General features: G+C 71.3%; 52 protein-coding genes and 2 pseudogenes (1 of these 54 only partly in view). 24 read left to right on the top strand and 30 right to left on the bottom strand.

Features of this window, described 5'->3' with window-relative positions:
• The 4 genes in view from ACIBSV_RS29865 to ACIBSV_RS29850 are tightly spaced (at most 45 nt apart) and all read right to left on the bottom strand, a layout consistent with a single transcriptional unit that may run on beyond the window.
• Positions 1-615, bottom strand: partial view of a hypothetical protein gene (locus ACIBSV_RS29865; RefSeq protein ID WP_395868397.1) — the 5' portion only. 477 nt of this gene lie to the left of the window's left edge; the window shows 615 of its 1092 coding nt (coding positions 1-615); its start codon is at positions 613-615; its stop codon lies off the left edge, out of view.
• Positions 616-660: 45 nt separating this feature from the next.
• The gene (locus ACIBSV_RS29860; protein ID WP_395868395.1) at positions 661-1881 is read right to left on the bottom strand and encodes an ABC transporter permease; all 1221 of its coding nucleotides are present in this window, start codon (positions 1879-1881) and stop codon (positions 661-663) included.
• Positions 1878-2660, bottom strand: a complete 783-nt coding sequence (locus ACIBSV_RS29855; RefSeq protein WP_395868393.1) for an ABC transporter ATP-binding protein — start codon at positions 2658-2660, stop codon at positions 1878-1880. Before ACIBSV_RS29855 ends, ACIBSV_RS29860 begins: the two co-directional genes overlap by 4 nt.
• Positions 2657-4246: an efflux RND transporter periplasmic adaptor subunit gene (locus tag ACIBSV_RS29850; protein ID WP_395868391.1), complete on the bottom strand. Its 1590-nt coding sequence runs from the start codon at positions 4244-4246 to the stop codon at positions 2657-2659. The genes ACIBSV_RS29855 and ACIBSV_RS29850 overlap by 4 nt, the downstream gene beginning before the upstream one ends.
• Before the next feature lie 311 nt (positions 4247-4557).
• On the opposite strand from ACIBSV_RS29850, the gene ACIBSV_RS29845 reads away from it, so the two are divergent.
• From ACIBSV_RS29845 to ACIBSV_RS29830, 4 genes are all read left to right on the top strand, one after another.
• Positions 4558-5229 (top strand): hypothetical protein, encoded by a 672-nt coding sequence (locus tag ACIBSV_RS29845; RefSeq protein ID WP_395868389.1) that lies wholly within the window; start codon positions 4558-4560, stop codon positions 5227-5229.
• 1306 nt (positions 5230-6535) lie between these two features.
• Positions 6536-7723, top strand: a complete 1188-nt coding sequence (locus ACIBSV_RS29840; protein WP_395868387.1) for an amidohydrolase family protein — start codon at positions 6536-6538, stop codon at positions 7721-7723.
• A gap of 416 nt (positions 7724-8139) precedes the next feature.
• Positions 8140-8271, top strand: coding sequence for a hypothetical protein (locus ACIBSV_RS29835; RefSeq protein WP_395868385.1), 132 nt, complete (start codon positions 8140-8142; stop codon positions 8269-8271).
• Between the two features lie 96 nt (positions 8272-8367).
• Positions 8368-9054, top strand: coding sequence for a TIGR00266 family protein (locus tag ACIBSV_RS29830; protein WP_395868383.1), 687 nt, complete (start codon positions 8368-8370; stop codon positions 9052-9054).
• A gap of 311 nt (positions 9055-9365) precedes the next feature.
• Here the strand turns inward: ACIBSV_RS29830 and ACIBSV_RS29825 are convergent, their stop codons facing one another.
• Positions 9366-10127: an AraC family transcriptional regulator gene (locus ACIBSV_RS29825; protein ID WP_395868381.1), complete on the bottom strand. Its 762-nt coding sequence runs from the start codon at positions 10125-10127 to the stop codon at positions 9366-9368.
• Between the two features lie 54 nt (positions 10128-10181).
• Between ACIBSV_RS29825 and ACIBSV_RS29820 the strand changes: the two genes are divergently transcribed.
• Both ACIBSV_RS29820 and ACIBSV_RS29815 read left to right on the top strand, forming a co-directional pair.
• Positions 10182-11720, top strand: coding sequence for an MFS transporter (locus ACIBSV_RS29820; RefSeq protein WP_395868379.1), 1539 nt, complete (start codon positions 10182-10184; stop codon positions 11718-11720).
• Positions 11721-11750: 30 nt separating this feature from the next.
• Positions 11751-12506 carry an HAD family hydrolase gene (locus tag ACIBSV_RS29815; protein ID WP_395868377.1) on the top strand — a complete coding sequence of 252 codons (756 nt, stop codon included), beginning with the start codon at positions 11751-11753 and terminating at the stop codon, positions 12504-12506.
• Here ACIBSV_RS29815 and ACIBSV_RS29810 read toward each other — a convergent pair.
• Complete coding sequence (locus ACIBSV_RS29810; RefSeq protein ID WP_395868375.1) at positions 12472-12924, bottom strand: RpiB/LacA/LacB family sugar-phosphate isomerase; 453 nt, start codon at positions 12922-12924, stop codon at positions 12472-12474. The genes ACIBSV_RS29815 and ACIBSV_RS29810 overlap by 35 nt on opposite strands.
• Before the next feature lie 52 nt (positions 12925-12976).
• Here ACIBSV_RS29810 and ACIBSV_RS29805 point away from each other — a divergent pair, with 52 nt between their 5' ends.
• Together ACIBSV_RS29805 and ACIBSV_RS29800 are read left to right on the top strand one after the other, a co-directional pair.
• Entirely contained in the window at positions 12977-13834 is an 858-nt protein-coding gene (locus tag ACIBSV_RS29805; protein WP_395868373.1) for a helix-turn-helix domain-containing protein, read from the top strand.
• A 223-nt stretch (positions 13835-14057) separates the two neighbouring features.
• Positions 14058-14465, top strand: a complete 408-nt coding sequence (locus ACIBSV_RS29800; protein WP_395868371.1) for a VOC family protein — start codon at positions 14058-14060, stop codon at positions 14463-14465.
• A 101-nt stretch (positions 14466-14566) separates the two neighbouring features.
• Here the strand turns inward: ACIBSV_RS29800 and ACIBSV_RS29795 are convergent, their stop codons facing one another.
• Entirely contained in the window at positions 14567-15409 is an 843-nt protein-coding gene (locus ACIBSV_RS29795) for a metallophosphoesterase (RefSeq protein WP_395868370.1), read from the bottom strand.
• 184 nt (positions 15410-15593) lie between these two features.
• Between ACIBSV_RS29795 and ACIBSV_RS29790 the strand changes: the two genes are divergently transcribed.
• Complete coding sequence (locus ACIBSV_RS29790; protein WP_395868368.1) at positions 15594-16073, top strand: GNAT family N-acetyltransferase; 480 nt, start codon at positions 15594-15596, stop codon at positions 16071-16073.
• A gap of 108 nt (positions 16074-16181) precedes the next feature.
• Here the strand turns inward: ACIBSV_RS29790 and ACIBSV_RS29785 are convergent, their stop codons facing one another.
• The 4 genes from ACIBSV_RS29785 to ACIBSV_RS29770 form a co-directional block, all read right to left on the bottom strand.
• Positions 16182-17750: an MFS transporter gene (locus ACIBSV_RS29785; RefSeq protein WP_395868365.1), complete on the bottom strand. Its 1569-nt coding sequence runs from the start codon at positions 17748-17750 to the stop codon at positions 16182-16184.
• 117 nt (positions 17751-17867) lie between these two features.
• The gene (locus ACIBSV_RS29780) at positions 17868-18422 is read right to left on the bottom strand and encodes a TetR/AcrR family transcriptional regulator (RefSeq protein ID WP_395868363.1); all 555 of its coding nucleotides are present in this window, start codon (positions 18420-18422) and stop codon (positions 17868-17870) included.
• 74 nt (positions 18423-18496) lie between these two features.
• Positions 18497-19018 (bottom strand): pyridoxamine 5'-phosphate oxidase family protein, encoded by a 522-nt coding sequence (locus tag ACIBSV_RS29775; RefSeq protein WP_395868361.1) that lies wholly within the window; start codon positions 19016-19018, stop codon positions 18497-18499.
• Between the two features lie 67 nt (positions 19019-19085).
• The gene (locus tag ACIBSV_RS29770; protein ID WP_395868359.1) at positions 19086-19748 is read right to left on the bottom strand and encodes a hypothetical protein; all 663 of its coding nucleotides are present in this window, start codon (positions 19746-19748) and stop codon (positions 19086-19088) included.
• 237 nt (positions 19749-19985) lie between these two features.
• Here ACIBSV_RS29770 and ACIBSV_RS29765 point away from each other — a divergent pair, with 237 nt between their 5' ends.
• Together ACIBSV_RS29765 and ACIBSV_RS29760 are read left to right on the top strand one after the other, a co-directional pair.
• Complete coding sequence (locus ACIBSV_RS29765) at positions 19986-20276, top strand: hypothetical protein (RefSeq protein ID WP_395868357.1); 291 nt, start codon at positions 19986-19988, stop codon at positions 20274-20276.
• A 33-nt stretch (positions 20277-20309) separates the two neighbouring features.
• A complete protein-coding gene (locus ACIBSV_RS29760; protein WP_395868355.1) occupies positions 20310-21458 on the top strand; it encodes an epoxide hydrolase family protein in 1149 nt (382 codons plus the stop codon).
• Between the two features lie 278 nt (positions 21459-21736).
• On the opposite strand, the gene ACIBSV_RS29755 is transcribed toward ACIBSV_RS29760, so the two are convergent.
• Together ACIBSV_RS29755 and ACIBSV_RS29750 are read right to left on the bottom strand one after the other, a co-directional pair.
• Positions 21737-22804: a CNNM domain-containing protein gene (locus ACIBSV_RS29755; protein ID WP_395868353.1), complete on the bottom strand. Its 1068-nt coding sequence runs from the start codon at positions 22802-22804 to the stop codon at positions 21737-21739.
• Positions 22801-24228, bottom strand: a complete 1428-nt coding sequence (locus tag ACIBSV_RS29750; protein ID WP_395868351.1) for a hemolysin family protein — start codon at positions 24226-24228, stop codon at positions 22801-22803. Before ACIBSV_RS29750 ends, ACIBSV_RS29755 begins: the two co-directional genes overlap by 4 nt.
• Positions 24229-24775: 547 nt before the next feature.
• Between ACIBSV_RS29750 and ACIBSV_RS29745 the strand changes: the two genes are divergently transcribed.
• Positions 24776-24979, top strand: coding sequence for a hypothetical protein (locus ACIBSV_RS29745; RefSeq protein WP_395868349.1), 204 nt, complete (start codon positions 24776-24778; stop codon positions 24977-24979).
• A 128-nt stretch (positions 24980-25107) separates the two neighbouring features.
• Here the strand turns inward: ACIBSV_RS29745 and ACIBSV_RS29740 are convergent, their stop codons facing one another.
• The 8 genes from ACIBSV_RS29740 to ACIBSV_RS29705 all read right to left on the bottom strand — a co-directional run bounded on the left by ACIBSV_RS29740 (position 25108) and on the right by ACIBSV_RS29705 (position 32471).
• Positions 25108-25758 carry a LuxR C-terminal-related transcriptional regulator gene (locus tag ACIBSV_RS29740; RefSeq protein ID WP_395868347.1) on the bottom strand — a complete coding sequence of 217 codons (651 nt, stop codon included), beginning with the start codon at positions 25756-25758 and terminating at the stop codon, positions 25108-25110.
• Positions 25722-27035 carry a sensor histidine kinase gene (locus ACIBSV_RS29735; protein WP_395868345.1) on the bottom strand — a complete coding sequence of 438 codons (1314 nt, stop codon included), beginning with the start codon at positions 27033-27035 and terminating at the stop codon, positions 25722-25724. Before ACIBSV_RS29735 ends, ACIBSV_RS29740 begins: the two co-directional genes overlap by 37 nt.
• Before the next feature lie 125 nt (positions 27036-27160).
• Positions 27161-27901, bottom strand: coding sequence for an alpha/beta fold hydrolase (locus ACIBSV_RS29730; protein ID WP_395868343.1), 741 nt, complete (start codon positions 27899-27901; stop codon positions 27161-27163).
• A 159-nt stretch (positions 27902-28060) separates the two neighbouring features.
• Positions 28061-29200 carry a magnesium and cobalt transport protein CorA gene (locus tag ACIBSV_RS29725; protein WP_395868341.1) on the bottom strand — a complete coding sequence of 380 codons (1140 nt, stop codon included), beginning with the start codon at positions 29198-29200 and terminating at the stop codon, positions 28061-28063.
• Positions 29201-29370: 170 nt separating this feature from the next.
• On the bottom strand, positions 29371-30267 hold the full coding sequence (locus ACIBSV_RS29720) for an SDR family oxidoreductase (RefSeq protein WP_395868339.1): 897 nt from the start codon (positions 30265-30267) through the stop codon (positions 29371-29373).
• 5 nt (positions 30268-30272) lie between these two features.
• A complete protein-coding gene (locus ACIBSV_RS29715) occupies positions 30273-31052 on the bottom strand; it encodes an enoyl-CoA hydratase/isomerase family protein (protein WP_395868336.1) in 780 nt (259 codons plus the stop codon).
• A 129-nt stretch (positions 31053-31181) separates the two neighbouring features.
• Complete coding sequence (locus ACIBSV_RS29710) at positions 31182-31556, bottom strand: VOC family protein (protein ID WP_395868334.1); 375 nt, start codon at positions 31554-31556, stop codon at positions 31182-31184.
• A 39-nt stretch (positions 31557-31595) separates the two neighbouring features.
• Positions 31596-32471: an acyl-CoA thioesterase gene (locus tag ACIBSV_RS29705; RefSeq protein WP_395868332.1), complete on the bottom strand. Its 876-nt coding sequence runs from the start codon at positions 32469-32471 to the stop codon at positions 31596-31598.
• A gap of 18 nt (positions 32472-32489) precedes the next feature.
• On the opposite strand from ACIBSV_RS29705, the gene ACIBSV_RS29700 reads away from it, so the two are divergent.
• Both ACIBSV_RS29700 and ACIBSV_RS29695 read left to right on the top strand, forming a co-directional pair.
• Entirely contained in the window at positions 32490-33773 is a 1284-nt protein-coding gene (locus ACIBSV_RS29700; RefSeq protein ID WP_395868330.1) for an MFS transporter, read from the top strand.
• A gap of 49 nt (positions 33774-33822) precedes the next feature.
• A complete protein-coding gene (locus ACIBSV_RS29695; protein ID WP_158695782.1) occupies positions 33823-34077 on the top strand; it encodes a hypothetical protein in 255 nt (84 codons plus the stop codon).
• 297 nt (positions 34078-34374) lie between these two features.
• Here the strand turns inward: ACIBSV_RS29695 and ACIBSV_RS29690 are convergent, their stop codons facing one another.
• Positions 34375-35343: a helix-turn-helix domain-containing protein gene (locus ACIBSV_RS29690; protein ID WP_395868328.1), complete on the bottom strand. Its 969-nt coding sequence runs from the start codon at positions 35341-35343 to the stop codon at positions 34375-34377.
• A gap of 340 nt (positions 35344-35683) precedes the next feature.
• Complete coding sequence (locus ACIBSV_RS29685) at positions 35684-36004, bottom strand: hypothetical protein (RefSeq protein ID WP_395868326.1); 321 nt, start codon at positions 36002-36004, stop codon at positions 35684-35686.
• A gap of 1068 nt (positions 36005-37072) precedes the next feature.
• Here ACIBSV_RS29685 and ACIBSV_RS29680 point away from each other — a divergent pair.
• Positions 37073-38698 (top strand): TROVE domain-containing protein, encoded by a 1626-nt coding sequence (locus ACIBSV_RS29680; RefSeq protein WP_395868324.1) that lies wholly within the window; start codon positions 37073-37075, stop codon positions 38696-38698.
• A 47-nt stretch (positions 38699-38745) separates the two neighbouring features.
• Here ACIBSV_RS29680 and hpnH read toward each other — a convergent pair whose 3' ends face one another.
• A complete protein-coding gene (gene hpnH, locus ACIBSV_RS29675; protein WP_395868322.1) occupies positions 38746-39750 on the bottom strand; it encodes an adenosyl-hopene transferase HpnH in 1005 nt (334 codons plus the stop codon).
• A 139-nt stretch (positions 39751-39889) separates the two neighbouring features.
• Between hpnH and ACIBSV_RS29670 the strand changes: the two genes are divergently transcribed.
• Positions 39890-40498, top strand: a complete 609-nt coding sequence (locus ACIBSV_RS29670; RefSeq protein ID WP_395868320.1) for a TetR/AcrR family transcriptional regulator — start codon at positions 39890-39892, stop codon at positions 40496-40498.
• A 69-nt stretch (positions 40499-40567) separates the two neighbouring features.
• Here the strand turns inward: ACIBSV_RS29670 and ACIBSV_RS29665 are convergent, their stop codons facing one another.
• From ACIBSV_RS29665 to ACIBSV_RS29650, 4 genes are read right to left on the bottom strand one after another with little or no spacing between them, the layout of a single operon-like run.
• On the bottom strand, positions 40568-42037 hold the full coding sequence (locus ACIBSV_RS29665) for a penicillin-binding transpeptidase domain-containing protein (RefSeq protein WP_395868318.1): 1470 nt from the start codon (positions 42035-42037) through the stop codon (positions 40568-40570).
• Positions 42034-43410: an FtsW/RodA/SpoVE family cell cycle protein gene (locus tag ACIBSV_RS29660; protein ID WP_395868316.1), complete on the bottom strand. Its 1377-nt coding sequence runs from the start codon at positions 43408-43410 to the stop codon at positions 42034-42036. The genes ACIBSV_RS29665 and ACIBSV_RS29660 overlap by 4 nt, the downstream gene beginning before the upstream one ends.
• A 52-nt stretch (positions 43411-43462) precedes the next feature.
• Positions 43463-44254, bottom strand: coding sequence for an ABC transporter permease (locus ACIBSV_RS29655; RefSeq protein WP_395868314.1), 792 nt, complete (start codon positions 44252-44254; stop codon positions 43463-43465).
• Entirely contained in the window at positions 44251-44976 is a 726-nt protein-coding gene (locus tag ACIBSV_RS29650) for an ABC transporter ATP-binding protein (RefSeq protein WP_395868312.1), read from the bottom strand. The genes ACIBSV_RS29655 and ACIBSV_RS29650 overlap by 4 nt, the downstream gene beginning before the upstream one ends.
• A 161-nt stretch (positions 44977-45137) precedes the next feature.
• Here ACIBSV_RS29650 and ACIBSV_RS29645 point away from each other — a divergent pair, with 161 nt between their 5' ends.
• The 7 genes and pseudogenes from ACIBSV_RS29645 (at position 45138) to ACIBSV_RS29615 (ending at position 52604) form a co-directional block, all read left to right on the top strand.
• Positions 45138-46391, top strand: a complete 1254-nt coding sequence (locus ACIBSV_RS29645) for a sensor histidine kinase (protein WP_395868310.1) — start codon at positions 45138-45140, stop codon at positions 46389-46391.
• 11 nt (positions 46392-46402) lie between these two features.
• Positions 46403-47038 (top strand): response regulator, encoded by a 636-nt coding sequence (locus tag ACIBSV_RS29640; protein WP_395868449.1) that lies wholly within the window; start codon positions 46403-46405, stop codon positions 47036-47038.
• Positions 47039-47213: 175 nt separating this feature from the next.
• Positions 47214-49307 (top strand): RNA polymerase sigma factor, encoded by a 2094-nt coding sequence (locus ACIBSV_RS29635; protein ID WP_395868308.1) that lies wholly within the window; start codon positions 47214-47216, stop codon positions 49305-49307.
• Positions 49308-49433: 126 nt separating this feature from the next.
• On the top strand, positions 49434-50357 hold the full coding sequence (locus tag ACIBSV_RS29630) for an SPFH domain-containing protein (protein ID WP_395868306.1): 924 nt from the start codon (positions 49434-49436) through the stop codon (positions 50355-50357).
• A gap of 9 nt (positions 50358-50366) precedes the next feature.
• A pseudogene (locus ACIBSV_RS29625) lies at positions 50367-50576 on the top strand (hypothetical protein); the annotation flags it as partial.
• Positions 50577-50866: 290 nt separating this feature from the next.
• Entirely contained in the window at positions 50867-51538 is a 672-nt protein-coding gene (locus ACIBSV_RS29620; protein WP_395868304.1) for a GPP34 family phosphoprotein, read from the top strand.
• 31 nt (positions 51539-51569) lie between these two features.
• The gene (locus ACIBSV_RS29615) at positions 51570-52604 is read left to right on the top strand and encodes an EamA family transporter (RefSeq protein ID WP_395868302.1); all 1035 of its coding nucleotides are present in this window, start codon (positions 51570-51572) and stop codon (positions 52602-52604) included.
• A 16-nt stretch (positions 52605-52620) separates the two neighbouring features.
• Here the strand turns inward: ACIBSV_RS29615 and ACIBSV_RS29610 are convergent.
• A pseudogene (locus ACIBSV_RS29610) lies at positions 52621-53022 on the bottom strand (class I SAM-dependent methyltransferase); the annotation flags it as partial.
• Positions 53023-53034: 12 nt separating this feature from the next.
• Complete coding sequence (locus tag ACIBSV_RS29605; protein ID WP_395868300.1) at positions 53035-54318, bottom strand: YihY/virulence factor BrkB family protein; 1284 nt, start codon at positions 54316-54318, stop codon at positions 53035-53037.
• 500 nt (positions 54319-54818) lie between these two features.
• On the opposite strand from ACIBSV_RS29605, the gene purB reads away from it, so the two are divergent.
• A complete protein-coding gene (gene purB / locus ACIBSV_RS29600) occupies positions 54819-56261 on the top strand; it encodes an adenylosuccinate lyase (RefSeq protein ID WP_395868298.1) in 1443 nt (480 codons plus the stop codon).
• The last annotated feature ends 329 nt before the right edge of the window (positions 56262-56590 follow it).

Here is a 56590-nt window from a genome sequence, read left to right as displayed (position 1 = left end):
CGCGCCCTGCGCGGCGGCGGGTCCGGCGGCCTGATTCGTGCCCTCGCCCTGATCCTTCTGCACCTCGACGCCGGCCAGGAAGCCGACCGCCAGGAACACACCCGCGCCCAGGGTCAGCGTCAGCGCGGGGAGCCTGCGCCGGGGCGGGGCGGTGAGTTCGGCGGCCACGTCGCGAGCGGTCGGCGGCCGGCCGAGGATGTCCTCCGGGGACTCGTCGGGGTGGGATTCGTCGCGGTGGGATTCGTCGAGGTGGGATTCGTCGAGGTGGGATTCGTCGAGGTGGGATTCGTCGGCGGCTTCCGGTTCGGTACGGAAGCCGCCGACGAACCCGGTCTCGGCCGCCGCGTTCGCCGCCGGCCCGGGGTCGCCGGGCGCGGGGATGCGGGAACGGGGGCCGAGGGTCTCGGTGTCGGACGGCGTTGTGTCGGGGATGCGGCTCTGCGGCCGGGTGTCCTGTCGGTCCGGTGCCTCGGTATCGGGACGCGCTGTTTCGGGGACGGCGGTCTGTGGCCGAGTGTCGTGTCGGTCGAGAGTTTCGGTGTCGGGCCGTGCCGTGTCGGGGACGGCGGTCTGTGGTCGGGTGTCGTCTCGGTCGACGCGGTGCTTCGGCGTCATGGTCTCGGTCCTCCTGGGACGCTGGAACGGCGGTGGTCGGTCGGGCTATTCGTGCCGCAGCGCCTCGATCGGGCGCAGCGCCGCCGCGCGTGCGGCCGGGTAGCCGCCGAAGAACAGGCCGATGGCGACCGACACGGCGAACGAGCCGACCACCGAACTCGGCACCACGACGGGCGTGATCCCGACCACCTCGAAGCGCGCCGCGAACAGCCCGGCGGCCACGCCCAGTCCGCCGCCGAGGACGGACAGCAGGGTCGACTCGGCGAGGAACTGGCCCAGGATCGCTCCGCGCGGGGCGCCGATCGCCTTGCGGATGCCGATCTCCCGGGTCCGTTCGGCGACGGTCACCAGCATGATGTTGGTGATCCCGATCCCGCCGACCAGGAGCGAGATCGCCGCGACCGCCGCGAGCAGCACGGTGAAGGTCTTGTTGGTCTCGTCGTTGGCGCTCAACAGCGACTGCTGGTTGGTGATCCGGAAGTCGCTCTGCGTCGAACTCGTGATCCGGTGACGGTTGTTCAGGATCGAGGTGACCTCGTCCTGGGCGAGCGTGGTGTCCGCCGAGGAGGTGGCCCGGACCGCGATCGAGGAGAGCGAGCCGTAGCCGGTCAGGCTGTCGCGCATGGTGGTGACCGGCAACACGATCGTGTCGTCGGAGTCCGCCACGCCGTTGCCGCCCTTGGTCTTCAACACGCCGGCGACGCGGAACGGTACGCCCCCGATCAGGATCTCCTTGTCGATCGGGTTCTCCGTACCGAACACGTTCTCGACCGTGGTGCTGCCCAGGACGGCGACCTTGCGGCGGGCGTTCACGTCCTCGGTGCCGAACAGCGCGCCTTGGCCCAGGTCGTGGTTGGTGGTGGCGAACCAGTCCGGTGTGGTGCCGACGACCTGGGACACGGTGACCGCCTGGCCGGCGTAGGTGACGCTCTGCGACGCGGTCTGCACGGGCGCCGCCGACGCGACGTGCGGGGCCAGGTTCTTGTCGACCAGGGCCTGCGCGTCATCCAGGGTCAGGTCCTTGAGCGCACCGCCCTGGCCGGCCGCGCCGAAGCGACCGCCGCCGGCGGTGTGCGAGATGGTGAGCAGATTGGTGCCGAGTCGCTGGATCGAGGCCTGGACGGACTTGGACGAGCCGTTGCCCACGGCGACCAGCAGGATCACCGCGCCGACGCCGATCAGCACGCCGAGCATGGTCAGTGCGGTGCGGATCTTGTTCGCGGCCAGGCCCAGGACGGCGAAGCGGAGCACTTCGACGGGGTTCACCGGCGGGCTCCTTCGGTGGGAGCGCCGGTCGGCACGCGGACGGGTGCCGGGTTCGGGGTGGTCCGGGCCGAGGTGCGGCGGTGGTCCGTGACCACCAGGCCGTCGACCAGGCGCAGGATGCGCTGGGCGCGGGCGGCCACCTCGTCTTCGTGGGTGATGATCACGATCGTGCGTCCGGAGCCGTGCAGCCGGTCCAGGATTCCGAGCACCTCCGCGGTGCTGTGGCTGTCCAGGTTGCCGGTCGGCTCGTCGGCGAGCAGCAGGGCGGGCGTGGTGACCAACGCGCGGGCCAGCGCGACGCGTTGCTGCTGGCCGCCGGAGAGCTCGTTGGGCGCGTGGTCGGTACGGTCGGCCAGGCCGACCAGGTCGAGCGCGGCCAGCGCCCGACGTCGGCGCTCCTTGGCGCGTACCCCGGCGTAGGACAACGGGAGTTCGACCTGAGCGAGCGCGCTGGTGCGCGGGATCAGGTTGAACGACTGGAAAACGAACCCGATGCGCCGATTGCGGACCAGGGCGAGTTGGTGTTCGTCCATCCGGCCGACGTCGAGGCCGTCGAGCAGGTAGCGGCCGGAGGTCGGCACGTCCAGGCAGCCCAGCACGTTCATCAGCGTCGACTTGCCCGAGCCCGAACTGCCCATGATGGCCACGTATTCGCCGACCTCGATGGTCAGGTCGACGCCGCGCAGCGCGTGCACCGAGGCGGCGCCGTGCCCGTACGACTTGGTCACCGCGCGCACGTCGATGACGGGCACGGGTCGGTCCGCGTGCGATTCGCTCATCGTGCGCCGCCGCGCGGGAGGCCGCCGCCCGACGCGCCGGCCGAGGCGCCGCCGACCGCTCCGCCACCGGGGAAGTTGCCTATGCCCGGGGCGGGTTGCCCGCCGCCGGCAGTCGCGCCTCGGGTGGACTGGCCGGAGCGGCCCGATGTGGAGCCGGCGGAACCGGCCGCGGCGACGGTGCCGATCACGATCTCGTCGCCCTCGGCCAGGCCGGAGACGATCTGGGTGGTCTGGTCGCCGACCACGCCGGCGGTCACCGTACGGCGCTGCTCGGCGCCGTTGACCAGGATCCGTACCGAGGCCGTCGCGCCGGTGCCGGTGACGGCGGCGGAGGGCACCTGCAACGCGTTGTCGGCCTGCGCGACGACCACCGAGATGTTCGCGGTCTGTCCGGTCCGGAGCGTGGACACGTCGCCCTGCAGCGCGATCGTCGCGCCGTACTTGACCGAACCCGAGGTCGAACCGCCGTCCGGCAGCGGATTCACGCTGACCACCTTGGCGTTCAGCCGGATCGCGGAGTTCACGTTGAGCGTCACCGTGGCCGGCTGACCCGCCTTGACCTTGGCGGCGTCGGCCTCGGAGAAGGACACCCTGGTCTCCATGCCGGTCGGGTTGGCGATCACGACGAAGCCGGTGACGGTGGTGGTGGAGGTGGCGGAACCGCCTTGGCCGCCGCCGCTTGCGCCTCCTGCTCCGCCTGATGAGCCCGATCCGCTCGATCCGCTCGATCCGCCGGAGGAGGAGGTGGTGGTGGCGGAGACGGTGTCGCCGACCCTGCCGGAGACCGATGCCACGATGCCGGCGGAGGGCGCCTTGAGTACGCAGCCGTCCAGGGCGCGTTGGGCGTCGGCGAGCTTGTTGTTCGCCGCGATCAGGGCCGACTCGGCCTGGGTCACCGCCGCCGCGTCGACCGTCGTGCTCGGCGTCGGGGTGGCCGTCGGGGCTTTGGTGACGGTGACGGTGACGGTCGGGTGCGGCTGGGTGACGGGGGGCGTCGAGGTCCGGGGCGGCGCCGGCGTGGATGTGGACGTGGGGGCGGGCACATCGCCTGTGCCGCCGGTCCCGCCGGTGGTCGCGGTGCCGCCGGTTGTGGTCGCGCTGCCGGCGGTCGAGCCGCGCAGGACTGTGTTCTGGGCGTCCGTGCCCTGGTTGCCGCTGCCACCGCCGTTGCCGTTGCCGCCGTTCTGTTGGACCGGGGTGCCCGCCTGGGCCTTGGTCAGGTTCGCCTGGGCCACCGTGACGGCCGCCTTCGCCGCGTCCAGTGCCTCCTGCGCCTGGGTCGGGTCGACCTGCGCGAGGACCTGACCGGCGGTGACGGTGTCGCCGACCTTGACCCCGACGGCGGTGACGCGGCCGGCGGCGGTGAAGCCGACGCCGACGTCCGAGGGCGAGGTCAACGACCCCGACGCGGACACCGTGGCCTGCACCGTCCCCTTGGTCACCTTGCCGGTACGCGTGCGCGTCGCGCCGGCCGATTCACCGCCGTCGTCCACCGCCGCGTAGGCGAAGCCCACGCCGGTCACCATCGCGGTGGCCAGGGCCAGGTTGATCAGGACCGACTTCCGTCGTAGTCGTACACGCCTCATGGCCGCACAGCCTGGTCCGAACACGTCCCCGAACACTGGCCGTCGCCTGGGAGTTCACTGGGAGCCCCGGCGCGCCTCGAAGCGCCTCGAAGCGCCTCGAGGCAGGCGGTGGCCGGCGCGGTACGCCGAAATCGGGCCCGATCATGACAAGCCACACGTCGGCCCGAGGGCGACGTGTGGCCCGTCTCGGCGGGGCTCCCAGAGAACTCCCAGTCGGCGCGCGGGCTTTCACCATCCCGTCGTGCTTGAGTCCTGGGCGGATGGGCGGTGCGCCGTCCGGCGCCGACCCCGAAGCTCGTGGGAAGGACGTCATGACGAGGTACCCGGGTCGACCGGCGTGGACCACAACGGTGGCGCCGGCCGCCGCCTCGGCACTCGTGCTGCTGCTGGCCGGATGTGGGGGGAGCAGCGGCAAGAGCACGAGTGCCTCGGCCCCGTCGAGCGCGGCGAACGGTGGTGGGGACGCGACCAAGGCGTACACCGAATGCCTGCGCGAAAACGGCGTCGCGGTGCCGACCGGACGACCGGACGGCGGCAACCGCCCATCCGGCGAGCCCCGCCCCTCCGGGGAGTCCCGCCCGTTCGGCGAGCCGCGCCCATCCGGCCGCCCGAGCCGCCCAGCCGGCGAGCGACCCACCGCCTTCCCGAGCGGGCGACCCAATCCCCGCGCGACGGACCCGGCGTACCGCAAGGCCGAGGAAGCCTGCGCGAAACTACGCCCCTCCCGGGGCCCGGCCGGCGGTGGCGGCGCCGGCGGCGGCACGGACGCCCCGAGACGCGGCGGCAACTCGGCAGGCCAGGCCTTCGCCGGCTGCCTCAAGGACCACCAGGTCGAACTCCCACCGGGCGGCGCACCCGCCCTGGACCGAAACGACCCCAAAACCGCCGAAGCCCTCAAGATATGCGAACCCCTGCTGCCTTCGACGCCGGGAACGGCAACGACGCCAACGCCTACGGCGCCGCCGGCCGGCGCGACGACATAGGGCGGGGGATCCCTGACGCGGTGCGGTGCGGTGGAGTGCGGGTTGGGCGTGGCGGGTGGGAGGTGGGTCGGTCTTGGCCGGCTGGGCTGGGGGTGCTGGGTCGCCGGCTGGGGCTGGGGTGTGTGGGGGCTTGGCGGCGGTGGGTCGGTTTTGGCTGGGCCGGCATTCGCTGGGTCGGTCGGGACTGGGATGAGCCGGGGCGGGGCGGGGCGCGTCGGGTCGGGGGTGGGTCGAGCTTTGCCGGCTGGGTGGGTAGGCGCTGGGTCGGCTGGTTCCGAGGTGGGCTGGGTTGGCGGAGCTGGTCGGCCGGGGGTGGGGCGCCTTGCCGGCTGGGTCGGTATGCACTGCGTCGGCTGGTTCCGAGGTGGGCTGGGTCGGTGGAACTGGTCCGCCGGGGTGGTGGGTTGAGCCGGGCTGGGGCGTGCCGGGTCGGCGGAGCTGGGTCGGGGGCTGGCTTGGGCCAGGTTGGGCTGAGGTGAGTTGGGCCGAGCCAGGTCGGGGCTGGGGTGCGCTGGGTCAGGTCAGGCTCGGCAGGGTCTAGCCGGATGGGGAAGGTCGGACTCAGGCGTTGATTGGGGCGGTTTGGGTCGGCCGCGCAGGGCGGGCTGGGGTTGGACGGCGGCGTCGACTGGGCCGGGTCGGACTGATGCGTTGACCGGCCGGGTCGGAGCCCGTCCTTGGTCGGGTCGACTCGGGCCGGGCCGAGGCGGTGGGTCACCCGGCACCGACCTGAGCCGGAAGAACCGATGCGATCAAGAGCATCCGATCGATTCGAGAGCACCCGTTGATATCAAGAGCAGTGCTCACATCGAGAGCGGTGCTCACACCGCGAATGACCGGCAAACATGTACGCGCCCAGCCCCAAATGCCCCTCGCCCACAGCAAGTCGAGCGGCTGGCAGAACCGCGAGCGGCTCTCCACAACGTGAACAGCGCCCCAGATCGAGAGCGCGAGTCCATACCGAGAGCACTGCTCACATCGGGGAGTGCGTCGGCGCCCGTGAGCACTGTTCACGTTGCGAGCGCGCGTCCAAATCGAGAGCGCCGCTCACATCCATGCTCGGCACTGCTGCTCGGGCTCGGTTCCGGAAGGGCCGAGGGGCCGAGGGCCGAGGGCCGAAGGGCCGGGATCCGGGACGGCGCCTCGGCCCGTTTTTCGCATCACGGACTTGCGCGAACTTTCAGGCACGTCGCGGGGTTCGGGGCATGTTGGGGGCGTGGTCTGGGGTTTTTGGGTGTTGGGGAGTGGGGCGGCGTGTGACGGTGGAGGGGACAGGGGTTCATGTGTGACGTGGAGGAGGTTGTGGGTGGTGTTGTTGGTTGTGGCTGGGCAGGTGTTGGTGGGGCCGGCGGGGGAGCGGATCAAGGGTGGGGCGGTGTTGGTCGATGGTGGGGTGATCGTGGCGGTGGGGCCGCGTGATGTGGTGGAGGGTCTTGCCAGGCCGGGGGTCGAGCGGAGTGATCATCCGGGGGCCACGGTGTTGCCGGGGCTGATCAACTGTCATGTGCATCTGGCGTTCGATGCGGGGCCGGATCCGGTGGGTTCGTTGCGGGCGGCCGACGATGATGCGCTTGCGGTCGGGATGGCGGCGCGGGCCCGGGAGTTGCTCGCGGGTGGTGTCACGACGGCTCGGGACCTCGGCGATCGGGGCGCGTTGGCGGTGCCGTTGCGGGATGCGATTGCGGCCGGGGAGGTGCCGGGGCCGAGGTTGTTGGCCGCGACCGCGCCGTTGACGCCGCCGGGTGGGCACTGTTGGTTCCTCGGTGGAGAGGTGACCGACGCCGCGTCGATTCGGGACCGGATCGCGCGCAACGTCGCGGCCGGCGCGGACCTGATCAAGGTGATGGCGAGCGGCGGGCAGATGACGCCGGGTGGCGCGGCCATGTGGGAGTCGCAGTTCGACGCGGAACAATTGCGGATCATCGTGGCCGAGGCGCACGACGCGGGGCTGCGGGTGGCCGCGCACGCGCACGGGACCGCGTCGATCGTCGCCGCCGTGAAGGCCGGTGTCGACTCGATCGAACACTGCACTTGGCTCACCGACGGCGTCCCGGACGAGCGGGACGACATCGCCGCGCGGATCGTGGACCAGGGCATTCACGTCTGCTCGGCGATGTCGCCGAACTGGCGCGCCTTCATCGACCGGCTCGGCCCCGAGCGCGCCGAACGGTCCTTCGCCCGGCTGCGTTGGATGGACGACCTCGGTGTTCGGCTGGTCACCGGCACCGACGCGGGGCTGCCGTCGTCCGGCTTCGGCGACTTCGTGGGTGCCCTCGGGCTGTACGAGCACCTGGGGTTCCCGCTCGACCGCATCATCGAGATGGCCACCACGCGTGCGGCCGGCGCATTGGGTCTGGCCGAGGAGACCGGTCGATTGGCACCGGGGTACGCGGCCGACCTGATCGTTGTCCGAGGCGATCCGACCACCGACCTGAACGCACTCCGCGACCTCGAATTGGTCCTTGCCCGCGGACTCCGTCCGGCCGGCCCCTGACCGAATCCGACGCAGGACACCCCCAACCGACCGGCCGCCCACCGTTGCGCTCGCGTTGCTGTGTTCCGCGTGCCCCGCGTCCGGTGTCGCCGCGCCCAATGCGCCCCTCGCGCCCGCGCGTTGTGCCCGCCGGGCCCCGCCGTACCCGCCACGTCCGTGCCGTGTCCGACGGCCGCCCTGGTCGTATCCGGCCTGCTGGGTGCGCCGGGCCGAATCCGTCGCGCCCACGTTGGCGGTGCCTGTCGTGTCCGTCGCGCTCGCCGCGCCGGATATACCCGTTGCGCTCGCGCGGCTGTGCCCGTCCTGCCGGCCGCGCCCGGGTGCGCCAGGCGCCGGGGTGCCACGAAGGTTCCGGACAGGGACCCATTAGGGAGATCTACATCGGTGTGGACGGTTGTGACGCGTCGTTCGCGCGGGTGATCGAGTTGGGCGCGGCCGAGTTGACGGCGCCGGACGACATCCCGGGCGTAGGTCGGATTGATTTCGATGGTGAACGACCCTTCGGGGCGCGTTTCGCGATGATCAAGGGCATTGCGCCGGCCAAGTGAGCGTGGGTGGAACCGCGGACCCGATCGGGTGGTGGGAGTCGCCCGGTCGGGTCGTTTTGGTCGGTAAGGGCGGCCGGCGCGTGTGAGGTTCGCGGGATGAGAGTCGAAGTCAGACACGGTCCCGCGTTCGCCGCCGCCCGTTGCACGCTCGATCCGGGCGAGGCGATGCGGGCCGAATCCGGCGCGATGATGGCGCACAGCGCGGGCGTGGAGATCACCGCCAAGGTCGAGGGCGGCATCATGCGCGGCCTCAAGCGCAGTGTGCTCGGCGGCGAGTCGTTCTTTCAGACCACGTTCACCGCGCCCGACCGGGGCGGCTGGGTCGACGTGGCCACCGCGCTGCCCGGCGACATCGCCAATGTCACGCTCACCCCCGAGGTGCCCGAGTTTCTGCTCACCCGGACCAGTTGGCTGGCCAACTCCGCCGGCGTACAGATCGACACCCGCTGGGGCGGACTGCGCAACCTGGTCGGCGGCGAGGGCGGCTTCCTGGTACACGCGTCCGGCCAAGGCGAGGTGATCATGGGCTGCTACGGCGCGCTGGACGTGTTGGACCTGGAGGCGGGGGAGCAGGTCGTGGTCGACACGGGCCACGTGGTCGCGTATTCGCCCGCCATCACGTTCTCCACCCGCCGGGCCGCACGTGGGCGGACCATCGCGTCGGTTACCTCCGGCGAGGGGCTGGTCTTCGACTTCACCGGCCCCGGCAGGGTGCTCATCCAGACCCGAAACCCCTCCGCGTTGGCCGATTTCATCACGGGTCTGCCCGGCGTACGCAACTGACCGACGGTGGGCAGAAGCAACCGACCGGCGACGGGTGCACGAACCGACCCGTGACGGGCGTGCGCGACCAACCGAGGCCCGGCGTACGGCAACCGACCGGCGACGGGCGTACGAACCGACCGAGGGCGGGCGTACGAACCGACCGGCACCCGGCGCACGCAACCGTCCGACTCGCGTGCGCAACCGACCAACGCCCGACGCCCACAACCGACCGACGATTCGAGTACGTGAATATCCGCCGCCGGCGCCCGGAGCAGGCAAGGGCTGCGTCGTCCCGGGTTTCCGCCGGCGGCGCGGCGACGACCACAGGTTCAGTCGATCGTGCGGTGCGCGCCCGGGGTGTGGCCGAACGCGCGTCGGAAGACGTCGATGAACGCGCTCGCCGAGGACCATCCGCAGCGGTGTGCGACGGTGGTCACCGGTACATCCTCAGCGAGCAGGCGCAGCGCGTGGTGCAGGCGCGACTGGGTGCGCCACTGCGGGAACGTCATGCCCAACTCGGCCGCGAACAGCCGGGTCAGCGTGCGTTCTCCCGCCCCGACGTCGGCGCCCAGGGCGGCGAGTGTGCGCTGGTCGGCGGGGTCGGCGAGGAGCAGTTCGCACACCGCGACCAGGCGCGGATCCCGGCCGGTGGGCAGGTGCAGCGCCTGTTGCGGGCTGTGTCGGAGCTGGTCGAGGAGCACCGCCAGGATCCGGGCGCCTTCGGCGGTGTCCGGGAGTTCGGGCCGGCTGTACGCGATGATCAGCTCGCGCAGCAGGGGGCCGACCGCGAGTACGGCGGGGCCGTCCAGGTTCAGTGGGTTGGTGTCGGCCGGGACGCCCACGGTGTGCAGCACGGTGCGGCCGTGTGCGCGGTGCCGGTGCATGGTGCCGGCCGGGATCCACAGTGCGCGGGTGGCGGGCGCGACCCAACTGCCGGCGTCGGTGGTCACCGTCAGTACGCCGCGCCCGGCGTAGACGATCTGGTGCACGTCGTGTCGGTGTGCGGTCACGCCACCGCCCGCGGGCAGGTGGCGGGTGCTCGTGGTCAGCCCGCTCGCCGGCTCGACGTCGGGTCGGCTGGAGATCGGCATCACCTGGCAGATTATCGGAAGCCCGCCGAACCCGACGGCTCGGATCATCGACGGGTGACCGATCCCGCACCCACCGACCATCCGCTGCCCACCGACCATGCGCTGCCCACCGACCATGCGCTGCCCACCAACCGTCCGCTGCCCACCGACCACCAGCCGCCCACCCGGCATCCCGATCCGCCCGGTCGACCGCTCGGCGCCGAGCGACCCGCCTCTTCCGCCCGACCTCCCGAGCGCCGCGCCATCCCGATGATGGCCATCGGCCATGCCACCGTGGACTTCTACCAGGGCGCGGTGCCCTGCCTGGTCCCGTTCCTGGTGGCCGAGCGGCATTACGGCTATGTCGCCGCGTCCGGCATCGTGCTGGCCGCGACCCTGCTGTCCTCGATCGTGCAGCCGCTGTTCGGTGCGCTCACCGACCGCTGGACCATGCCGTGGCTGATCCCGGTCAGTACGACCGGCGCGGGCCTGGGCATCGCGCTATCCGGTCCGGCCGACTCGTACGTGCTCACCTGGCTCGCCATCGCACTGTCCGGCATGGGCGTCGCCGCCTATCACCCGGAGTCGGCGCGCCTGGCCCGGGTGGCCTGCCGAGGCAGCCATGTCGCGATGGGCTGGTACTCGCTCGGCGGCAACATCGGCTTCGCGCTCGCCCCCATCGTCGCCTCGCCGATCCTGTCTGCCGGCGGCCTCGACGCGACCCCGTGGTTGTTGCTGCCGGCGGTCGCCGGAGTCCTGGTGACCGCGTCGGTGATCCGTCGCCTCGCTCGGCACGCGGCCACGGCCCGCGCCGCGGGCGGTCCGCTCCGCGCGGACGACTGGCCGAGGTTCGCCCGGCTGTCCGCCGTCATCGTGTGCCGCTCGATCGTCTTCGTCGGGCTGAGCACGTTCATCGCGCTGTACGCCGAGCAGCACACCGCGGGCGGCTCCACGGCCGGCTCCGTCGCGCTGTTCACCCTCTTCGCCGGCGGCGCGATCGGCACCGTGCTCGGCGGTCGGCTGGCCGCGCGCTGGGGCCGCACCCGCACCCTGCGCCGCGCGTACGCCGCCTCCGTCCCGGCCACGGCCGGCATCGTGCTGGCGCCCGGTCCGGGCCTGTACGTCTTCGCTGCGGCCGCCGCGACGGCGCTGTACATCCCGTTTTCACTGCACGTCACCCTCGGCCAGGACTACCTGCCGAACCGGGTCGGTACCGCGAGTGGCGTCACCCTGGGCCTGGCCGTGAGCATCGGCGGCGTGGCCACCCCCGCCATCGGCGCCCTCGCCGAGGCGACGACCCTGCGCGTCGCCCTCGCTCCGCTGATCGCCCTGTGCGCCCTCGCCTGGTTCCTCGGCCGCACCCTCACCGAACCCGACGACCGGGTCGCGCCCGCCACTCGATCCGAGCCTGCCACCCGGCCCGAGTCCGCCACCCGACCCGAGTCCACCACCCGACCGCAGCCCGACACCCGAGCCGCGCTCGACACCCGACCCCAGCCCGACACCCGACCCCAGCCCAACGATCGAGCCGCACCCACCGGCCGGGCCGCCGGGCCCGCCGGCCGTCCCACCCTCGACCCGACAACCCCGCGCGGAGCCCGCGCGCAGGACTGACCCGGCCCCGAATCGGGGACCCGCGTGAACATGAACCTACGTGCGCTGGCCCTCGACTTCGGCGACACCCTGGCGGTCCGCGGACCCAATCCGGACGGCCGCACCGTGCTCGACGTGCTCCGCCGGATGCCGGACACCGACGTCCCGGACACCTTCGTCGCCGCCTACGACCACGTGCATCGCATCACCCGCGAGGGGGACCGGGTCCGGGACACGCACACGCCCTTCGCCGACGAGATCCGGCACGCCTCGGCGCTGTGCGGGGCCCGCGTCCCGGACCCCGAGGCGGTCGCCGAACTCGTCTTCGAGCGGATCCCCGACTCGCGGGTGATCCGCCGGGCCGCCGACGCGCTGCTGCGCATCCGGGAACGCCGCGACCTGGTGTGCGTACTCGCCTGCGACACCCAGCGTCCCGAGTCGGTGCGCCGACGGACCCTGGCCGAGGCGGGCATCGAGGCGTGCTTCGACGCGATCGTGCTCTCCTGCGCGATCGGCCTGCGCAAGCCGCATCCGCGGTTCTACGCCGAGGTCGAGCGGGCCTGCGGGGTTCCGCGCGAGCAGATCATGTATGTCGGGAACTCCCCGGCCAAGGACGCCACCGCGCCGCACATGTACGGCATGCAGGCGGTGCTGATCGCCCCGACCGGGCGTCCGGCCGGGCTGGCCGACGCGATCGGGGTGATCGACCACTTCGCCGACCTGCCCGACTACCTCGACCGCACCGTGCCCGGCCCGCTCGGCCCGGCCTGGTTCAGCCCCGGATCTCCGCCACCCGCTCGACGTTGAGCACGTCGGCGATCTCCTGGCTCGGGGCGGTCTCGAACCACGCGTCCAGGATCTCGATCAGTACCGGCCCGGAGGTCAGCCGCAGGCTCAGCGCGAGCACATTGGCGTGGTTCCAGCGCCGTGCGCCCGCCGCCGTGGCCGCGTCCGTGCACAGCGCCGCCCGGATCCCGTCCACCTTGTTCGCCGCGATCGAGGCGCCCGTACCGGTCCAGCAGCACACGACCGCCTGATCCGCGCGCCCCAGCCTCACCTCGCGCGCGGCGGCTTCGCTCACCGGCGCCCAGTCGTCGTCGAACTCCGGCTCGTGCGCCGGGTCGAAGGCGCCGAACGGCAGCACCTCGTGACCGCGCTTGCGCAGTTCGTCGGCGAGGTAGACGCCACAACCCTTGATCTGGTCGGCCGAGATCGCGATGCGCATCGGACACTCCTTGGTCGGTGCTTTGTCGGTGGCGGGTGTGAGACTGGGAAGCATGGTCCCCACGGACACTCTGCACGTGACCCGACACACCTCCGCGCTCGGGTCGATGGAGACCGTGTCCGCGCCCCCGCATCCCGCGCTCGCGCCGCTGATCCATCCCTACCTCGGGTACGACGAACGCACGCACGCGCCGTTGCGCCGCCGGGAGGTGGCGACCGGGTCGGTCACCGTGATCATCGGCTTCTCCGCGATCCGAGTGTGGTCCCCACGCGACGCCCGGTACGGACCGGGCAGCACCAGTTCGTTCGTGGCCGGCCTGCACGGCGGCCCGGCGATCGTCGAGCACGACGGCCGGCAGGCCGGCATCCAACTCGACCTCACCCCGCTCGGCGCGTACACGCTGCTGGGTCTGCCGCCGGTCGAGATCGCCGACCGGGTCGTGCATCTGGACGACCTGCCCGGGTGGGACGCGGGCGCGCTGGTGGACCGACTCCAGGACGCGCCGGACTGGTCCGCGCGGTTCGCCTTCCTGGACCGGGTCCTGCTCCGCCGGCGTGAACTGGGTCCCGAACCGCCGCCCGAGGTGGCTCGCTGCTGGGATCTGCTCGTGGCCGGCGCGGGCCGGATCGAGGTCGCCGCGCTCGCCCGCGAGACCGGCTGGAGCCGACGCCACCTGGGCGCGCGGTTTCGCGAGACGATCGGCCTGCCGCCCAAGACGGTGGCCCGGCTGCTGCGTTTTCGGCACGCCGTCGAGTTGCTCGAGGACCCGCTCCGGTCCTGGGCGGAGGTCGCGGCGGACGCGGGCTACTACGACCAGGCGCACTTCAATCGCGACTTCAAGGCGTTCGCCGGTTGCACCCCCGGTGCCTATCTGAGTTCCCGCCTGCCCGGGGGCGGTTTCGCGAGCTGAGCCGTCCCGGCGCGGCGAACCGGTGCACGTTCTTCGGCCGCGGTGCCGGCGTTCCCGTTTGTCCAATACCGCGAGGGGTCACTCGCCGGAAGCTGGAATCGATCACTCGGCGACATCCGGTTCCATCCCGGTTTCGGCGATGCCCGGTTCCCACCCCGGTTTCGTGCCCGGTTTCGACAGTCGGGTCGACGACCGGTCCCATATCCGGTTCAAGGAGTGCACCATGAGCGACAAGACCCTGATCTCCGACCTGGTACCGACGCTGCGCTACAACGACGCGACGGCGGCGATCGCGTTCCTGGGCGACGCGTTCGGCATGAAGGCGGTGCTCGTGGTCCCGGGCGACCACGACACCGTCGCGCACGCGGAGCTGACCTTCGGCAACAGCATGATCATGCTCGGCACCAACCTGCCTGAGGGCTCCGGCGATCAACTGCGGTGGCCGGTCGGCGGCTCGGCCGTGTACGGCATTGTCGACGGCGACGTGGACGCGCACTGCGCGCGGGCGGTGTCGGCGGGCGCGACCGTGGTGCGCGAGCCGAAGGACGAGGACTACGGCGGCCGCGGCTACACCGTGCGCGACCCGGAGGGGAACCTCTGGAGCTTCGGCACCTATCGCCCGCAGGTCTGACGGCCGCCCCCGTCCGCCCGCCGGAACCGTTCGCCCGACCAGCCCGACCAGCCCGACCCGCCGGTGGCGCGCGTCCCCGCCCGCCGCCGGCCGGGCCGCGCTCAGCCCTCGTGCGCCGCGAGGTAGCGGTCCACCTTGGCCCGCTCGTAGGCGTACACCGGCTCGATCGGGCCGACCGGGACGAAGGTGGCCGTCGCGCAGTCCTCGTACAGGTCGACCCGGGTGTAGCCGACGCCCGCCACGCCCTGATAGGTGCCCGCCGGCGGGAACACGTCGGCGCGGTAGGCGACGGCCGGGGCCGCCCACACCGGCACCCCGGCCAGTACGCCGCAGGTCGCGTGGTGGTTGTGGCCGGTCAGCACGATCCGCACGTCGCTCCCGGCGAGGGCCGCGCCCAGTCGGGTCGGCTCGCGCAGCGAGAGTCGCTCCAGGAACGCGAGCGGCGTGGGGATCGGCGGATGATGCAGGCCGAGCACCGTGCCACCGGCCGCCGGCGTGGCCAACTCGGCACGCAGCCACTGCAATTGATCATCCGTCAGGTCGCCGGAGTGGCTGCCCGGCGTGGTGCTGTCCAGCATGATCACCCGCACCTCGCCGGCCATGTGCACGAAGTCGTGCGGCTCGGTGGACGCGGGGACGTCGAGCAGCCCCTCGCGAAACGCCGCGCGGTCGTCGTGGTTGCCCATCCCGTACAGCGCGGGCGCGCCGATCCGCGGCCCGGCGTCGGCCAGCAGCGCCCGCAGTCGGCGATAGGCCCGCAGGTCGCCGGTGTCCGCGAGGTCGCCGGTGAACAGCAGCGCGGCGGGCTCCAGGTCCGCCGCCTCGACCGCCGCGAGCGCCTGACGCAGTTGTTCGGCGGTGTCCAGCCGGTCGAGCAGGAGTTCACCCTCGGGGACCAGATGCACGTCACTGAACTGGACCAGGGTGTGGCGTGGGATACGCACGGCAAATCCTCCTGCGGGCAGGGCAAGGCGACACGTGTCACCGGGTGGGGCACAGTCCACCGTCGATAGGCGACAAGGTCAAGCATTTCCCGGACCGAGCTGTGCCCGAGCCGCGGCCGAGTCTCCGCCGAGCCGTCGCCGACCTGCCGCCCATCGCGCCGAACACACGGGCTAGCGTTTTCCCGTGGAGATCAAGACTCTGGGGTACGACCACCCCGACGTGCGCAAGCTGGTCGCCGATGTGCAGCAGGAGTACGTGGAGCGCTACGGCGACCCCGACGAGACCGCGGTCGACCCGGCCGACTTCCGGCCGCCGGAGGGCCTGTTCTGCGTGGCCTACGAGAACGACGTCCCGGTGGCCAGCGGCGGTTGGCGAGCCCGCGGCGCCGCCGGCGACGACGACCCGAATATGCGCGAGGGCGACGCCGAACTCAAGCGCATGTACGTGGTGCCGCACGCGCGCGGGCGCGGCCTGTCCCGGGCGATGCTCGCGCACCTGGAGGGGACCGCTCGTGCCGCCGGCCGCGTGCGCCTGGTGCTGGAGACCGGGGACAAGCAGCACGAGGCAATCGCGCTGTACCGCTCCAGCGGTTACGAGCCCATACCGGGGTTCGGGTTCTACAAGGACTACGACAACAGCATGTGCTTCGCGAAGGCGCTCTGAAGCACCCGCGCGAGCCCCGCGCTCCGCGCCCTGTGCCTCGCGTCCCGCGCACGGTGGGAAGCCCGACGGCCGGGCGGCGGGATCCCTCCCACCGCCCGCCCGCCGGCGTCAGTGTTCGACGTCCGACCCGGCCGTGCGCGCGCCGCGCAGCATGAACCAGGCCGCGACGGCCGCCGCGAGCAGTACCGCGGAGCCCGCGCCGGCCGCGATCCGCAGCCCTTCCAGGAACGCGTCGTTCGCCGAGTGGGTGAGATCGGCCGCGACCTGTCCGTGCACCGTCCCGGCCGCCTCCGCCGCGCCCGCGAGCGATTCGCGCGCACTGCCGGCCGCGTCCGAGGACACACCGTCCGGAATCGTCACGTGGCCCCGGTACACCCCGGTGACCACCGAACCCAGCAGCGCGATGCCCAGCGCCGCGCCCAGTTCGTACGCGGTCTCCGAGACCGCCGAGGCGGCGCCCGCGTTCTCCTTCGGTGCGCTGCCCAGGATCAGGTCCGCGGTGACCGTGAAGGAGAAGCCCGCGCCGACGCCGACCAGGAGCAGCACACCGCCCAGGTAGAGGTACGGCGTGTCCTCGGTCAGCACGGTCAGCGCGCCGAGCGCGAGGCCGATCGCGGTCAGACCGCCGGTCACCACCACACGCGGAGTGAGCCGGCGTGCGGCCAGGCCGGCGAGCAGACCCGACACGATCGCGCCCACGGTGGCCGGCAGTTCGGCCAGGCCGGCCTGCAACGGGCTGCGGTCCTGGACCAGTTGGAGGTACTGGGAGAGGAAGAAGATCAGCCCGGACATGCCGAGCACGGTGAGCAGGTCGGCGAGTACCGAGCCGGAGAAGGCCCGGTTGCGGAACAGCCGCATGTCCAGCAGCGGCACGGGCAGCGACAACTGCCGGCGGCCGAACCAGCCCAGCGCGCCCACGCCGACGACCAGCGCGGCCCACACGTCCCAACGCAGCAGGCCGTGGGTGGCGGCCTCCTTGACCGCGTACACCGCGGCGATCATGCCGACCAGGGACAACGCCGCGCTGAGCATGTCCCACGGACCCGGATTCGGGTTGCGCGACTCCGGCAACATCTTGATGCCGACCACGATCAGCACCGCCATCACCGGCAGATTGATCAGGAAGACCGAGCCCCACCAGAAGTGTTCGAGCAGGAAGCCGCCGACCACCGGGCCGAACGCGGCGCCCGCCATCGACATCGCGCCCCAGACGCCGATCGCGAAACTGCGTTCGCGCGCGTCCGGGAAGATGTTGCGGACCAGGGCGAGCGTGGACGGCATCAGCGACGCGCCCGCGACACCCATCGCGACGCGGGCCGCGATCAGGGCTTCGGCGCTGGGTGCGTAGGCGGCCACCACGGACAGCGCGCCGAACGCGGCCGAGCCCCACAGCAGCAGCTTCTTGCGACCGATGCGGTCGCCGAGCGTACCGGCGGTGACCAGCAGGCCGGCGATGACGAACGAGTAGACGTCGCCGATCCACAACAACTGGGTGCCGGTCGGTTCGAGGTCCTCGCTGAGGAAGGGGATCGCCAGGCCGAGCACCGTGGCGTCGATCGCCACGAGCAGCACGGACAGGGTCAGTACGCCCAGCGCGATCCAGCGGCCCGGCGCGCCCTTGTCGGAGCCGCCGGTGCCGGTATGTATCGCAGTCGGGGAAGAGGTGCCAGTCGACATGATCAGGATTCCAAAAAACGAGGTGGATCGGCTGGACGGATCAGCCGGGGAGTCGCGGTAGCGGGGCGGATCGGCGGTTCGGCCTCGGTGCGGCGGCCGGACCGCGGTGGCGCCGAATCAGCACTGGGGGCGGCGGGCCGCGCCGCCGAGCAGGAGTTCGGCCACCGAGCGGGAGGCGTCGCGGCCGGCGAGTCGGCCCTCGTGGACCGCCCAGCCGGCGGCGGCGACGAAGGAGAACAGGGCCTCGGAGACCCACTGCGCGGTGAGGTCCACCCGCATCGAACCGTTCTCCTGGCCGCGCCGGACCGCGGCGGCGACCTGCTCATCCATCACGCTCCAGGCCTGCTCCAGGTCCGGGTCGCCGACCAGTGAGCTCTCGCCGTACAGAAAGGCCAGGTATTCGGCGCAGGGCATGAGTCGGTCCACCAGGCCGCGCAGTACGGCCGGGACGTCGTCGCCGCTGGTCAGGTCGGCCGCGTCGATGGCGCGACCGATCTGCGCCGAGGCCTCCGCGCCGAGTGCGGCGATCAGTGCCGGGCGGCCGGGGAACATCCGGTGCAGCGTGGCCCGGCTGATCCCGGCGGCCCGGGCGATCTCGTCCATGGACGAGGCGGGCCGCCGCAGCAGCAGGGTGACGGCGGCGCGCAGCACGTGCTCGTTGTCGGTGGGCATGGATAGATGCTAGCTCAGATGAGACAAGTTTGTCTCATGAATTACGGCGCGGATTCAACTGGAACCCCGTGGCGTCAGTTGCAGCCCTGTGGTGTCAGCTCCGGGCGCGGTTCCTGCCAGGTCAGCACCTGGTCGCCGGGCCCGCCCTTGAGCGCCGCACCGGGGAACACCCGCAGCCGCCACGGCGACAGCCGCATCACCGCGAAGCCCGGCGACGAGGGCCGCTCCCACCCGGGCACCCCGATGGCGGCCGGGTCGTAGCCCAGCGGCTCGGGGGTGTCCCGGAACAGGTTCCACACCCGCTCGCGCACCTCCGGCTCGAAGAGCAGGTCCGCGCGACACTCGGCGGCGCACGTGTCGTGCGAGGGCGACCAGTAGTTGCAGGACACGAACGGGTTGCGGGCGATGTGCGCGCGCTTGGTCGCGGTGGGCGCGGTGGCCACCCAGCCGGTGAGCGTGCCGTGCTCCCACACCCAGTACGGGTGCAGGATCCGGGTCCGCGGCCGACCGGCGCTGTCCACCGTGGCTATCGAGGCCCACACGATCGAGTGCGCCATGGCGATGAAGGCCGGGGCCGCGGTTTCCAGATCGGTCATGGCGGCAACCCCTGTTTCGTTCCGTCGTCCCGGCACCCCACCCATACTGTCGTGAACGCGCGCGACCCTAAAGGCCCGGCGGGAAGTCGTACGAGGCCGGCGGCTTGATCCGTACCTTGTCGTCCTGGTACATCACCGAGATCTGGTCGTGCGGACGCAGCTCGATCCGGGCCGGATCTCCACCGACCAACTCGCCGTTCAGGTAGGTGCGGAAGGTGTGCGTGGCGTCGGGGGTGAGCGCGCCCAGGTGGGTCTCGTCGAAACGCACGTTCCACATGGCGAACAACTGGCCCAGTACGAACCGGGCGTTCGCGTCGTGGCTCTCCACGTGCAGCACCCCGCTGTCGTCGTGGGTGTGCAGATCCGCGAGCAGACCGGTCCTCTTGTCGATGCCCAGGTCCGGCGGCACCAGGACCCGGTCGAGGCCGACGAAGATGTCCAGATGCACGTGGAAGTGCTGCTTCGCGCCCTCCATCTTGTCCAGTTTCAGACCCGCGTCGGCGCCGCGCCGTGCGCTGTCCTGGGGAACCGGCCAGGGCGGCAACTCGGCGTTGGTCGCGGCCTCGGGCTCCGGAAGCGGACCCCGCGGCCCCGCGCCGGGCGTGAGCAACGTGGTCAGCCCGCCCCCGCCCCCGGGCTCGTGCGCGGACACGGGCGAGCCGGCGGCGAGCGAACAGGCGGTCAGGAGCGCGGCGGTGACGCCTACCCCGTTGCGGAGGTGACGGTTCATCAGGGGCCTTCCGATGATCAGGGGCCATCCGGTGCGGACGAGAGCAACAACCTGTCCGGTTCGGTGGTCCCGGCGAAAGCCGATCGGCCGCTTCACACGCGGACTTCACCCATACGGAGCACGCCCGTCGGTCCGCCCGAGGCCGCGGGCGCAAGGACTGAGTCCGGCTTCGCCGGGCAGACGTGAGGCGACCCACCCGTGGGTGGTCCGCGGGGTGTTCCCAGGGAGCCGGATCCAGTGATTCTTACCAGCCGCCATCGCCGGCACGTCGAGAACGAACGCCCGTGGTTCGCCAAGCAGCGGTCGGTCCTGCTCCTGCTCGTGGTCCTGCCACCGATCGGCGCGCTGCTGATGTGGATGGTCACCCGATGGACGCCGATGACCAAAGTCGTGCTCTCCGTGATCGCGGCACTCTGGTGCGGTGCCCTGGTGATCGGGTTGAGTACCAACCTGGAGACGCACGACAGGAGTCCCGACCCGGTCGCACCGATCGTCGACGACGGCCGAGGCCCGCAGTCGTCTCCGTGACCTGATCCCCGCCTCGGATGGAGTTGCCGGTCGATGCCCACCCCGCCGCACATCACGCCGTTTCGGATCGAGATACCCGAGGCCGACCTGACCGACCTGCGGGAGCGCCTGGCGCGCACCCGCTGGCCCGAGGCGGAGCCGGTGGCCGACTGGTCGCAGGGCGTGCCGCTCGCCTACACCAGGGAGTTGGCCGAACACTGGCGCACCACCTACGACTGGCGCAAGACCGAGGCCAGGCTGAACGGCCACGCGCACTTCAAGGCCCAACTCGACGGCCTGGGCATCCACTTCCTGCACGCGCCGTCGCCGCACCCGGACGCGCTGCCGCTGATCCTCACCCATGGCTGGCCCGGTTCGATCATCGAATTCCTGGAAGTGATCGGCCCGTTGACCGACCCGACGGCGCACGGCGGCGACGCGGCCGACGCGTTCCACGTGGTGCTGCCATCGCTGCCCGGCTACGGCTTCAGCGACCGGCCGGCCGAGACCGGGTGGGGGATCGACCGGATCGCCCGCGCCTGGGCCCGGCTGATGGCCGACCTGGGGTATCGGCGCTACGGCGCGCAGGGCGGCGACTGGGGGTCGATGGTCACCGCGTCGATCGGCCGGCAGGACCCGGAGCACGTGCTCGGCATCCACCTGAACATGCCGGTGGCGATGCCGGACGCGGAGGCGATGCGGGATCCGACGCCCCAGGAGCGGCAGGCACTCGCCGACCTGAGCTCGCACTCCGAGTGGGGGGCGGGGTACAGCAAGATCCAGTCCACCCGCCCGCAGACCCTGGGCTATGGCCTGGCCGACTCCCCGGTGGGCCAACTGGCTTGGATAGTGGAGAAGTTCCAGGAGTGGACCGACTGCGACGGGCATCCGGAGAACGCCCTCTCGCGCGAGCACATGCTGGACAACGTGACGCTGTACTGGCTCACCGACACCGCCGCGTCCTCGGCCCGGCTGTACTGGGAGAGCTATCGCAGCCCCGACCTGTCCGAGGTCGGCGTCCCGACCGGATGCTCGATCTTCCCGCACGAGATCATCCGCTCCTCGCGCCGTTGGGCCGCGAACCGCTTCACCGACCTGCGGTACTGGAACGAACTCGACCGCGGCGGCCACTTCGCCGCGTTCGAACAACCGGAGACCTTCGTCGAGGAGGTCCGCCGCTTCTTCCGCCTGGTCCGCGAGTAGGCCCGACGGCGCGGATGGGGCCGGCCGTGTGGTCGGGAGGGACGCACGCCGGCGTTGCCGCCGCGGACGCTCGCAACCCGTACGGCCCTCGGAGGTGCCGAGCGCTCGAGGTCGCATCGAGGGGGTTGCCCGGACACCCCTCACCGGCATCCGGGCCATCGGACGAGCCTGCCGACGACACACGAGTGAGCGGGCCTTCGAGTGAATCGCCGGACAGGCGATCGGCGGGCCTCGCCTCGACCTGTGAGGTCGGGGCGAGGCCCGCTCGCTGGTGTGCGCTATGCCGCTCGGGCGCCCAGGACGCTGCCGAGGAGGTCGTCGAGGCCGACCAGACCCAGGAGCGTGCCGTCGGCGGCGTGGACCAGGGCCAGTGACGCGCGGCGTTCCTGGAGGGCGGCCACCGCGCGCTGGATCGGGGTGTCCACGCCGAGCGTGAGCACCGACGTGGCCAGCTCGCCGGCGGTGTTGCCGGAGGTCTGGGTGCGCGACGTGAGCACCTTGCGGATGTGCACGACGCCGAACAGCGTGCCGTCCTCACCACGCACCAGCAGCCGGTTGCGACCGTTGCGACGCGACATCGCGACGATCTCGTCCGGCCCCGCGCCGGCCGGCACCGAGTCGATCTCGGCGGTCGGCACGACCAGTCGGGCCAGCGGCTCGGTGTGCGTGCGCAGCGTGCCCGACAACACGTCGTGCGACGAGCTGTCGATCAGGCCGAGCCGGCGGGACTCGCCGACCAGGCGGCGCAGGCCCTCGGCGTCCTTGGGATGGGACAACTCGTCCTTGGGGTCGATCCGGGCCAGGCGCAGGATCGCGTTGCTGACCCCGTTCATCGCCAGCAACAACGGCCGCACCACCCGGGTGTAGCCGCGGAAGGACGGCGCGAGCACGAGGGCGACCTTCTCGGGGCCGGCGATCGCCCACGACTTGGGCGCCATCTCGCCCAGCACCATGTGCAGGATCACCACGACCACCAGCGCGATCGTGAACGCCACCGCGTGCCCCGCCGCAGCCGGCATGCCGACCGCGTCGAAGAGCGGGTCGAGCATGGTCGCGATCGCGGGTTCGGAGACGATGCCCAGGCCCAGCGAGCACATCGTGATGCCGAGCTGGGCGCCCGCGAGCATCAGCGACAGCTCGCGCACGCCGGCCAGGGCCGACTTGGCGCCGCGCCTGCGCTCGGCGACCAGCGCCTCCAGGCGGTGCCGGCGCGCGGCCACCATCGCGAACTCGGCGGCGACGAAGAACGCGTTGCCCACCAGCAGGGCGGTCGTGATGGCCAGTGCCGGCAGCAGGCCCAGCTCCAGCGAGCCCAGGCCGCCACCGGAGGCCAGGGTCGGGGTCATGCGGTCACCTCGGTGTTGCGACCGGAGCGCCGTTCGGCACCCCACTCGGATGTGTTTCGGGGGAACGAGGGGGCGGAGGTCAGCACGCGGACCCGGACCAGCGCCGGCACGTGCCGTTCGACCTCGAGCACCTCGATCTCGGTGTAGCGGATCGGTTCGTCGTCCTCGTCGGCCGGCCGCCCGGCGCGTACCTCGTCGGGGTCGGGCACCCTGATCCGGTCGCCCACCTCGGGCAGCCGGCCCAGGTGCGCGATAACCAGACCACCCAGCGTGTCGTACGGGCCGTCCGGCAGCTCGGCGCCGACGATCCGCTCGGTCTCGTCCACGCGCAGACCCGCGTCCAGCCGCCACCAGCCGTCCTCGGGCTCGGTGTCGACGGGGTCCTCGTGGTCGCTCTCGTCGGCGATCTCGCCGACCAGTTCCTCGGCCACGTCCTCGTAGGTGACGATCCCGGCCAGGCCGCCGTGCTCGTCCAGCACCACCGCGAACTCCTCGTGCGCGGCCCGGAGCTGTTCGAGCAGCGAGGCCAGCCCGGCGGTGTCCGGGACCAGCAGCGCGGGGCGCGCGATGGATCCGGCGCTCACGTGCGCGGCGTCCTCGGGCGCGACCTCCAGGAGGCAGGCCACCCCGACCACGCCCAGTACGTCGTCCACCCGCTCGCCGACCACCGGATAGTGCGAGTGTCCGCACTCGGCGACCAGGTCGATCAGCTCGGCGGCGGTGGTCTCGGCGCGCACCCGGACCACGTCCGGTCGCGGCACCATCACCTGGTCCACGGTCAGGTCGCCGAACGCGATCGCGCGGCGCAGGATCCCGGACAGGTCGGGGTCGAGGTCACCGTCGCGGCCGGCCTCGTCGACGATGTGCGCGAGTTCCTCGGTGGTGGCGCCACCGTGCAGTTCCTCGACCGGTTCGATACCGATCGCGCGCACGATGCGGTTGGCCAGCGTGTCGAACAGGCGGATCAGCGGCCCGGCGACCTTCAGGTAGATCAGCGTGGGTCGCCCGAGCAGGATCGCCACCCGCTCGGGCTCGGCGATGCCCCAGTTCTTGGGGACCAGCTCGCCCAGCACCATCTGGATCGCGGTGGCCACCGCGAAGCCGAGGATCAGGGAGATCACCGGGACGGCGCCGCCGGGGACGGCGATCAGGTCCAGGAGGGGGGAGATCACCGCCGCGAGCGCGGGTTCGGCGATGAAGCCGACCAACAGGGCCGTCACGGTGATGCCGAGCTGGGCACCGGACAGCATGAACGAGAGCCGCCCCATCACGGTCATCGCCCGGGCCGCCGCCTTGTCGCCGGATTCGGCACGGCGGCGCAGCAGACTACGGTCGGCCGCGACGTAGGCGAACTCCTGGGCCACGAAGAAACCGGTACCGAGGGTCAGGACGACGATCGCGGCTATGCCAAGAGCCGCGGTCATGAGACCGCCTCCCGGACGTCGCGGCTTCGATCACAGTCTCGGGAGGGACCGGTACTAGGGGGGTCCGTCTCTTGGGCGGACACGCACGCTCCTTGCTCAACGGGTAATTCAGGGTCAAAACACTTACCAGGCCGAACGTATCATCGCGTGCGCTTGTTCCCCGGGCGCGGGCGGGGAAGCGCGCGCGGAGGGTCGGATTCGAACCGATAGCAAAAGATGCTTGGCTTTCCGCCCTCCGCCATGACAATCTGTGCTTCCTCGAACACCGTGTGGTGATCAGCCCTCGTCGAGTACGCACGACCCGCGTACTGCGGCGAGGGGAGTACGCGCTCGCCGCGCCTCCTGCCGCAGGTGTCGCGAAGTTCATCCGTACGGGGGAGCGACCCGCGCCTTCCCGTCCGGAAGATTGGTACCGGGAACCCGCACCGCCGCAATGACGTTGACAACATCAGACGGGGGCAGCGTGTACGACAGCAGCCCTGATCCGGCCGACGCCGGCTCGCCCGAGGTGCCCGTATCGGACCTCCCAGCGCGCGAGAAGGAGACCATGCCTCGCACACTCGACGACTACGCCGTGTCGCTCGCCGCGTTGAAGGCCTACGACATCACCGGCGTTCGTCCACGCGACCTCCGCCGATTCCGCGATTCGGGCGAACTGCCGGACGGCGTGCCGGAGGCCGTCGTACTGCGCGCCCAACGCATCGTCGAGGAGGAACGGGACCGGCTGTTGCGCTTGACCACCGGTTCGTGAGCACCCGCCCCAATGCGCCGTACGCTCGTGCGGGGTGAGAGCGATCCCACACGGCAGCCCCGGTCGTCCGTGGCCGCGTCCGGTCGCCGTCCTCGATCACGCCGGCGCGCAGGCCCTCCGTCGGAAGTTCAGCCGCTCCCGTTGAGGTAGGCCAGCACCGCGAGCACGCGCCGATTCGTCTCGTCCGACGTGTCGATCGACAACTTCGCGAAGATGTTCGTGGTGTGCTTGCTGACCGCCCCCTCCGAGACGAACAGCCGGCTCGCGATCGCCGCGTTCGAGCAGCCCTCCGCCATCAGCTCCAGCACCTCGCGCTCGCGCGGCGTCAGTTGGGCCAGCGGTTTGTCCCGCACGTTGCGGGCCAGCAGCTTCGAGATCACCTCGGGGTCCATCGCGGTACCTCCCGACGCGACCCGGCGTACCGCGTCCACGAACTCGTCGGTGTTGAACACGCGGTCCTTGAGCAGGTAGCCGACCGCGCCGGTGCCGTCCGCGAGCAACTCCCGCGCGTACAACTGCTCGACGTACTGCGACAACACCAGGATCGGCAGCCCCGGGACACGCCGACGGGCCTCCAGGGCGGCCTGGAGGCCCTCGTCGGTGAAGGTCGGTGGCAGCCGGACGTCGACCACCGCGACGTCCGGCTTGTGCTCCACCAGTGCCCGCAGCAGCTCCGGGCCGTTGTCCACGGCGGCGACGATCTCGAAACCGTGGGCCTGGAGCAGGCGGACCAGACCATCCCTCAGGAGGGCGAGGTCTTCCGCGAGGACAAGTCGCACGGCAGCTCCATGATCACAGTCGTCGGGCCGCCCTCGGGGGAATGCAGGGCGAGCGTCCCGTCGAATGTATCGAGTCGGCGCTCGATGCCGCGCAGACCGGTGCCCTTCATCAGGTCGGCCCCGCCGACGCCGTCGTCGGTGACGGTGATCCGCAACTTGCCCTCGGTGTACGTCAGATCGATCTCGACGTGTTGTCCACCGGAGTGCTTGGCCGCGTTGGTGAGCACCTCGGTGACCGCGAAGTAGGCCGCGGACTCCAGTGGGAGCTCGGGCCGCGCGGGCAGCGAGACGCGGACGTTGACGTCGAGCGGACTCTCCAGCGCCACCGCGCGCACCGCGTCGCCCAGGCCCCGGTCGGAGAGCACCGGCGGGTGGATGCCCCGGACCAGATCGCGCAGTTCGTGCAGGGCCTTGGCGGAGGCCGCGCGGGTCTCGGCGAGCAGCACGCGGGCCGCCTCCGGATCGCTGTTCATCAGCGCCTCCGCGGCGCCCAGGTTCATGCCCATCGCGACCAGGCGGGCCTGTGCGCCGTCGTGCAGATCGCGCTCGATCCGGCGCAGCTCGGCCGCCGAGGCGTCCACGGCGTCGGTCCGGCTCTCGGTCAGGTGCTGCACCCGCAGAGCCAGCGCGGCCTCCTTGGTGGGGGCGAGCAGGGACCGGTTCCACAGCGCGTTGACCCGCGCGAACCACGGTGCCAGGGCGAGGCCGAGGCCCATTTGCACCAGGCCCCACGGCACCGACAGGCCGGCCCGCTGCGAGCTGTCCACCTTGATGAACGTGTACCACTGCGACTCGACGTGCCGGTAGGCCACCTCCCACAGGAAGGGCATCAGCACGCCGTGCAGACCGTTCATGATCAGCATCATCGGGAAGCATGCGAGCAGCAGGCTCGACGGCAGGTACAGCAGTGCCCAGAGCAGGTCCCGCCAGGTGGCCCCCTCGGTGATCGTGCGCCGGGTGCGCCGCCACAGCCCGGTCACGCCCCCACCCGCCGGCAGCTGCCGGTAGGGGGTCGCGATCGGGACGCCGGACCACGAGCCCATCGCGGTCCGGGTCAGGTTGGCGGTGGCGCGCAGCAGCAACATCAGCGGCAGGAAGAACAGCAGGCCGACGCCCAGCGGGATCAGTGTCATGAACACGACGCAGGTGATGAACAGCGCGAGGGTGGGAACGGAGAGGAAGACCAGGATGAAGCCGTGCCACGCCGACAGCAGGGCCCGACCGAGCCGCCAACCGGTCGCCGGTGGGTCGCCTCTGTGCGGCGTGAGCGTGCTCATGCGGGTTCCTCCCGTGGATGTGCCGTGCGCTGCTGGTGTCACCAGTGTCTCGGGCGACGACCGTGCAGGTCACTGGGGTGGCACCCCCGCGCGGGGTGGGCCTGGGCCCACCCCGCGGGTACGGGTCAGCCCGCGATCTCCGCGAGCAGTGCGGCCAGTTCCTCGGGGCGGGAGAACATCGGCCAGTGGCCGGTCGGCAGGCCGTGCACGCTCTTGACCTCGGCCGCCGCGAACTCCGCCATGAACGGGTGGCCCTGGGCGAGCATCGCCTCGACCTGCTCGGCCGGGAACATGCAGGTGATCATGTGCGCGGGCACCTTGAGCCGGGCCGCGTCGCCGACCTGCTGCGGACTGGCCGCGACCGCGTACGGCTGGGCCACCGCGTGCGTGCGCAGCGTCTCCAGGTCGGCCGGGGTGATCCCGTCGAGCATCGCGGGCTCGGCCGCCGGGTCCCAGGGGTAGGTGTAGCGGCCGTCGCCGCGCTCGGCCACCTCGGCCTCGATCCGGGCCCGCTCCTCGGGCTCGGTCAGGTCCAGGAGCGAGGTGCCCTCGGGCACCGGGCCCGCGTCCACGTAGACGATCCGGGCGATCCGGTCCGGGATCCGGCCCAGCGCCTCGTACCCGGTGAACGCGCCGCCGGAGTGGCAGACCAGGACCACGTCGCTCGACTCGCGCGCGGTGATCTCGGCGACCAGGGCGTCGGTCTGGGTGGCGAGGTCGATCCCGGTGGCGTCGGCGCCGTCGGCCGCCAGGCCCGGCAGGGTTACCGCGAGCACGTCGTGTCCGGCCGCGCGCAGCGGCTCGGCGACCCGGTCCCATGCCCACGCGCCGAGCCAGTAGCCGGGAACGAGAACGATGTTCGCCATGGTGGTGCTCCTCCAGTGGTGGTTCGGTGTGCGTTGTTGCGTGTCACGTTCGTGCGTGTCGCGTTCGTGCGTCCTTGCAAAAACGATCCTGGACCGCATACCTGACAGAACACGACAGGTTTGTCGAAGGAGTCGTGACCGATGTCGGGTCCGGCGCGGTCAGAGCCAGTTGCGGCGCTTGAAGACGACGTAGAGGATCACGCAGACCAAAACCATCAGGCCGACCGCGAAGGGGTAGCCGAGGGTCCAGTGCAATTCGGGCATCTCGTCGAAGTTCATCCCGTACACGGTGCCGATCAGGGTCGGCGCAAACAGGATGGCGGCGTACGCGGAGATCTTCTTGACCTCCTCGTTCTGCGCGTTGCTGGCCGCCGTGAGTTGTCTCATCTCCTCGTTCTGGGCCTGGGTCACCACGATCGCGTTGACCCGCATGATGCCTTCGAGCAGCGACCGGAAGCCCGCCACCCGCTCCACGGCGATCGTCGCGTGGTCCTGGACGTCGCGCAGGTAGCGGCGGAGCTCCTGGTCCACGTGGTACTTGTCGAAGCCGGTGGACAGGTCGGTGAGCATGAGCAGGAGCGGTCGGGTCGCGCGCTGGAACTCGATCACCTCGCGGGAGAGTTCGTAGATGCGTCGGGAGACGTTCGGGGCGCCGAGGAAGGCCTCCGCCTCGATCTCGTCGATGTCGTTCTGCAGGCCGCCGACCACCGGGGCGTAGGCGTCCACGACGCTGTCCAGGATCGCGTACAGCACCGCCTCCGGGCCCTGGCGCAGGAGTTCGGGGCGGTCCTCGGCCCAGCGGCGGACGGCGGACAGGTCCGGTGATTCGGAGTGCCGGACGGTGACCACGAAGTTGCCGCCGAGGAAGACGTGCAGTTCGCCGAAGTCGACCTCCTCGACGTCGTCGAGGTAGCGGGCCGCGCGCAGGACCACGAACAGCGTCTCGCCGTAGCGTTCCAGCTTGGGCCGCTGGTGGGCCACGATCGCGTCCTCGATGGCCAGCGCGTGCAGGTCGAACTCCTCGGCGGCGGAGAAGAGTTGGCTCTCGGAGGGGCGGTAGAGCCCGATCCAGGCCATGGCGCCGGGGCGGGCGTGCAGTTCGCGGTAGGTGTCGGCGAGGGTGGTCGGCGAGGCGACGCGGACGCCGGCCACGTAGATCGCCGCGTCGATCAGGCTGTGCTCGACCGGTGCCGGTTCGGGGACGTCCGCCGCGCGCGGGTCCATCGAGCGCTCGGGCGGCTCTTGCGATCCGGGCGCACCGTGTCTGCGGGCGCGGAAGGGCAGACGCCGATCGGGCATGCGGGGCTCCGAGACACTGGGCGGCGATGGGCACGGACACGACGTCGGGCCGATCGCGCCAGGGAATCGCGATCGACCCGACCGTCGTATTGTCCATTTTTCCGCGCAGATATGACGTATTTATGCCATTTTGCGCCGTGCCACCGGGTGCGTCGGCGCCCGGGTCGCGCTCACGGCAGTTCGAACGGGCCCTTGCCCATCTGCTGCCGCACGGTGACCACCGGCGGGTTGACCAGGCCGCGGCGCTGCCAGTTGGCGCCGTCCACGACCAGCGTGTGGCCGGAGACGAAGCGGGCGTAGGGCGAGGCCAGGAAGGTCGCGGCCCAGCCCAGCTCGCGCGGCCGGCCGACCCGCATGGCGGGCTGGCAGGGGTCCTTGTCGTGGGTGCCGGCCAGATTCCCCTTGATGTCGGCGGTCATGTCCTCGTGCGGGAACAGGCCCGGGACCAGGCCGTTGACCTGGATCCCGTACGGACCCCACTCGACGGCGAGGGTCTCGACCATGTTCTTGACGCCCGCCTTGGCGGCGGCGCTGTGCGCGAAGCCGGGGCCGCCGGTCCAGGCGTAGGAGGCGCCGATGTTGACGATCGAGCCGGGCGTGCCGGCCGCCAGATGCCGGCGGGCGAACTCGCGGGCGCAGAAGTAGGTGCCGTTGAGCGTGATGTCCACGACGGTGCGCCACGCGTTGGGCGACATCTCCTCGGCCGGGACCGGGAAGTTGGCCGCCGCGTTGTTGATCAGGACGTCCGGCAGGCCGAACGTGTCGACGGCCGCGTCGAAGGCCGCCGCGATGTCGGCCGGCTCGCGGATGTCGCAGGCCACCGTGCGCACCCGTGCGCCGGTCTCGGCCAGCGCCTCGCGGGCGGCCTCGAGGTGGTCCTCCTTGCGGCTGGCCACCACCAGGTCGGCGCCCAGCCGGGCGAACTCGATCGCGATCGCCTTGCCCAGGCCGGTGCCGCCTCCGGTGACGAACACCGTGCGGCCCGTGTACGTACCGGCCGGCAGCGCGGCGGCGCCCGGGGCGGGTGGTTCGGGCAGGCCGATGATGCCGTCGGATGCCTCGGTCATGGGGGTCAGCTCCCGGTGTAGTGGGCGGGCCGGCGTTCGGCGCGGGCGGCGCGGAACTCGGCGTAGTCGTCCGACTTGTTGACGAAGGTCTGCGCGATCAGTTCCTCGGCCATCGAGGCGCGCACGGCGGGTTCGGCGAGATGGCCGAGCACGCGTCGGGCCATCTTGATGGTCACCGCCGGCGCGGCGGCGATCCGCTCGGCCATCTCGCGCACCGTGGCGTCCAGTTCGTCGGCGGGCACCACACGCGAGACGATGCCGTGCGCGTACGCCTCGGCGGCGTCCATCGGGCGTCCGGTGAGCACCAGGTCGGCGGTCACTCCCGGGCCGCAGATCTGGAACAGCCGACCCACGCCGCCGGTGTCCGGGATCACCCCGTGGGTGGTCTCCGGCAGCATGAACCGGGCACCCTCGGCGGCCACCCGGATGTCGCACAGCAGCGCGCGCTGGAAGGACGCGCCGATCGACCAGCCCTGGCAGGCCACCAGGACCGGCGCGGGCAACTCGAAGAGCTGCTGCACGCCGCGATGCCCGCGGGTCATCAGCTCGTGGTGTGTCAACTCCACCCGGTGCCCGCCGATCGAGGACACGTCCCGACCGGACGAGAAGGACTTGCCCACCGCGCGCCAGATCACCGCGCGCACCTCGGGCCGCTGCCGCAGCTCGCCGAGGATCTGCCACAACAACCGGTCCATGTCGTCGTCGAACGCGTTGTGCTTGTCCGGGTTGTTGTTGGTGATCGTCGCGATCGGGCCGTCGTAGTCGAGAAGCACCTTGTCCGCCATGACACCCTGGGATATCCCAACCCCGCGCAGGAATCGAGGGGCACGGCGCCCGCGGGGACCGCAAGCGGGCAAGATCACAGCCGGCGCCTCACCGGCCCGCGAACGGGCCGGGGCGGCGGCGTGGGCGGGTCAGGGGTTGCGCTGGGTCAATCCGTAGAAGTTGCCCTCGTTGTCGCGGAAGGTGGCCCACCAGCCCCATTCCTGCTGGGCGGGCTTGTCCGGGAAGTCGATGCCCTTGGCGACCAGTTCGCGGTACGTGCTTTGGATGTCGTCACAGGTGAACAGCACGTTGTTGAGCGAGCCGACCTTCTCCATGTCGAACCGGTGGCTGAACAGGATCAGCGTGATGGCGTCGCCCGGGGCACGGACCTCGATCCAGCGCGGGCTGCCGGCTTCGCCCATCGGCGTGTCCATGACCTCCTCGAAGCCCATCTTGTCGACCCAGAAGCGCTTCGCCGCGTCCTGGTCGTCGACATTCAGCGAGACCTTTCCGACCTGCACCATGTGCACTCCCTCGGCTGGCGCCACCGGCCCTCGGCGGCGCTACGGCCGGTGTTCGACCGGCTCGCCGAACAGTGCCTCCTGACTCACCGTCGCAAACAGCGCGCCCGACGCGTCGAAGAGCCGGCCGTGCACCGTGCCGTGCGCGGCGTGCAGCGTGGTGCCCTCCTGGTCGTACAACCACCAGCGGTCCGCGCGGAACGGGCGATGGAAGCGGATCGAGTGGTCCAGGCTGGCCCGCGGGATCCAGCGCCGGCCCAGGGCCTGCGCGTGCGGCAGCACCAGCGTGTCCAGGATGCTCAGGTCGGTCGCGTACGCGATCGCGCACGCGTGCAGCAGCGCGCGCTCCGGCAGATCGCCGTCGACACGACACCACAGCGCGTTGTGCGGCGGGCGCGCGGTGCATGTCTCGTCGGCCCAACTCGGCGGCTCGACGAAGCGCAGGTCCACCGGGTTGTAGCGGACCAGCCCGGGCCGGCGCAACGGGCCGTTCAGCGCCGCCAGCCGCTGCGCGAGGGTGGGCAGCGTGGTCGGGTCGGGCGCGGCGGGCGCGCTCGGGGCGTGCGCGAACGGCGTCTCGGGTCGGGTCACCCGGAAGGACGCGACCAGGTGTACGACCACCTTGTCCGCCTGGAGCACGTCGACCAGCCGATGGCTGAGCGTGCGGCCCTGGAGGGTGCGGGTGACCCGGTAGGTCAGCGGCAGCGTCGAGTCGGCCGGCCGCAGGAACGAGGTGTGCAGCGAGTGCGGCACACGATCGGCGTCGACGGTGGCCCCGGCGGCGGCCAGCGCCTGCGCGACGAGCCAGCCGCCGAAAACCCGAAAGGCGTCCGGATCAGGGCTTTTACCCTCGAATAGATCGGAGTTGAGTCGGGTCGGCTCAACTTCTTCGACGAATCGGGTGACGTCGCTGCTCATGACTGCTAGTACAGCAAGGTGAGCCGCGACATCGACGACGAGGGGCATGGTGGGCGCGTGGCGTGGGGTGCGGTAAAGGTGCTCGGGGACCGCAACGCGAGTCTGTACCTGAGCGGGGTGGTGGTCTCCGGCTTCGGCAGCAGCGCGATGTCGCTCGTCGCGGGAGTCTGGGCCAAGACGCTGACCGGCTCGGACAGTGTGGCCGCGTTGATGGCACTCGGGGTGTTCGCGCCGTCCCTGCTCGGGCCGTTGCTGGGCACGGTCGTCGATCGATGGCCGGCCAAACGGGTGCTCCTGGTCACCAACCTGGTGCTCGCGGTGTTGTTGACCACGACGCTGACCGTGCGCTCGGCCGATCAGGTGTGGATCCTGTTCGCGGTGATGTGTGGCTACGGGGTCGGCTTCGTGCTGCTGGACGCGGCCGAGTCGACCGCGCTCGCCGCCGGTGTCGCGCCGGGCATCCTGGGCGACCTGAACGGGATACGGCTCAGCGCCTCCGAGGGGATGAAGCTGATCGCGCCGTTGGCGGGCGCGGGTCTGTTCGCGTGGGCCGGTGGACACACCGTCGCGCTGCTGGACGCGGGCACGTTCGTGCTCGCGGCCGGCGTGTTCGCGCTGATGCGCTTCGACCGGCCGGTGCGGGTCGAGGTCGAGGAAAGCGGGTGGTGGAGCAGGACCACGGCGGGCGTGGGCTACCTGTGGGCGCACCGTCCGCTGCGCCGACTGGTGCTCTCCGGCGGCCTGGCGATGGTGGTGTCCGGGATCAGCGGTGGTGCCATCTACGCCGTGGTCGACCAGGGGCTCGGCCGCCCACCGGCGTTCGTGGGCGTGTTGTACGCGGCGCAGGGCGCCGGGTCGGTGGCGGTCGGGCTGTGCGCCGGCGCGCTGATCCGTCGGCTCGGCGCGCGCGGGTTCGCGGTACTGGGCCTGGCGCTGTTCGCGGTCGGGGTGGGGTTGCGCGCGGTGGAGTGGCTGCCGGTGGTGCTGGCCGGGAGCGTGGCGATCGGGTTCGGGCTGCCCGCGGTGCACGTGGCGGCGATGACCGTGCTGCAACGGGAGACGCCGGGGCATCTGGTGGGGCGGGTCGCGGCGACCGCCGGGACCCTGATGTTCGCGCCGACGGCGTTCGCCATCCTCGGCGTGGCGGGCCTGTTGGCGGTGGTGGACCACCGGGTGATCCTGCTCGCCACGGCGGTCCTGGGCGGCGTGGTCGCGCTGTACTGCGCGGCGGGTCGCGACGAGCGGGGGCCGGCCGGGGAGCAGGCGCAGACGGAGGAGGCGCGGGATTCGCGGCACGTGTGACGCACGCATGTCCTAGGTCGAGGGCGGCTTGCCACCTACGATGATCCGCATGTATGAACCGGCGGAAATCCCGGCTGAGCTGGTTGCCCTCCAGCGGGACCGCGACCACGCGGCCGACGTCGTCACGACGTTCGCGCGCGAGAACCCCGGGCGGCTGGACGCCGAACTGACCCGTCAGTGGTCGGCGGCCGTGCGGGCGGAACGCAACGCCATACACGCGCTGCACGCGCACCCGATGATGGTGCTGGGGCCGAACCGATTCAAGATCATGCGGGCGCTGCGCGCCGCCGCCAAGCTCACCTGACGACGGCCCGACCGCGACAGGGGCAAGAGAGCGTCGGGCCGGACCGCCGAAGGACGAAGGTTACGCGCCCGCGCCGACAACCGCTCCGGAGAGCACGCACCGCGCCGTCTTGGACGCGTCTTCGATGCGTTTTCGATGTTTCTTGCTTGAAACGTCTTGCGTGCTTTGGTGAATCGATGCCTCGATGTGCATCGATATGTCGGCGTGCATTGACGCGTCGGTGTATGCGTCGATGTGTGTGCGGCGGTGTGTCGGTGTGTCCGCGCGGCGACGACACCGCGGGCGCGCGGGCGGCCGTCACGCGGTGGCGCTTCCCGGGCAGAAGGTGCGGCGGTAGTTCTGCGGAGTGGTGCCGCGACGGCGCAGGAAGTGGTGACGCAGCGTCGCGGCGCTGCCGAAGCCGGAGCGTTCGGCGACGGCGTCGATCGGCAGGTCGGTCTCCTCCAGCAGTTCCTGGGCCAGCAACACGCGCTGCGCGGTGAGCCACTCGTAGGGCGTGGTGCCGATCTCCTGCTGGAACCTGCGGGCGAAGGTACGCGGTGACATCAGCGCGTGTTCGGCCATCTGATCGACCGTCACGTCCCGGCCCAGGTGCCGCTCCATCCAGGTGAGCGTGGCCTGGAGCGGGCTGCCGGACCGCTCGGGCAGGGGACGGGAGATGTACTGCGCCTGGCCGCCCTCGCGGTGCGGCGGGACGACCATGCGCCGGGCGATCGCGTTGGCCACGCGGGTGCCGTCCTCCAGGCGGACCAGGTGCAGGCACGCGTCGATGCCGGCGGCCGTGCCTGCGCTGGTGATCACCCGGCGGTCCTCGACGTAGAGCACGTCCGGCTCGACGACGGCCCGGGGGAACATGCGGGCGAGACGGTCGGTGTACTTCCAGTGCGACGTGCAGCGGCGGCCGTCGAGCAGGCCGGCCCGGCCCAGCGTGAACGCGCCGGTGCACACGCTCATGATCCACGCGCCGCGCGCCTCCGCGGCGCGCAGCGCGTCCAGGAGGCGGGGATCGGGCAGCGCGTTCTCGTCGTGCTCGGCGGCCGCGGGGATCGCGATCAGGTCCGCGTGCGCGACCCGGTCGAGGCCGTGTTCGGCGAACAGGTCGTAACCGGCCTTGGTGCGGATCCGGCCGGGGGTGACCGCGCACACCGCGAAGTCGTAGACCGGGCAGCCCTCCTCGCTCCGGTCGATGCCGAATACCTCGCACAACACCCCGAGTTCGAAGGGTGCGACGCCGTCCTGAACGATCGCGACCACGTTGCGCAACATGCGTCCAGCATGCCGGCAGTCGACCCCAGATGGCAGGATATTGCGCCCATCAGGCAGTCCTGCCACTCGATGTATGCGCAAGCATCGGGCAGTCTTGGGGCATGACGATTTTGGCGGTTTTCCTGGTGATCACAGTGGTTCTCGGTGCCCTGTCGGCCGTGGGGCGGTCGGCCGATACACGCGATGCGGACAAGTACCGGTCGTGGCACCACTGAGCGTCGCGGAGGTGCCTCCGCCGCGACGGGAGCGAATGACCGCGCGCCCGGCCCAAGGGACATGGGCCGGGCGCGCGGTGTGTTCCGGAGCGACCGGGAGGGCCGATCGCTCGCGAGCGCCTGTCTCAGTTGCGGCGCTTGAGTGCCCGCCAGACGAAGAAGATGATGATCGCGACGATGATGATGCCGATGATCCCGAAGATGAACTTTCCGGCCTTCTTGAAGAAGCCCTTCTTCTTTTTCTTCGACTTCGACTTCTTGGTCGGGTGGTTCTGCTGCGCGGCGGCCCGATGCGACGTGGTCCGAGCCGAGGTGTCCGCGACCGTCTGCACGCCGGTCGTGGTGAGCCCCGTGGATACCGACGTGGACGAAACCTGGCGAACCTGCGCCTGAGCCGGCGCGGACGCGGCCTGGGCCGGTACGGCGGTCAAGACCGCCGCGAACACGGCGAGCAGAATCGGACCGGCGAGACGCCGAAGAACACGATGAACCATCTGACAAGCCCCCATTTCAACCCCGCGGAACACGCGCCTCGCGGAGCCGCTTCGACCCCGTGGTGGGCCGATAGCGGCGCGAATCTACCCGACACGCCAGTTCTCACGTGCCGGAAAGAGTCAAGATTTGGTTCGGACGCGACCCATGCGACACGTGTCAACGACGATTCCGGTACGCTGACGACTCATCAGGTTGTGGCAGCCCGGATGCCGGTGAGGGGTGTCCGGGCTTCCCAATCGACCTTTGCGGCGCGGGTGCCCTGCGCATCGCACTCACGGATGTCGTGTCTTCGCTCGCCTTGGCGGCCATCGCCCGGTGACAGGGGCTGCCCGGCGCGGGGTCCCTGCGGGCGGGCCTGAACGAGACGGTGCGGAGCGGCATCCCGAAGGTGTGGCCGCTCCGACGGATCACGGCCGATCACGGCTCGATGACTCAGGGTCGGATTCGCGCGCACGGCGACACGGTGGGCCGCACCCGTGGTCGTCCCGTCCCGGTGTGCCGCACGTGTGGCGGGAGGGGCTGTCGGGGGACCCGGCTCTGCCATGTGGGCTCTCGCCCGGGCCGGAAATTCCGTGGGCGGCTTCGGGGTTCGTGGCTAGGGTGATGATGTCCGGGTGCGCGGGCGGCGGTTACTTCTTCAAACCGAGTCCACCGTTGCCGCTTTGATCTCCGGATCTTTGGATTTCGACAATTTCATACGCACCTCCCGGTGCGCAGACGACGGTTCCTTCTGGATCTGATGGTCGCGGGTTCGAGTCCCGCTCGGCCGCCCGAGGGCGGCAGGTAGCTCAGATGGAAGAGCATCAGCTGTGTCCGTCGTCGCTTTCGATCTCGGGAGGACGACGTCGTGGGGTGCCCGGTGCGCAGTTCGGGATTTCTTCCAGTTCCGGGTTCGAATCCCGGTCGGCGGCCCTCGGGTCGTCGGTAGCTCAAGGGTAGAGCGCCCTGAAGCCCGGCCGCCCTGATCTCGGGCACCCTCGCGACGTTCGACCCTTCCCCCACCCTCCGGGGGCCACCTCATGTCTCGCTACAACACCCGTTCGGCGCGCCCGCGTGCCGCCGATCCGATCACCACCACCGGCCGCACCACGACCCACGAGGGTGGCGCCGCCTATACCCGCGACACACGCGGCGAGTTGCTCATGCTCGCGGTCGTGAACATGGTCGGCAACGACACGTTCTACGAGAGCGCCGGTGTCCGGGACGACCGCTTCACCGCGCTCGTACGCACCCTCGCGGTGGAACACCCGGCCTGGATGGTCGAGTTCGTGCGGTGGCTGCGTGGCGAGGCGAACATGCGCAGCGCCGCCCTGGTCGCGGCGGCCGAGACGGTCAAGGCCCGCCTGGACGCGGGCGCGCCGGCCGTACCCGGGTACTCGCGCCTGGTCGTCGACGCCGCGCTACAGCGTGCGGACGAGCCGGGCGAGCTGATCGGCTACTGGACCTCGCACTACGGCCGCGCCATTCCCAAGCCGATCAAGCGCGGTGTCGCGGACGCCGTCCGCCGCCTGTACGGCGAACGCTCACTGCTCAAGTACGACACCGCGTCCAAGGGCTACCGGTTCGCCGACGTGCTGAACCTGGTCCACGCCGCGCCTGCGGCGGACAAGCCGTGGCAGGGCGAGTTGTTCGGCCACGCGCTCGATCGGCGCCACCACCCGGACGAGGCCGTGCCGTCCGCCGCCCTGCGCATGGTGACGGCCAACGCCGGGTTGCGCGCCGCCGCGGCCTCGGATCCGCGGGTGCTGCTGGACGCGGACGCGTTGGCGGCGGCCGGCATGACGTGGGAGGACGCGCTGTCGCTCGCGGGCGCGCGGGTGGACAGGGCGGAGCTGTGGTCGGCCCTGGTGCCGTCGATGGGTTACATGGCGCTGCTGCGCAATCTGCGCAACCTGGACGAGGCGGGGGTGCCGGACCACGTCGCGGCACAGGTCGCGGAGCGGCTGGCCGACCCCGAACAGGTGGCCCGGTCCCGGCAGTTCCCGTACCGGTTCCTGTCCGCCCACCGCGCGGCGCCGTCGCTGCGCTGGGGGCACGCGCTGGATGTGGCGCTGAACGCGTCGTGCGCGAACGTGCCCGCGCTGACCGGCCGCACGCTCGTCCTGGTCGACACGTCCGCCAGCATGACGTCGCCGGTCTCCGCGCGATCGCAGGTCCGGCACGTCGACGTCGGTGCGCTGTTCGGCGCGGTGCTCGCGCGCCGGGGCAACGCGGTGGACCTGGTCGGTTACGCCGACGGACAGTTCGAGCACAGGCTCACCCGGGGCGGATCCGTGCTGCGCGACATCGAGGCGTTCACCGCGCGGATCGGCGAGGTCGGACACGGCACCGAGACCGTCGCGGCGCTGCGGGCGGCCTACCGGGGGCACGAGCGGGTGGTGATCATCTCCGATATGCAAGCGTTCGCCCACCCCGGATACGGTGGCCGCTCGTCCGGCGGGACCGGGATCTCGGTGTCGGACGCGATACCCGCGACGGTGCCGATGTTCGGGGTCGACACCACAGGCTACGCCGCGACCTCGATCGAGGTCGGTACGCCGAACCGCCACGAGATCGGCGGATTCAGCGACCGGATGTTCACCATGCTCGACCTGATGGCGCGGGGACGCGACGCCGGTTGGCCGTGGGAGCACGCGCGCGACTGAGCGCGGCGGGGTCGGCGGAGCGTCGTTCGCTTCGCCGACCCCGGTGCTCAGCCGGCGACGACCGCGCGCAGGCTTTCCTTGAGGGAGCCCATCGTGGCCAGGACGGCGGTCGGCTCGTAGCCGCAGTGGGCCATGCAGTTGTCGCAGCGCGGGTCCTTGCCGCGGCCGTAGTTCTCCCACTCGGTGTCGGTGAGCAATTCCTTGTAGCTCTGCACGTAGCCGTCGCCCATCAGGTAGCACGGCTGCTGCCAGCCGAGCAGAGAGTAGGACGGGATGGCCCACGGCGTGCACTCGAAGTCGCGCTTGCCCTCGAGGAAGTCGAGGAAGAGCGCGGAGTGGTTGAGCCGCCACTTCTTGCGGTTGCCACCGGCGAAGGCGGAGGCGAACAACTTCCGGGTCTGCTCGACGCCCAGGAAGCGGTTCTGCACCGGGGCCTTCTCGTAGGCGTAGGCCGGGGAGATCTGGATCCGGTCGACCTTGAGGTCGTCGTTGAGGAAGTTGAGCACGTCCACGATGCTCTCGGGGGAGTCCGTGTTGAAGAACGTGCTGTTCGTGTAGACCTGGAATCCGGCGGCCTTGGCCATCTTGACCGCGGCCACGGCCTCGTCGAAGACGCCTTCCTTGTCCACCGCCTGGTCGTGCTTCTCGCGCAGGCCGTCGATGTGCACCATCCACGCGAAGTTCTTGTTCGGCTTGAACTTGTGCAGGTGCTTGGGCAGCAGCACGGCGTTGGTGCAGATGATCACGAACTTCTTGCGCTTGAGCAGTTCCTCGACGATCTGGTCGATCTGCTTGTGCATCAGCGGCTCGCCGCCGGCCAGCGACACCATCGGAGCGCCGCACTCCTCGACGGCCGCGACGGCCTGCTCGACCGACATGCGCTTGCGCAGCACATCGTGCGGTTGCTGGATCTTGCCGCAGCCGCCGCACTTGAGGTTGCAGGCGAACAGCGGCTCGACCTCCACGATCATCGCGAACTTGTCGACCCGCTTGATCTTCTGCTTGACCAGATGAGTGCCGATTTTCACAGCCAGGTTCAGCGGTAGGCCCATGACCGTCGCGTCCTCTCTATCCCCGAACCCGGGGGCGTCGGCGTCCGCTGAAACTCGACTCGGCGTGGCGTCGTTGCCCGGGTGTGCCCGATGATGACAACATCTTCAACATACAGGCTGTACGTCACGTGGGGGTTGTATGGCGGTCACGCGTCGGGCACAACATGTCGCGGACACCCGCGCGGCCCTGCTGGCAGCGGCACGTGAGTTGTTCGCGACCCAGGGATACGCGCAGACCGGCACCGAGGAGATCGTGGCCAGGGCCCGGGTCACCCGGGGCGCGCTGTACCACCACTTCAAGGACAAGGCCGATCTGTTCCGCGCGGTGATGGAGACCGTCGCGGCGGACGCGGCCCAGACGCTGGTCGCCCACGAGATGCGTCATGCCCAGGACCACCCCAGCGAACCGTGGGATCAGTTGCGACACGGATTCCAGTCGTTCCTGGACGTGTGCACGACCGGGGACTTCCAGCGGATCGTGCTGGTGGACGGGCCGGCGGTGCTCGGGCCGGGGTCCTGGGACGCGCTGGTGGACGAGCACGGACACGGGCTGCTCGCGGCGTGGCTGCGACAGGCGATGGACAACGGCGAGATCGACGAACTGCCGGTGCCGCCGCTGGCCCGGTTGTTGGCGTCGTTGATCTCCGAGGCGAGCATGTACACCGCGCGCGCCGCGGATCCGGCGCTCGCGCGGCGCGAGGTGGGACAGGTCATCGATCGAGTGCTGGCCGGGCTGCGCAAGGGCTGACCGCTCGGGTGTGCCGGCCGGACTGCGGAGGAGCCGACCGATCGCTGCTCGCGCCCTGTGGTGTCGTGGTCACCGCGCGAGCACGGCGGACATCACCGCCTTCGCGATCGGGGCGGCGAGGCCGCCGCCGGTGATGTCGGCGCGGTCGGCCGCGCCGTCCTCGACCACGACGGCGACCGCGACGGCGGGTTTGGCGTCGGCGTCGGCCTTGGCGTACGCGATGAACCACGCGTAGGGCACGGCCCGGTTGCGTTCGCCGTGCTGGGCGGTGCCGGTCTTGCCGCCGACGATCGCGCCGTCGATCCGAGCGTTGCCGCCGGTGCCGTTGGTGACCACGTCCTGCATCATCTTCTGGAGTTGGCGTGCGACCGGCGGGGAGACCGCGCGGGCCAGGGTCTCGTGGTGGGTTGCCTGCACGGTGCTGCCGTCGCCGCGGGTGAGTCGTTCGACCAGATACGGCCGCATCACGTCGCCGTCGTTGGCGATGCCGGCGGCGACCATCGCCATCTGGAGCGGGGTGGCCCGTGTGTCGAACTGGCCGATCGAGGACAGCGCTGTTTGCGGGCGGTCGGGGCTCCTCGGGAACACGCTCTCGGTGACCGCGACCGGGATGCGCAGTTTCGGGTCGCCGAAGCCGAACGCTTTGGCCTGACGGCGCATCACCTCGGCGCCCATGTCGACCCCGAGCTTGGCGAACACGGTGTTGCAGGACACCGACAGGGCGTGCCGCAGCGACGCGTTGCGGCAGCCGTTGGCCTCGTTGCCCAGGCGCGTCTGCGTTTCGGGCAGGGGGTAGGGGTCGGGTGATTCGGTCGGTTCGTCGGGGTCGGCGACCGTGCCGGAGCCGAGCGCGGCGGCGGCGGTGACCACCTTGAAGGTGGAGCCCGGGGGATAGGTCTCGCGCAGGGCCCGGTTGAGCATCGGGCGGTCGGGGTCGGTGTCCAGCGCGGTCCACGCGGTACGGGTCGCCTTGTTCGCGGCGGCGAGCCTGCCCGGGTCGTAGGAGGGGGTGCTGACCAGCGCCAGGATCGCGCCGGTGGTGGGGTCGATCGCGACCGCGGCGCCCTTGTTGCCGGTGCTCGCGAGACCGGCGAACGCGGCCTGTTGGGCGGCGGGCAGGATCGTGGTGGCCACATTGCCGGCGGGGCTGCGCTTGCGGGTGACGGCGGTGATCACCGGCCACGCGCCCAGGCGCGGATCGGTGCCGGCGAGCAGGTCGTCCTCGACGCCTTCGAGCAGTGTGGTCCCGTAGAGCTGGGACGCGTAGCCGGTGACCGGCGCGTAGAGCGGGCCGTCGGTGTAGCTGCGACCGTAGGCCAGGTCGGAGGAGGCGTCCATGTGCGGGGAACCGGTGATCGGCCGGTCGGCGACCAGGATGTCGCCGCGCGGCTCCTGGTAGCGGACGATCTGCGGGCGGCGGTTGCCCGTCATGTGGTCGTAGGCGTCGGCCTTGTGCGCCTGGAGCCAGGTCGCGTTGCCGAGCAGTGCCAGGAGCAGCAGCAGGCAGAATCCGGCGGCTCGTCGGGCGGTGACGATCACGCGGGCACCTCCTCGGGCAGCGGGGCCGGTTCGTCGATCGGCGCGAGTGGTCGGCGGCCGCGGTCGCTGACCTTCATCAGCAGCGCGATCAGTGCCCAGTTGGTCACCACGGACGAGCCGCCCTGGGCGAGGAAGGGCATGGTCATGCCGGTGAGCGGGATCAGCGCGGTCACCCCGCCCGCGACCACGAACACCTGGATCGCCAGGACGGCGGAGAGCCCGTACGCGAGCAGTGAGCCGAACGCGTCCGACGCGGTCAGGCCGGCCCGGAAGCCGCGCGCGACCAGCAGCGCGTAGAGCACGAACAGCGCGGCGAGGCCGGTGAGTCCGAGCTCCTCGCCGACCGTGGCGAGGATGAAGTCGCTCTTGGCGGCGAAGCCGACCAGGATCGAGTGGCCGAGTCCGAGTCCGGCGCCGAGCAGGCCGCCGGCCGCGAAACAGAACAGCGACTGGGCGAGTTGGCCCGGCCCCAGCCCCGCGTGGATGCTCGCGAACGGGTCCAGCCAATTCTGCACGCGAAGGTGCACGTGAGGTTCCGCGGAACCGACGACGAACGCGCCGAGGGCGATCAGGATCAGGCCGACCAGGATCCAACCGATCCGGGCGGTCGCCACGTAGAGCATCACCACGAACGCGCCGAAGTAGAGCAGGGACGTGCCCAGATCGCGTTCCAGCACCAGGATGCCGACCGAGGCCAGCCACACCGCGACGACCGGACCCAGGTCGCGACCGCGGGGCAGGTTCACGCCGCAGAATCGGCGCCCGATCATCATCAGTGTCTCGCGCGTGGTGGCCAGGTAGGACGCGAAGAAGACGACCAGGATGATCTTGGCGAACTCGCCGGGCTGCAATGAGAACGGGCCGAGCCGGATCCACACCTTCGCGCCGTTGATGGCCGGGAAGAAGACCGGGACGATCATCAGGAACAGTGCCACGGTGGCCGCGAGGTAGGAGTATTTACCCAGGGCGCGGTGGTCGCGCACGGCGATCATCACCACCGCGAACAGGATCACCCCGATGGCCGACCACATTAGTTGCGAGGACGCGGCCTGCACCTTCGGCGTCTCCAGATCGAGCCGGTAGATCAGCACCAGGCCCAGGCCGTTGAGCAGCGCGGCGATCGGCAGCAGCACCGGATCGGCGTACGGCGCGAAGCGGCGCACCAGAAGGTGGGCGACCAGGACCAGGAAACCCAGCCCGAGGCCGTACTTCGCGGTGTCCTGGGGAATGGAGCCGTGTTTGGCCAGGCCGACGTTGGCGTAGGCGCAGACGGGGACCAGGACCGCGAAGACGAGCAGCAGGAGTTCGGTGTTGCGGCGCGTGGGCGGCAGGGGTTCCCCCGGTGCCGCCTCGCGCCGCCGCCATCTGGACATGGGCTCTGGGATGCCCACAAGTGACCGTGGGTAACCGGAGGGGCGCCCGGCGTCAGGCGTCGCGCCGGCGCACCACGATCAGCGCGGTGGCCGCCGCGGCGATTGCCCACAGCGCCATCACCCCCAGGCCCGCCCATGGGTCGAGTTCGTAGGCGTTGAAGTCGCGCAGCCGCATGATGCGTTGCCCGGCCTGGTCCGGCAGGAATCTGGCCGCCTCGCGCACGCCGGGTATCGCGGTGAGCGCCGCGGTGCCCAGCAGGATCAGCGGTATCAGCAGACCCATCGAGGCCATCGGCGTGCGCAGCACGAAGGTGACGCCGGCGCAGATGACCGCCAGCAGCACCAGATAGGCCCCCTGGCCGAAGGCCGTGCGCCAGGTCTCCGCGGTGGTCAGCGAGATGTCGCCGGCGGGGAGGAACACCCGGGCCGCCAGCGTGCACGCAAGGCTGGAGACGACGCCCGTGACCAGTGCCACCGCGGTGATCACGGTCAACTTCGCGGCGGCGAACACGCGGCGATCGGGCACCGCCGCGAGCGAGGCGTGGATGGTGCCGCTGCCGTACTCGCCCGCCACGGCCAGCACCGCGAAGGCCACCAGTGCTATCTGGCCGAGGTTGACGCCGTAGTGCACGAGCGTGAAGGGGTCGTATTCCGTGCCGTCCTCGCGGCGTTGGCCCTCGGCGACGAACGCGTCGACCAGTGCGCCGACGCCGACGGTCAGCAGCACCACGACCACCGGCAACCACCGGGTCGAGGGCACTGTGCGGATCTTGGTCCACTCGGCGTGCAGCGCCGCCGGGAACGAGTCGCGCGCCTGTGTCGTTGCCGTGCTTGCCGTGCTCATGCGCGGCCACCTCCCACGAACTGTTCGTGTCCGGCGGTCAGCCGGAGATAGACGTCTTCCAAGGACTCGCCCTCGCCGACGAACTCGGTCATCGAGGTGTCGGCCAACAGGCGCCCGCCGGCGATCACCACGAGGTGTCCGGCGGTCAGCGCCATCTCGCTCATGAGGTGGCTGGAGAGGAACACCGTGCGTCCCTCGGCGGCCAGCGACCGGATCAGGTCGCGGATCCACCGGATGCCCTCCGGGTCGAGCCCGTTGACCGGTTCGTCGAAGATCAGCATCTGCGGATCGCCCAGCAGCGCGGCGGCGATGCCCAGGCGCTGGCGCATCCCGAGCGAGTAGGTGCCGGCCCGGCGCCGGGCCGCGTCGGTCAGGCCGACCCGGTCCAACACCTCGTCCACCCGGGAGTCCGGTATGCGATTGGACCGCGCGAGGTAGAGCAGGTGGTCGCGGCCCCGGCGGCGTCGGTGCACCGCTCCCGCGTCGAGCAGCGCTCCCACATGGCGCAGCGGCTCGCGCAGCTCGCCGTAGACCCGGCCGCCGACGGTGGCGGTTCCGGAGGTGGGCCGGTCCAGACCCAGCACCATCCGCAGGGTGGTGGACTTGCCCGCGCCGTTGGGCCCGAGGAAGCCGGTCACCGTGCCTGCGGCGACCTCGAAGTCGAGGTCGTCGACCGCGAGAACGTCGCCGTAACGCTTGGTCAGGTTCCGGATGCGGATCATCTGCGGTGCTCCCTCTGCTGCCTCGGAGTGGTCTCACCGCCCGGTTGCTGCGGTGCCTCAAGACTGCGATTCGGGAGCCCTGCGTCGGATCCCCCGACCGTGGGGACGGTCTCCCCCGGGTGGGGGAGGCCGCGCGCACGACGACCCGGCAGGATGGCGGCATGTCCCGGATCGCGCCGCTTCGCACCTCGCTCGCCCGCCTCGCCCACCCGCTCGTCGCGGGGAGCACCTACACGCGTGGCTTCCACCTGTTCACGGCGCTGGCGCTGGGCGTTGCGGTCGCTCTGGTGTATCCCGGCCTGGAGGACAACGGCGGGGTCGCCGACGGGCTCGCACTGCTGACCGCCCCGATTCCGATCCTGGTGGCGTTCGGGCTGCTCGCCGAGGCGCGCCGGTTCGAGGGCTTCCTGGCTCGGCTGCTGCTGCGCCCCGGCGACGAGAGCGACATCGCGGTGACCCGGTCCCAGGGATGGGCGGATCGGTGGCGCACCGCACTGTGGCTGGTGCTGCGGGTCGAACTGGCCTGGCTCGGCCTCGCGGTCGTGGGCCAGGCGGTGTTCACCGGGATCGCGATGATCGTGGCACCGGCCACGGACGGGGGCTTGAAGTTCAGCGGGCTCACCTTCGCGGGCGGTGCCGGGCACTGGTGGCTGATCCCGCTCGGCCTGCTCGTCATCGTCGCGGCGATCTACTACCTGGCGGGCGTGGGTTGGCTGCTGACCCGGCTCGGTACCAAGCTGCTCGGGCCGTCCGCGAGCGAGCGGCTCGCGATAGCCGAGCGTCGGACCGAGCAACTGCTCGAACACAATCGGCTCGCCCGAGAGCTGCACGACTCGATCGGCCACGCGTTGTCGGTGACGGTGCTCCAGGCCGGCGCCGCCCGGCAACTGCTCGACACCGACCCCGGCTTCGCGGACCGGGCACTCGAGGCGATCGAGGAGACCGGTCGGCAGGCCCTGGAGGATCTCGAACGCATGTTGTTGCTGCTGCGCGACGCGCCGGAGCCGGCCGCGCCCCGGCCGGGCCTGCCCGAGGTCAAGACGCTGGTCGACACCACGCGCGGCGCGGGCGCCTCGGTCGCACTGCGGATATCGGGCGCCCTCGACGCGGTGCCGGCGGTGATCTCGCGCGAGGGTTATCGCATCGTGCAGGAGTCGCTCACCAACGTGCTGCGGCACGCGGGCCCGGTTCCGGTCGACGTCACCGTGGCGGTGGACGACCACGACGTCGAGTTGACCGTGCTGAACAGCGCACCCGCCGCCGGTGCGGAGCGATCGGTGGTCGGCGCGGGCAGCGGCAGCGGGCTGCGCGGGATTCGCGAGCGGGCCGCGTTGCTCGGCGGCGAGGCCACCGCCGGCCCCCAGGACGGCTACTGGCGGGTGCACGTGCGGCTACCTCTACGGTGGGCGTCGTGACGATCACGATCATGCTGGTGGACGACGACGAACTGGTTCGGGCGGGCCTGCGGGCCATCCTGGGCGCGCAGCCCGATTTCGAGGTCGTGGGCGAGGCCGACGACGGAGCGGGCGTGCTCTCGCTGGTGCGTTCGCTGCGCCCGGACGTGCTCGTGATGGATGTGCGCATGCCGCGCGTGGACGGCATCCAGGCCACCCGGGATCTGCTCGCCCATCTCGACCAGCCGCCCAAGATCCTGATCATGACCACCTTCGAGAACGACGAGTACGTCTACGAGGCGTTGCGGGTGGGAGCGCACGGCTTCCTGCTCAAGCGGGCCCGTCCGGACGAGATCACCGGAGCGGTGCGGGCGCTGGCCACCGGGGACTCGCTGCTGTTCCCGGCCAAGCTACGGGCGTTGGTCGAGCGCCACCGGAACGCGGCCCGCGCCGACGCGGTGGCCCGGGCCAACCTGACCGACCGCGAGGCCGAGGTGCTGCGGGCGATGGCCCGGGGGCTGAACAACGCCGAGATCGCCGCCGAGTTGTTCCTGGGCACCGAGACGGTCAAGAGTCATGTGAGCGCGCTGCTGGGCAAGTTGGGTGCCCGCGACCGCACCCAGGCGGTGATCGCGGCCTACGAATCGGGCTTCGTCGGACCCGGGTGATCCGACCTGGCCGCCCGGCGGCGTCGAAGCCGATCGCTTCGAGCAAAAAACGACATAAAAAGAGATGTTCGTACTATGTGTGACCCCTCCGGGTGGTGCTCGTTGGCCATCGTGCGCACGGGCCCCGTACCGATTCGCGGGAGCCGACGAAGGCGCGGCGAAAAGGGGGCTACACATGCGACACGGCGGCGACGAGAACACACCGGACCCGGCGACCCGACCCGACCCGAACGGCCGCGGCTCGCAAGCCGACCACGGCGGTCCCGACGACCGCGCCGGGCACACCGACCGCAGTGCCCTGGGCCGCATCCGCCGCACCCGGGTCGACCTCGTCGAGCTGTGCCGACGCCGGCTGGACCAGGGGGCGGTGCGCCGCACCGAGGCCCTGCTGGTCGGGCGCTACCCCGAACTCGTCCGGCTCGCCTACCTGATCCTGCCGCCCACGATGGAGCGGCACCGACGGGTGCTGGCCGCGCACGCCCTGGTCCAGGACGCGCTGCCGGGCCGACTGCGCGATCTCGGACGCGGTGCCGGCGGCCCCGACGGCGCGGACATGAGCGACGCCGACCTGCTCCGGCTGCGCGTCGTGCGCGGCGCGCTGCGCCTGAATCGTTCCACCCGGCGCCGGGTGCTGCTGCCGCAGGTCTGGGGGCTGCGCCTGTTCCCGCCGACCGGCGGCGCGGACGCGTTGGCGATCGAGCAGGCGCTCGGCCGACTGTCCGGCCCCGCCCGCGCGGTCCTCGTGCTGCGCGCGCTGGACGGCCTCGACCCCATCGAGGTGGCCGAACTCCTGCTCGCCGCCGGTGTCGAGGACGTCCTGGCCGCCGAGGCCGAGGCGGATACCGCCGAGCCCGCGCTGCGCCCGGTCGAGGCTCCGGCCGGCCCCGGGTTAGCGGCCGACCGGCTGCTGCGCGCCGACCAGTTCGACCCGTGCACGCTCCGGGCCAGCCCCTCGGACCTGCTGCGCCGCCGCCGACGCCGGCGCACCGCGCTGGGCGTACTCGCCTCGACCGGCGCGATCGCGATGATCGCCTGGTACGCGACCGACCGCACCGCTCCCTCGGGCGACCGCGGCCGGAGCGACCAGGCCGCACCCGCCGCGCAGGTGGTCGCCGGGCCGCCGCGATCGATCCCGGCCGGTGCCTGGAACACCACGACCCGGCTCGACTTCGAGGTCTGGTCCACCCGAGGCGCCCGGGCCGGTGACGAGGCGCTGACCCGGCGCGCGGTCCGGGCATGGACCGATCCCGAAGACGGCACCCCCGTCACCCTCGGCCCGGACGCCGCGGTGGGCCCGCCGTCGGGCACCCCACGCCTGCTGTACGCGGGTGACGTCGCGGGCGCCGCCGTGGTGTTGCTCGCCGACGGCACGCGCCTGGCCCGCTACACCGAGGAGCACGGCCGACACCGACTCGACGTCGCCTCGTCCGACGACTCGGACGAGCGCTCCGCTTCCGCCGTGGTGCTGCGCCGCGACCCGGCCGGCGTGCGCATGCTGCTCGCGCCCTGGGTCGACGAGGCCGCCGTGCGCGACCTGCGTCGTCCCGAGGACAAGGGCAAGCCGCTCGCGATCACCGGCGGCATCACCGCCCCGATGCCCGATCTCGGCACCGCCGCGAAGGACTGCGCCACCGTACCCGTGCTCGAACTGCTGTCCGGGCGCGCCGCCGACAACCACCCCTACCTGCTCGCGGACCTGGGCGAACTGACCGCCACGCACCTGACCTACATGCCGCCGCCGGACTACTTCCACACCGGCCGCCCCTCCGAGGCCGCCTCCAGTGAACGCGCCCTCAACATCTGGTCGCGGACCGCGTGCGCGTTGGCCACGCTGCGCGGACGGGGCCTGCGGCTGGTCAACAACTGGGAGTTCGCGCATTTCGACCTGCCCGAGTCCGCGGGGGAGGCGATGTGGTCGTGCCTGCACGCGTTCGACCGCAGGGGCGGCGGTGACGTCGTGGTCCAGTTCCTGCCGCCGGGGGCGAGCGCGACCGGCGCGCAGACCGTCAACCGGCTCACCGATTCGCCCGCGTGCAGCCGCTCCGGCAACGACATCGTCACCTCGACCTGGTGGCGCTCGCGCACCGGCACCTGGTATCTGGTCGCGGCGGGCACCCGCGACGTGGTCAAGGTGAGCGCGTCCGGCTCGGTCACCGGCTCCGCCGACGCCCGGCAACTCGTGATCAAGGCCCCTCCCGGCGCGCTTCCGCCCGCGCCGGCGCTGGCGGCCAACGTCCGCAACGGCACCACGATCAAGTCGCTCGGCTGATCGACGGGCCGCCCACACGGACGACCGGCCGGGCCGCGGGCACGATCGAGGTTTCTCCCTTGCCTAAAAGTGATATCACTTTGCTATGGTGGTGATGGCACATCGAAGCGATCGGGGAGTGACCTCATGAGCAACATCGGCTCCGAGACCATTGTGGAAATGCCGGCCCCCCAGGTCCGGGAGAAGTTGGTGACCGGCGCCCCCGGGCTGTCCGCGCTCACGGTCGGTCTGCTCTGCGTAGGCGGCGGCGTAGGGCTCACCGTCTTCGGCGCACTGCAGCACGGCGGACAGAAGGCCGCGGGCATCACCGCGGGCATCGTGATCATCGTCGTGTCGCTGTTCTCCCTGCTGGGGCTGACCACCGTCGCCCCCGGCGAGGCCCGGGTGCTCCAGTTGTTCGGGCACTACAAGGGCACGCTGCGCAAGGACGGCCTGCGCTGGGTGAACCCGTTCACCAACCGCACCAAGATCTCCACCCGCATCCGCAACCACGAGACGCAGACCGCCAAGGTCAACGACAACGACGGCAACCCGATCGAGATCGCCGCGGTCGTGGTGTGGCAGGTCAAGGACACCGCGCAGGCCAGGTTCGAGGTGGACGACTTCGAGGAGTTCGTCGCGATCCAGACCGAGACCGCGGTGCGGCACATCGCCAACAGCTACCCGTACGACGACCACGGCAACGGCGGCATGTCGCTGCGCGACAACGCCGACGAGATCACCGGCAAGCTCTCCGCCGAGATCGGCGCGCGGGTTGCCTCCGCCGGGGTCAGCGTGGTCGAGTCGCGGATCACCCGACTGGCCTACGCGCCGGAGATCGCCCAGGCGATGTTGCGCCGCCAGCAGGCGGGTGCGGTGGTCGCGGCCCGGCAGCGGATCGTCGAGGGCGCGGTGGGCATGGTCGAACTTGCACTGACCCGGCTCGAGGAGGGCGACATGGTGGAACTGGACGACGACCGCCGCGCGGCGATGGTCAGCAACCTGCTCGTGGTGTTGTGCAGCGAACAGGCCACCCAGCCGGTGGTCAACACCGGTTCCCTGTACGCGTAGTCGGTCCTCGTGACCGAGCGCAAGAAGATCCTGCTCCGACTGGACCCCGCGGTGCACGACGCGATCGCCAAATGGGCGGCGGACGAACTGCGCAGCACCAACGCGCAGATCGAGTTCCTGCTCCGGCGCTCGCTGGGCGACGCGGGCCGGATGCCGGGCAACGCCGGCCGTCCGGCCCGCCGGGGCCGACCACCCAAGGCCGACCCCGCGTCCTCCGGGCCCGCGTTCCGCGAGTCCGAGTCCTCCGAACCCGAGTCCTCCGAACCCGAGTCCTCCGAACCCGAGTCCTCCGAACCCGAGTCCTCCGAACCCGAGTCCTCCGAACCCGAGCCCGAGTCATCCGAGTCCGTATCCGATACCGAGCCCGGCGGAGGCGACGGTGGCGATCGAGGCGACCCTGGCGGTGCTGGTCGGCGTGGTGGCCGCCGTGGCGACCCTGGCGACCTCGGTACCGCGCCGTGACGACAACCCCGACGACGATGTGACGTCCTGGCGCCGAGGAGGCCGACGTGAACCAGTCCCTGGAGGTCGACATGAACGTTTCCATGGCCCGGCAAGTGTTCCTGCTCGCCTACAGTCCCGAGCGACGCCGACTGCTGAGCCGGGCGCACCTGGGGGTGACGCTCCAGGCGGCGGCCCTGTACGACCTGTACGAGCGGGGCCTGATCCGTGACGACGACGGAAAGGTGACGGTGACCGCCCGCCGGGGCACCGTCGTCGCGCACTGCGATCTGGCTGCCGACCTGCTGGCCAGGATCACCGCGAGCGAGCGAGCGCACCGGTGGCGCCACTGGGTCAAGAAGGGCGAGCGACAGGCCGTCGGCCGAGTCGGTGCCCACCTCGAACGCGAGCGGTTGATCAGGTACGAGACGTACCGCCTGCTGGGCATCATCCCGACCCGACGCATCGTCCTGCGCCAACCGCGCCTGCGGACCGAGGCGACCAAGGCGATGTGGGGTGCGCTCAAGGGCACCCAGCCGATCACGCGCGTCCCGGCGGCGGACGCCGCGCTCGCCGCGCTGGCCTACGAGGGCCAACTGCGCGTGGTGCTGGGCGGTCGGGAACGCCGGGCCGCCAAGGGCCGGATCCGCGAGTTGGAGGCCGGCCTGGGTCCGGTGCCCGAGACCCTGCGCAAGGTGGTGCGGGATAGGAATGCCGCCGACGCGGGGGCCGGCGCGTGAAGTGGCTTGACGATGTCCGTAGTGTCGGAGAATGACCTCCCGCACCACCGCCGACGCGACCTCGCGTGCGCTACCCGCATTCGTCGACCGGCTCCGGCCGGGAGCGCAGGGTCGCGCGGTGTTGCTGGTGCTGGCGAGCGCGTGCTCGATCCAGTTCGGCGCCGCCTTCGCGGCCCGGCTGTTCCCGTACGTGGGCCCGGCCGGCGCGGTCACCCTGCGGCTGGTGCTGGCCGCGACCATGCTGCTCGCGTTCTGCCGGCCGCGACTGCGCGGGCGCACCCGTGCGGACTGGCTCGTGGTGGTCGGCCTGGGCGTGATGTTCGCCGGCATGAACATGTTCTTCTACGAGGCCATCGCCCGGCTGCCGCTGGGCCCGGCCGTCACCCTCGAGTTCCTCGGCCCGCTCGGTCTGGCCGTGGTGTTGTCCCGGCGGCTGCGCGACATGGTGTGGATCGTGCTCGCCGCCGGCGGCGTGCTGCTCCTGGGCCGCGGCGGCTTCAGCGGTCTGGACCCGGTCGGCGTCGCCTTCGTGATGGCTGCGGCGGCCTGTTGGGCCGGCTACATCGTGGTCGCCTCGAAGATCTCCAAGCGTTTCGACGGCATCGAGGGCCTGGCGCTCGGCTTCGCGGTCGCCGCGGTCCTGGTCACCCCGTTCGGCGTGACCTCCGCCGGTACCGCGCTGTTCGAGCCCAAGGTGCTGGGCCTCGGCCTGTGCGTCGCGCTGCTGTCCTCGGCGCTGCCGTACAGCTTCGAGATGCTCGCGATGAAGCACCTGCCGACCGCGACGTTCGGGCTGCTGGCCAGTCTGGAGCCGGCCGTGGCCGCGATCGCCGGCTTCGTCGTCCTGCATCAGTCGCTGGTACTGATCCAGATCGGGGGCATCACGCTGGTGGTCATCGCCAGCGCCGGTGTCACCGTGGCCCAGTCGCCTAGACGGGCTCGGGCGAAGTCCGATACAGCCGGGCCCGGGCCCGATCCACGACCAGTTCCCGCCGCAGGTGCCATCCCCACTCCGGCCGCAGCACCGGACGCTTGTGCGGAGTCACCACAACGAACGCGGACGTGACCTCGGTCAACGCGTACGCCAGCGCGGGCAGCCGGGACTCTGCGAGCAGGTGCAGCGCGTAGCTGCACACCACGAGCGAGTACGTGCGACCCGTCAGCGCGCCCGCCGCCACCTGCTCGAACCGCAACGGCTCGGCGTCGCGCCCGGTGCGCTCGCGGTAGGCGACGCCGGTGTACGGGTCGACGCCGGTGACCTCGCGCGCGCCGAGTTCGCGCAGCGCGAGGGTGGCCTCGCCGCTGCCGCACGCCAGGTCGAGCACGGTGTCCAGCAGATCCGGCTCGGCGGCCGACGGCTCGGCCAGTACCTCGGCCAGCACCGCCCGGACGCGGGGCTCGTGCGGATTGCGGTACCGCGCACCATGTGAGGCGTAGAAGCCCTCGGCGCCCAGTTCCTCGTACGCGGGCCGGATCTTGTCCATGCCCTCGATTGTCTACTCCTCGCCCTCCCGCGTGGCCCCGGGTGTGCGGCCGAAGCGGAACCAGCGCTTCCAGGCGCCCTTGGGTTTGGGCGTGTCGCGCATCCGGACGTACGGCTCCAGAGTCGGCGGGTGGCCGCCGGCGATCGCGCGGGCCCGCTCCATCTCCGCGTTGTACTCCGCGCCGAGCAGGATCGCCATGTTGGTCAGCCACAGCCAGACCAGGAACACGATCACCGCGGCGAGCGTGCCGTAGGTCTTGTTGTAGGTGCTGAAGTTGGCCACGTAGTACGCGAACGCGGCGGAGAACAGCGCCCACAACAGCACCGCGAGCACGCCGCCGGGAGTGATCCAGCGAAAGCCCTGCTTGGCGTTCGGCGCGGCCCAATACAGCAGCGCGAACAGGAAGTTGACCACCACGATCAGCACCGGCCACTTCGCGTAGTCCCACAGCAGCACGCCGGCCTCACCCACGCCCAGCGCATGCCCCGCCTGTTTGGCCAGCGAGCCGGTGAACACCACCGCGATCGCGCAGACCGACAGCAACACCAGGGTCACCACGGTGACCGCGATCCGGGTGGGCACCGTCTTCCACAGCGGCCGGCCCTCGGGCACGTCGTAGATCGTGTTGCACGCGCGCATGAACGCGGCCACGTAACCGGACGCCGACCACAGCGCCAGGCCCAGGCCGGCCAGGGCCAGCGGGCCGGCGGCACCGCGGCTGTTCTCGAGGTTCTGGATCGCGTTGATCACGATCTGGTGCGTTTCGGTGGGCGCCACGTTCTGCACGTTCTCGGTCAGCGCGTCGGTGGCGGAGCGGCCGGCCAGGCCGACCAGGGAGACCACGACCAGCAGGGCGGGGAAGATCGACAACACGCTCTGATAGGTGAGCGCGGCCGCCCAGATGTTGAGGTCGTCCTCCTTGAATTCGCGGATCGTGCGCCAGGCGGCTCGGAACCACGACGAGGTGGGCAGGTCGGTGGGGCGTTCGGGGAGGTGCGACTCGGGGGGTGGTTCGTTGGCTGTGTCGGGCTTGTCGAGGTCCACTGGTGGGGTGGGCCGGTCTTGGTTTCGGTCTCGGTCTTGGTCTTGGTCCCGGTCTCGGTCTCTGTCCCGGTTCCGGGGCTTGGGCTTTTCCGCGTCGCGCGGGCCCGGGAGCCGTCCGGTCTCGTCCTCGGTTCCGCCGCGCGGGGGTGGTTCCTTGGCCCGGTCCGTGCCCCCGCGCAGTGCGCGGGCGATTCGCTCCTCCCGCTCGGCGCGTTCTCTGCGTGCGTTTCGCGCGTCCTGCCGCCTGCCCATGAGCCCGCCCCCAAGGTCGTCCCGCGATGGCCGGCGTCTACCCGGCGGCGGGCGGCACATGCGATGCCGGGCACGGGTTGTGACGCGGCGTCAGCGCCGGGCGCGGACACGATCGGGGCGACGCCGACCAGGCGGACGGTTGTCCCGGCGAGGTTCCGGCGGCCCGGACGGAAACCGTGCACGATGGTCCCTCACACGAGTGAATCGGTGACGAAGACTCCGTCGTACGCGGCCAGGATCCGGCCGAGGCTCGGGTTCGAGACGTACGGTGGCGATGTGTCGGGACGGTGGCGACGTGTCGGGACGGTGGCGAAGCGGGCTCGGGCACGGGTGTCCGGCCCGCTCGCGCGGCGCCGGTGCGGGGCGTGATCACGGACGTACGTCGAAGGCGGCTCCGGCGGCTCCGGCGGCTCGGTAGACTCGCCGCTCGTGACGTACGCGGGGCGTGATCACGGACGTACGTCGAAGGCGGCGCCGGCGGCTCGGTAAACTCGCCGCTCGTGACGTCCCAGCCTGTGCGCAAGCCCCGCATTCCGAACGTTCTGGCCAACCGCTACGCCTCCCCGGCGCTGGCCACGCTGTGGTCTCCCGAGCACAAGGTGGTGCTGGAGCGCCGACTGTGGCTCGCGGTGCTGCGTGCCCAGGCCGACCTGGGCATCGAGGTGCCCGAGGGCGCGGTCGCCGACTACGAGCGGGTGATCGACCAGGTCGACCTGGCCTCGATCGCCGAGCGCGAGCGGGTCACCCGGCACGACGTCAAGGCCCGGATCGAGGAGTTCAACGCTCTCGCCGGCCACGAGCACGTGCACAAGGGCATGACCTCGCGCGACCTGACCGAGAACGTCGAGCAGTTGCAGATCCGCTCGTCGCTGGAACTGGTCCGGGACCGTGTGGTGGCCCTGCTGGTGCGATTGGCGGAGTTGTCCGCGCAGCACGCCGAGCTGGTGATGGCGGGCCGTTCGCACAACGTCGCCGCCCAGGCCACCACGCTGGGCAAGCGGTTCGCCTCGGCGACCGACGAGCTGCTGGTCGCCTACCACCGGCTCGACGATCTGATCACCCGTTACCCGCTGCGTGGGATCAAGGGCCCGGTGGGCACCGCGCAGGACATGCTCGACCTGCTCGGCGGCGACGAGGACAAGTTGGCCGAGCTGGAGGGGCGCGTCGCGGCGCACCTGGGCTTCGAGCACGCGTTCGTCTCGGTCGGCCAGGTCTACCCGCGCTCGCTCGACTACGACGTGGTCACCGCGCTGGTGCAACTGGCCGCCGGGCCGTCGTCGCTGGCCAAGACGATCCGGTTGATGGCCGGGCACGAGCTGGTCACCGAGGGCTTCCAGCCCGGCCAGGTCGGCTCGTCCGCGATGCCGCACAAGATGAACACGCGCTCGTGCGAACGGGTCAACGGCTTCACCGTGATCCTGCGCGGCTACGCCTCCATGGTCGGCGAGTTGGCCGGCGACCAGTGGAACGAGGGCGACGTGTCCTGCTCGGTGGTGCGGCGGGTGGCGCTGCCGGACGCGTTCTTCGCGTTCGACGGCCTGATCGAGACGTTCCTGACCGTGCTCGAGGAGTTCGGCGCGTTCCCGGCGGTGGTCGCGCGCGAGCTGGACCGCTACCTGCCGTTCCTGGCCACGACCAAGGTGCTGATGGCCGCGATCCGGGGCGGGGTGGGTCGTGAGGCCGCGCACGAGGTGATCAAGGAGCACGCGGTCGCCTCCGCGCTCGCGCTGCGCGAGGGCGTCGAACGCAACGAACTGCTCGACCGGCTGGCGGCGGACGAGCGGCTGCCGCTGGACCGCGCGGCGCTGGACACGCTGCTCGCCGACCGCCTGTCCTTCACCGGCGCGGCGGCGGCCCAGGTGGCAGAGGTGGTCCGCCGCGTGGAGACGGTCGCCGCCAAGCACCCGGAGGCGGCAAAGTACCGCCCGGGCGCGATCCTGTAACCGACCGACGACGGCGATGGGCCGGGCCGCGGGGCACACCCCCGGGTCCCGGCCCATCGCCGATTCCGAACCACGACCGGGACGCACCCGGACACCCCGCGCCCCGAGGCACGGGCCACCCACCACCCACTCCGCACCGCTGCGCCGCTGCCGGACCACCCGCGTCCCCCGCCGCGCCGCTGCGCCGCGGCGCCGCTGCCGGACCACCCGCGTCCCCCGCGGGTATCGCGCTTCGAACGTCTGTGTCGCTGCTGCCTGTTGTGGTCTGCGTTGACTGCGTTGAGGCGGGCATGGGCCGCCCGCCGTTCGCTGCGCGCGCGGGTTGCATG

The sequence above is a fragment of the Embleya sp. NPDC050154 genome (assembly GCF_044460165.1).
Lineage (GTDB): Bacteria > Actinomycetota > Actinomycetes > Streptomycetales > Streptomycetaceae > Embleya.
Note: the sequence above shows the minus strand (reverse complement) of the source record. Positions and strands in the feature narration are given on the sequence as shown.

Coding starts and splice junctions, on each gene's coding strand:
- ACIBSV_RS29715 (WP_395868336.1), bottom strand. CDS start 31,052: ATGGCGGACAAGGTGCTTCTCGACTACGACGGCCCGATCGCGACGATC.
- ACIBSV_RS29855 (WP_395868393.1), bottom strand. CDS start 2,660: ATGAGCGAATCGCACGCGGACCGACCCGTGCCCGTCATCGACGTGCGC.
- ACIBSV_RS29825 (WP_395868381.1), bottom strand. CDS start 10,127: ATGCCGATCTCCAGCCGACCCGACGTCGAGCCGGCGAGCGGGCTGACC.
- ACIBSV_RS29780 (WP_395868363.1), bottom strand. CDS start 18,422: ATGCCCACCGACAACGAGCACGTGCTGCGCGCCGCCGTCACCCTGCTG.
- ACIBSV_RS29650 (WP_395868312.1), bottom strand. CDS start 44,976: ATGATCCGCATCCGGAACCTGACCAAGCGTTACGGCGACGTTCTCGCG.
- ACIBSV_RS29760 (WP_395868355.1), top strand. CDS start 20,310: ATGCCCACCCCGCCGCACATCACGCCGTTTCGGATCGAGATACCCGAG.
- ACIBSV_RS29615 (WP_395868302.1), top strand. CDS start 51,570: ATGACCTCCCGCACCACCGCCGACGCGACCTCGCGTGCGCTACCCGCA.
- ACIBSV_RS29605 (WP_395868300.1), bottom strand. CDS start 54,318: ATGGGCAGGCGGCAGGACGCGCGAAACGCACGCAGAGAACGCGCCGAG.
- ACIBSV_RS29805 (WP_395868373.1), top strand. CDS start 12,977: ATGGTCCCCACGGACACTCTGCACGTGACCCGACACACCTCCGCGCTC.
- ACIBSV_RS29845 (WP_395868389.1), top strand. CDS start 4,558: ATGACGAGGTACCCGGGTCGACCGGCGTGGACCACAACGGTGGCGCCG.
- ACIBSV_RS29815 (WP_395868377.1), top strand. CDS start 11,751: ATGAACCTACGTGCGCTGGCCCTCGACTTCGGCGACACCCTGGCGGTC.
- ACIBSV_RS29635 (WP_395868308.1), top strand. CDS start 47,214: ATGCGACACGGCGGCGACGAGAACACACCGGACCCGGCGACCCGACCC.
- ACIBSV_RS29735 (WP_395868345.1), bottom strand. CDS start 27,035: ATGAGCACGCTCACGCCGCACAGAGGCGACCCACCGGCGACCGGTTGG.
- ACIBSV_RS29720 (WP_395868339.1), bottom strand. CDS start 30,267: ATGACCGAGGCATCCGACGGCATCATCGGCCTGCCCGAACCACCCGCC.
- ACIBSV_RS29695 (WP_158695782.1), top strand. CDS start 33,823: ATGTATGAACCGGCGGAAATCCCGGCTGAGCTGGTTGCCCTCCAGCGG.
- ACIBSV_RS29830 (WP_395868383.1), top strand. CDS start 8,368: ATGAGAGTCGAAGTCAGACACGGTCCCGCGTTCGCCGCCGCCCGTTGC.
- ACIBSV_RS29680 (WP_395868324.1), top strand. CDS start 37,073: ATGTCTCGCTACAACACCCGTTCGGCGCGCCCGCGTGCCGCCGATCCG.
- ACIBSV_RS29660 (WP_395868316.1), bottom strand. CDS start 43,410: ATGTCCAGATGGCGGCGGCGCGAGGCGGCACCGGGGGAACCCCTGCCG.
- ACIBSV_RS29725 (WP_395868341.1), bottom strand. CDS start 29,200: ATGCCCGATCGGCGTCTGCCCTTCCGCGCCCGCAGACACGGTGCGCCC.
- ACIBSV_RS29630 (WP_395868306.1), top strand. CDS start 49,434: ATGAGCAACATCGGCTCCGAGACCATTGTGGAAATGCCGGCCCCCCAG.
- ACIBSV_RS29850 (WP_395868391.1), bottom strand. CDS start 4,246: ATGAGGCGTGTACGACTACGACGGAAGTCGGTCCTGATCAACCTGGCC.
- ACIBSV_RS29645 (WP_395868310.1), top strand. CDS start 45,138: ATGTCCCGGATCGCGCCGCTTCGCACCTCGCTCGCCCGCCTCGCCCAC.
- ACIBSV_RS29785 (WP_395868365.1), bottom strand. CDS start 17,750: ATGTCGACTGGCACCTCTTCCCCGACTGCGATACATACCGGCACCGGC.
- ACIBSV_RS29730 (WP_395868343.1), bottom strand. CDS start 27,901: ATGGCGAACATCGTTCTCGTTCCCGGCTACTGGCTCGGCGCGTGGGCA.
- ACIBSV_RS29640 (WP_395868449.1), top strand. CDS start 46,403: ATGCTGGTGGACGACGACGAACTGGTTCGGGCGGGCCTGCGGGCCATC.
- ACIBSV_RS29750 (WP_395868351.1), bottom strand. CDS start 24,228: ATGACCGCGGCTCTTGGCATAGCCGCGATCGTCGTCCTGACCCTCGGT.
- ACIBSV_RS29745 (WP_395868349.1), top strand. CDS start 24,776: ATGCCTCGCACACTCGACGACTACGCCGTGTCGCTCGCCGCGTTGAAG.
- ACIBSV_RS29655 (WP_395868314.1), bottom strand. CDS start 44,254: ATGAGCACGGCAAGCACGGCAACGACACAGGCGCGCGACTCGTTCCCG.
- ACIBSV_RS29800 (WP_395868371.1), top strand. CDS start 14,058: ATGAGCGACAAGACCCTGATCTCCGACCTGGTACCGACGCTGCGCTAC.
- hpnH (WP_395868322.1), bottom strand. CDS start 39,750: ATGGGCCTACCGCTGAACCTGGCTGTGAAAATCGGCACTCATCTGGTC.
- ACIBSV_RS29755 (WP_395868353.1), bottom strand. CDS start 22,804: ATGACCCCGACCCTGGCCTCCGGTGGCGGCCTGGGCTCGCTGGAGCTG.
- ACIBSV_RS29710 (WP_395868334.1), bottom strand. CDS start 31,556: ATGGTGCAGGTCGGAAAGGTCTCGCTGAATGTCGACGACCAGGACGCG.
- ACIBSV_RS29690 (WP_395868328.1), bottom strand. CDS start 35,343: ATGTTGCGCAACGTGGTCGCGATCGTTCAGGACGGCGTCGCACCCTTC.
- ACIBSV_RS29775 (WP_395868361.1), bottom strand. CDS start 19,018: ATGACCGATCTGGAAACCGCGGCCCCGGCCTTCATCGCCATGGCGCAC.
- ACIBSV_RS29670 (WP_395868320.1), top strand. CDS start 39,890: ATGGCGGTCACGCGTCGGGCACAACATGTCGCGGACACCCGCGCGGCC.
- ACIBSV_RS29770 (WP_395868359.1), bottom strand. CDS start 19,748: ATGAACCGTCACCTCCGCAACGGGGTAGGCGTCACCGCCGCGCTCCTG.
- ACIBSV_RS29705 (WP_395868332.1), bottom strand. CDS start 32,471: ATGAGCAGCGACGTCACCCGATTCGTCGAAGAAGTTGAGCCGACCCGA.
- ACIBSV_RS29810 (WP_395868375.1), bottom strand. CDS start 12,924: ATGCGCATCGCGATCTCGGCCGACCAGATCAAGGGTTGTGGCGTCTAC.